Raw genomic sequence first — 57,671 nt, 5'->3', positions numbered from 1 at the left:
ACGTGAGCAGCCCCGGCGCCTTGCCCGAAAGGTATTTGCGCACTAGCCCGTGGTCGGGGTGATCGTCAAGGCTGGCGTGGTTGACCCACTCCACCTTGGCGTGGCCGCGCAGATGTCGGGCGATGTGTGTGGCGTTCTGCGTGATGCGGTCGATGCGCAAGCCCAGCGTTTCAATGCCCTGCAGGATCAGGAACGCGTTGAACGGCGACAGCGCCGCCCCGGTATTGCGCAGCGGCACCACGCGGGCGCGGCCGATATACGCCGCGTCGCCCAGCGCTTCCGTATAGACGACACCGTGGTAGCTCACGTCGGGCTCGTTCAGCCGCTTGAAGCGCGCCTTGTGCTTCGCCCACGGAAACTTGCCCGAATCGACGATCGCGCCGCCCAGGCTCGTGCCGTGGCCGCCCAGGTACTTCGTCAGCGAATGCACGACGATGTCGGCGCCATGCTCGAAGGGCCGCGTCAGGTACGGCGTCGGCACCGTGTTGTCGACGATGAGCGGCACGCCGTGGCGGTGCGCGATCTCGGCAAGCGCCGCAATGTCGGTGATGTTGCCCAGCGGGTTGCCGACGGTCTCGGCAAAGACGGCCTTTGTACGGTCGTCGATCAACGCCTCGAACGATGCAGGGTCGCTCGGGTCGGCAAACCGCGTGGTGATGCCCGACAGCGGCAGCGTGTGCGCGAACAGGTTGTAGGTGCCGCCGTACAGCGTGCTGGCCGAGACGATGTTGTCACCCGCTTCCGCAATCGTCTGGATCGCATACGTGACGGCCGCCTGCCCCGACGCCAGCGCCAGCGCCCCGATGCCGCCTTCGAGCGCGGCGATGCGCTTCTCCAGCACATCGTTGGTCGGGTTCATGATGCGCGAGTAGATGTTGCCCGGCACCTTCAGGTCGAACAGATCGGCGCCGTGCTGCGTGTCGTCAAACGCAAAGGCAACGGTCTGGTAGATCGGCACGGCCACCGCGCGGGTGGTCGGGTCCGCGCTGTAACCGCCGTGGACGGCCACGGTGTCGAGTTTCCAGGCAGGGGCAGTGCTCAAGGACGGCTGCGTCATGGTGCGTCTCCGGAAGGTTGGTCCGGGGAGCATATGGGCAGCCCTGCGGTTGAGGGAACGACCGTTTTTGTCTTTGGTTATGCGCTCAGGCCGCCTTACCAGCGCATGCAGCGCGCTCCGTCTGCCAGTGCGCGATCAGCCCGCGCAGCGCTGCATCCCGCACCTCCAGGAGGGCAAATACGCCCAGTGCTTCGAGCGCGGGTACCGCCTCGCGCATCAATTGTTCTGCCTCGGCACGTTGCGCTCGATCGATGCTGGGATCCAGCCACGCCTGCGCGTTCGCGAGGAAGGCCGCCACCGTACCTTTGCGGATGGTCAACCCTTCGAAATCGGCATGGCTGGCGGTGTCGGGAAGAACATCTTCGGGCCGCATGTTATGTGCTCCTTGGGTGTGGTTGACCACGTCACTGTAGAGCGGGTAAGTTGGCCTGACTCAGATATGATAGCCAATCAATACGCTTTTCAAGCCATGCCCTCCCAACCCCTCCTCTCAGCCGCGCGCGTGGACTCGGCCGGTGGTCGATGGCTCTACGCGGCGGACCACGCCAGTTCCTTGCCGCGCGCGACCGCACTCCACAGTCATGCGCGCGGGCAGCTTTTCGGAACGGATGTCGGGGTATTGACCGTGCAGACAGGCGCAAGCCGCTGTGTCGTGCCTGCAGCGCAGGCGGTATGGATTCCACCCGGCGTAGCGCACGGCGCGCAAACACACGGGCCGTTCGTCGGCTGGTCCGCCTACCTCGCGCCTGATGCATGCGAAGAGCTGCCCGGCGCGCCATGCGTGCTGTCGATGTCAGCGCTGCTGCGCGCCGCGATCTCCCGTGCGGCGACGTGGTCGGACGCGCCGCTCGACGCGAAGCAGCAGCGCATCGCTGCGGTGATCGCCGATGAAATCCGCGCGCTTACACCGGCGGCCACTGCTTTACCGATGCCCGTCGACACGCGCCTGCGCAAGATCGCCGATGCACTCATCGCCAATCCTGCCGACACCCGACGCATGCAGGAATGGGCCGACTGGGCCGCCGTTGCTCCGCGCACACTTACCCGGCGGTTTGCCGGCGAAACCGGCTACGCATTCGAGACTTGGCGCCACCGGCTTCGCATGATGTGTGCACTGGAACGGCTGGCGGCCGGCGCGCCTGTGACCATGGTGGCGCTCGATCTCGGCTATGACAACGTCAGCGCGTTCATCGCTCGGTTTCGTGCAACGTTCGGCGTTACGCCGGGGCGATATGCCGCTGGTGGGTGCGATGGACTCACATTGACTTCTCCACCATCGCGCAAGACGACTCCGGCGGTGTCCTGACCTGGTCTGCCGAAAGCATAGTTTCCGCTGTGATCGCCGTATCGGAAGCCGCCTAGGTAAAACCGTAAAGCTTCACCGGATTGGCAACAAAGATCATCTGCTGCCAATCCGCACGTCCGATCCATGCGGCAATCGTATCCACCAGCGCAGCATCGTCCGGCTTGTTGGCCTTCTGGGTCGGATGCGGCCAGTCAGTGCCCCAGAGCATCCGCTCGGGCGCCATGTTGATGAATGCCCTGGCGACAGGCTCTACGTCGGCATAGGCCGGTGCACCGGTCTTGGTATCGACGTATGGGCCGGACAGCGTGATCCACGTGTTTCCCTTGTCGACCAGGCGTCGCGCTGTGCGCATCGCGTCGGACTGCATGCCTCCTGGCTGCGGCACATGGGCAATGTGGTCGATGACAAGCGGACATGGCAGCGCAAGCAGATGCGACTCGAGCGCGGGCAGCTTCGCGCCTTGCACGACAAGCTCGATATGCCACCCAAGTGCGCCGATGCGTGACGCCAGCGGGGCAAGCATGTCGACTGTGGTGGCGCCCGGATAGCTCAGGTTGAAGCGGATGGCTCGCACACCTGCTGCGTGCATCTGCGCAAGCTGGGCATCCGTCACAGAGGTATCGACTACCGCGACACCGCGCGCATTTGGCCCGAAACGCTTCAGCGCATCCAGTGTGCAGCGGTTGTCCGTTCCGTACGTCGACGGCGTGACGACCACGTTGCGCTGCACGCCCAAACGCGCCTGCACCTTGCGGTACTGCTCGATGCTTGCGTTGGGCGGTCGTAGCGTGCTGCCCGGGGCACTGGGGAAACGGTCATCGTAGATGTGCATATGGCAATCCACTGCGCCGGCCGGCAGCTTGAACGTCGGCGGGGCGCTACCGGTGGACCACAACTCTTCCGCTTCGGTAAGCGTCGGAGCAGCGGCCGCCACGGCGCCCAGCCCCGCGATCTGCAGGAATTGCCTTCTGTTGAGGGCGCGCATGGTCAGGCCGCCTCCGCCTTGTTCAGCACCTGCGCTTCGGGCTTCGCGCGACTCAGCAGCAGCAACGTCGTCACGCTCACCAGCGTCAGCAGCGCCAACGGCATCAGCGCCAGTGCATAGCTGCCGGTGGCCTGCTTGACCCAGCCGTACACATTCACCATCAGGCCACCGCCGATGAGGTTGGCAATCGCGTTGATGGTGGCAAGCCCCGCAGCGGCTGCACTGTTCGAGAGCATGCCGGAGGCCAGCGCCCAGAACGGCCCCTTGAACGAATAGGCACCCACCAGCACCGCGCACAGCATCACCATGGTCGGCACGAGCGACCCGCTGAGCGACGTGCCGAACAGGCCGAGGCCGATCAGCAGCATGGGAATGGCGGTGTGCCAGCGGCGCTCCTTGAGGCGGTCCGAGCGGCGGCCCCAGAACACCATCAGCACCGAAGCCACTGCATACGGCACAGAGTTCAGCAGCCCCGTCTGCATGACGGTCAAGCCAAACGATTTGAGAAGCTGCGGCTGCCACACCGACAGCGTGCTGCCGGCGGCCGACGCACACACGTCCACCAGCGCGAGGCACAGCACGTAGCGATTACAGAACAGCTTGGCCAGCGGCATCTGCGCAACCTTCTTGGGCCCACGCGCTTCACCAGCCAGCGTGTTCGTGAGCCACTGGCGCTCGTCACTCGACAGCCACTTGGCTTCTTCGGGCCGATCGGTCAGCAGGCGCAGGCACGCGATGCCGAGCAGCACCGTGGGAATGCCTTCGAGGATGAACAGCCAATGCCAACCGCGCAGGCCGGCTAATCCATCCATCTGCAGCAGCGCAGCGGAGATGGGCGAGCCGATGAAGCTCGCTGCCGGAATCGCGACCATGAACGTCGCCACGATGCGGGCACGGTGCGTTGCCGGAATCCAATACGACAGATACAGCAGCACGCCGGGAAAGAACCCGGCCTCCGCCGCGCCCAGCAGGAAGCGCAGCGCATAGAACGATGCCGGGCCTTGCACCAGTGCCGTCGCGGCCGAGATCAGCCCCCACGTGATCATGATCCGCGCAATCCAGATGCGCGCGCCGTAGCGTTGCAGCGCAAGATTGCTCGGCACCTCGAAGAAGAAGTACGACACGAAGAAAAGGCTGCTGCCAAACCCGAACACGCGGGCCGTCAGCCCGAGGTCATGATTCATCTGCAGCGAGGCCATGCCCACGTTGCCGCGGTCGATGAAGGCCAGCAGGTAGCAGAGCATGAGAAATGGCACGAGCCGCCAGACCACCTTGCTCAGGGTCTGTTTTTCAAGATCAGTTACATCAGTGATGCCAGCTTGTTGCATACAGGTCTCCGGATGCCAATGGGCGCTCTCTACGGGCCCTCTGAGGCGAAATCAGTGGTGGAACGACAGGGGATCACCCAAGCGTCTTGCCGCGGGTTTCGGGGGCAAGAAGAACGACAATCGCAGCGGCCGTAAACGCCACGATCGTGGTAGACAACCCGAGGACAAAGCCACCCGATGTCGAAGCAAGCGCACCAATCAACAGCGGCGCAATGAAACCACCGAGTCGTCCGCCGTTGTAGGCCAGCCCCATGAGGAACCCTCGCGAGGTCGTGTTCCCGATAATCTCTGCCAGAAACGGGCCCGATCCGGCAAAGATGCCGTTCACACCAAATCCGGTCAGGAAAATCGCCACCATCAACAGCAACGGATTCGACGACAGAATATAGACACCCACGGCTGCGGCCCCCACGAGCAGGTAGGCAATGAACATCGGTCGGCGGCCCACCCGGTCCACCAGTGCGGAAAACAGCAAGAAACCTGCGATGGCACCGAACTGCAGCGCGAGCACGAACTTCAGGCTGTGCACGAAATCCAGATGCTTGACGGTGATCAGGAAGGTCGGTGTCCAGGTAAAGACACCCCAGTACAGGTACTGCAGAAAGAAGATGAAGAAAAACGCCGTCAACAACCCGCGAACGTTCAGGCTTGCCGGAGTTGTGTGCGCCCGACTTGCCCGGGTTGCGGTAAGCGCCGTCTTGCCTTGACGTTCAAGCCAGATCGGCGACTCGGGCGTGCGACGGGCCACCCAGTACAGGATAAAGAATGGCAGCGCTCCAATGAGAAAGAGTACGCGCCATCCATTGCCGGCCAAACCATCATTCAGGTTACTGACCAGCCCCGCCGCGCTGATTGCAATGATTGCGCCGATGGGCAGGCCCATCTGCATCAATGCCCCACCCTTGCCACGGCGGCTCGCATGCCACGTCTCGGCGATCAGGGCAGCGCCGGCGGTCCACATCCCGCCCATTCCCAAGGCTCCACATAGACGCAAAGCCGCAAACCAGTGCTCGTTCGGCGCGGCGGCGAGCAAGCCAGAGAACAGCGAATAGATGCCGATGCAGAGCATCGCGGTCCGAACCCTTCCGATACGGTCAGACACGTAACCGAAGAAGATGCCACCGATGATCTGCCCAGCCGCCGTGATGCTGGTAAAGAGGCCCAATTGCGTCTTGCTCAGGCCAAACTGCAGCGCCAGCGTCGGCAACAGCAACGAGAGAAGAAAAGAGTCATAGCTCTCGAACGTCCAGCCCAGCCCAGCCAATGACAGCGAACGCCACTCCGCGCCGGTAATCCGCCGCGCGTCCTCTGACTGGCGGCTTGCCATGTTCTCCGCCTGTGCATCGGCACTGACAACCTTCATGTTTTGTCTCCTGGTACGTGTAATCCGTACGTCAATGCAGCCGTACGACTGAACAGCGCGGCCCGCTCGTCAGGCGACGCTGCTCCGGCCAGTCGCTTGAAAGCATTCCAAAGCACCGCGTAGCTGAACATCCCCTTGTCGACCGGAAAGTTGCTTTCGAACATGCACCGGTCTGCGCCGAAGAGTTCGACACAGGTCTCGAAGTACGGCCTCCACGCGGCTGCGAGCATCTCCGATGCGGGGGCTTGTTCATGAGACGCAAAATCGAAGCCGAACACGGTCATGCCCGCACCGCCGAGTTTCATCCGCGTGTTGGGCAGACTTGCCAGCCGGGTCAGTGCCCTGCGCCAGTCTTGAAATACAGCGGCGGATTGCCCAGCGTACGGGCCGACGCCAATCGGCCCACCAAAGTGGTCGATGACGATCGTGACCCCTGGCATCGCACTCGCCAGCTCGAACAACGCGTCGAGCTGTGTGTGATAGACCCAGGCATCGAGCGACAGGCGGTAGCGTTCCAGCGCTCTGACACCTTCCCGGAACGGCCTGCTGAACATCAGGTCCGGCGGCGGGGTTACCGGGCTGGAGCGCACCGCATCGCTTTCGTGCCATGCAAGCGGATTGCGAATGCCGCGCAATCGCCCACCAGAGACTTCAAGCATGGCTTCCAGCACAGGGATAACGTCTCGTCCCAATGAGAGATCCGCTCCTCCAACGATTGCCTCACAACCGCGTGCTGGCCCATAAGCATCGCTGGCAAACATGGCAGCAACCCCGTTGGCAAACTCGACCTCACCCACCGGCCGCATGGCGACAGGACCGTCGCTCCGCAGCATCGACCTGCACTGCACATAGACCGTCGAAATGACCCGATGGCCGCTGCTCACGTCTTGCTGCAGTTCTTCGGTCAGATAGCGGCCGGTCTGCCGATCCCACAGATGGTGATGCGCATCGATGATCGGCAGCTCAGGCAGCAGAACCGCTTCCTGACGGGTGGCGAGCCACGCTTGCCTGATAGGCAGATGCGGCGCATGGACGATTTGCACGGGCTTTCTCGATGAGGATGAAGTCAACCGGGCTGGAGGCGTTGCGTCAGCGGATCGCGTCGGCTTCACCGGCATCGGCGCCCGGGTCGCCCAGCCAGGCAATCGACAGCGCTCCGATGAGCAACACAGCCGACACCGCCAGCAGCGGCGCAGTAAAGCCATGCGAGAACTGCTTGATGGCACCGATCATCGAGGGGCCGACAAAGCCGCCGAGGTTGCCCACGGAAACGATCAGCGCCAGGCCGCCCGCGGCCGCACGGCCCGTAAGGAACGTGGACGGAATCGCCCAGAACGTGGCCTGGAACGCCAGGATGCCGCTCACCGTCAGGCACAGCGCCAGCAGCTTGAGCGCCGGTGCATCCACGGCTGTGCTGGCCGCCAGCGCTACCGCTGCAACCACCAGCGCACCTGCCACATACGGGATGCGGTTCTGCGCCCGGTTTGCCACACGCGCCCACCAAAGCATGGCCACCGCACCCACGGCATACGGGATGGCCGTCAGCCAGCCGACCACGGTGTGCTCGACGCCAAACTGCTTGATGATCTGCGGCATCCAGAGGCCCACGCCGATGGAGCCGACGATGCCGCAGAAGTTGATGAACGCCAGCACGAAGACGCGCCAATTGGTCATGGCACCGCGCAGTGTCGCGCCGTGCTTGCTGGCGATGTCGCGTTGCTCCAGCGCCAGGCGGCGCGCAAGGACGGCCTTCTCATCGTCGGTAAGCCATGTCGCCTTCTCCGGCCGATCCGCCAGCACGAACAGGCACGCGATACCGAGCAGCACCGCCGGCAGCCCTTCGATCAGCAGCAACCATTGCCAGCTGCGCAGCCCATGCAGGCCACCGAGTTCGAGCAGAGCGCCGGAAATGGGTGAGCCGATCATGTTCGCCACCGGAATGCCGACCAGGAATGCGGCCGTCACCTTGGCGCGCCACTTGCCCGGAAACCAGTGCGTGAAGTACAGGTAGATGCCAGGCGTGAAGCCCGCTTCGGCAAGACCCAGCAGAAAGCGCGCCGCCGCAAAACTCTTGGGCCCGACCACGAACGCCGTGGCCATCGAGAAGATGCCCCACGTGATCATGATCCGCGCGATCCAGATGCGCGCACCCACCTTCTGCATGATGAGGTTGCTCGGGATCTCGAACAGGAAATACCCGATGAAGAACAGCCCTGCGCCGAACCCGAACTGTTCGGCGGTGAGGCCAATGTCCTTGTTCATGGTGAGCGCGGCAAACCCCACGTTGGTGCGATCAAGATAGCTGATCACATAGCAGGCGAAGATGAACGGCAGGATGCGGCGGAACGCCTTGGCCAGCGTGCGTTCGCTCGCCTGGTAGTCCGCATCGGGCAGCGTGGCGGCGGAGCGCACATCCGCGCCATGCGCTGGCGTGGTGGCACTCAAGGTCTGGGACATTTGCATGGTCTCCTCCATCGCGCTTCTATGAGCGCTAGGGGTTGTGTATCGATGATCTGTGGCTAGGGCGTGGCTTTTGTCTGCATTGCCCGATGCGGCTGCGGGCCGGCGATGTCCATCTCGGTCTTGAGCACCGTGCCGGACACCGATTCGGTCATGAACAGCGTCTTCATTTCGGGGCCACCGAAGCACAGGTTCGTGAGCGATGCACCTTCGGGACTGGTCACGACCACATCTGGCTCCGCGCGGTGGTTCAGCACCCAGACGCGACCGAGCCCGGGGTTGGCCACGAACAGCCGCCCCGCCGTGTCGATCGTCAAACCATCCGGGCCGCTCGGGCCGTACGACGTGAAGAACTGTCCGACCTTGCTGACGGAGCCATCGGCCTGTAAAGGCACACGCCACACGCAGTTGCCGCGCGTCATGGCGACGTACAGCACCTTCTCGTCGGGCGACAGCACAAGCCCGTTGGGACTGGGGCAATTGCCGAGCAGCATGTCGAGCCTGCCTTGCGGCGAGAGCCGATAGACGCGCCCTGTCGGGTCTTGCAGCCCGGTCTGGCCCTGATCGGTGAAGTACAGGTTGCCGAGCGAATCGAACGTCAGGTCGTTCACGCCCTTGAAGCGCTCCGAGTTGCGGCGCTCCAGATACGGCGTGACTTCGCCGCGCTTGATGTCGAGCAGCATCAGCCCGTTGCGGTAGTCGGTGATGAGCAGGTGCGCATCGCCGACGAACTTCATGCCGTTGGGCTCGCCGTCGTATTCGGTCACCAGTTCCCAATCGCCTGCCATCGAGATGCGGAAGACGCGGCCGTGCGGGATATCGGTCACGTACAGATGACCGTGACCGCGGCCGTCCGGACACCACACCGGTCCTTCGAGAAAGGAATCGGTGGCTTGCCCCCCGCGATTGGCGCGTGCCCATTCCGTCTGGACATCAGGCTTGCGAAACTTGGCCGGCATGCGCGTGAAGACTTCAGCTTCACGCACCACGGGTGGCGAGAGCAGGAACATGGACATCACGCCGCCGTGCGGGCACGTTCCTCGATCACTTCGAGCACATTGGCCGCCGCGCCCTTGCCCATGTTCACGTAGGCCGCGTCGCTCACGCCGCCGATGTGCGGCGACAGGACGATGTTCGCAACGCCCTGGAACGGATGCGGCGTGGTCATCGGCTCCACGTCAAAACTGTCGAGCCCTGCTGCACGGAGTTGGCCACTGGCCAGCGCTTCCACCAGCGCTGGTTCGTCGATGAGGCCGCCGCGCGCCGTGTTGACCAGAATCGCACCGGGCTTGAAGCAGTTGAACGCGTCACGGTTCAGCATCTTGCGGTTCTCGGCCGTCAACGGGCAGTGCAGCGACACCACATCGGACTGTGCGTACAACTCGCCCAGGCTCACCAGCTTGACGCCTGCGGGCGCCTCCTTGGCGTACGGGTCGAATGCGACAACGTGCATACCGAACGCCAGCCCGATCGCGGCGGCCCGGCGCCCGATCGCGCCCAAGCCGACCAAGCCAAGCGTGCGGCCATCCAGCTCGACCGACTTGTGCGTCGCTTTATCCCAATGCCCGGCATGCATGCGCGCGTCGAGATGCGGGACAGACTTCGCACACGCCAGGATCAGTGCCCACGCATGCTCGGCCACGGCGGCGGCATTGGCCCCCACTGCTGCACGCACCGCAATGCCACGCGCCGCGGCGGCGTCCTGATCGATGACGTCGATACCACTGCCATGCTTGGAGATCACCTGCAGGTTACCGGCCGCGGCATCCATGATGCGGGCGTTGATCTTGCCGTAGCGCACGATGATCGCCACCGGCTTGTGCCGTGCGCAGAGCGCGACGATGTCGTCTTCGGTGGGCTGCTTGCCGGCAAACACGACTTCGAAATCGCCCAGCATCTCCATTGCTTGCGGCGCCAGGTCAGCCGCCGTGACGAGCAGGACAGGCATGGTTGCAGTCGTGCTCATTACAGTGCCTCACCTTCAGCCAGCATGCCCGCGGCGCGCAGTTCTTTTTCGAGCCAGCCCGGGCGCGTATCGCCCTTGCGGATCGCCGCAATGCGGGCCGCTTCTGCGTCCACCTTTTTCTGTGCGAGCACGAGAATGCGCTCGACGTCGGCACGCGGGATCACGACCACGCCATCTGCGTCGCCGACCACGAGGTCACCCGGGTGCACCGTTGCGCCGGCAGCCGATACCGGCAGGTTTACTCGGCCTGCCACGCTCTTGGTCGGCCCGCACGGGTTCAAGCCGGCAGAAAAGATCGGGAACGTGCCGTGCGCCAGTTCGTGCGAATCGCGCACCGCCCCATCGATGACAAACCCAGCGATGCCGGTTGCCTGCGCCTGCGTGGCCATGATTTCGCCGATCAGCGCGCAACTCTGGTCACCCTTGCCGTCCACCACGATCACATCGCCGGGCTTGGCGACCGCCAGCGCGGCATGGATGGCGAGGTTGTCGCCCGGGCGGACTTCGACCGTTACGGCCGGCCCGGCCACCTTCATGGTCGGCGCGAGCGGTTTGACGCGGCAGTTCAAGGTGCCGCGGCGGCCGGCAACGTCGGCCAGGATGGCGGCCTGAAAACGGGCAGCCGCCTCGACAAGCGCGGGCGAAACGCGTTCGATATCGCGAACGATGGCGGAAGTGTTGTGCGAAAGGGTACTCATGAAAAACCGGCCTCAGACTGTGATGTTGTACTGTGTAAAACATTGGTGTACTCAGTGAAATCACTATAGCCACGGCAGGCGGGTCGATCCACTAGCGTTTACCCTTCCGTCAGATACAACGGCGTTGTACATAGTACAATCTCGCCATTCGGAGTTCGGGGATTCGGAAATGGGAAATGACGGCGTTGCCGCAGTGGAAAAGGCGCTGGCCTTGCTGGATTGCTTCAAGCCAGGGGCGGAAGCCCTGTCACTCGCGGCCTTGGCGCAAGCGTCGGGCATGCACAAGACCACGGTGTATCGGCTGATGAACTCGCTGGAGCGTATGAGCTATGTCACGCGCTCCGAGTCCGGCGCGTACTCGCTCGGGCCGCGCCTGCTGTATCTCGGCAAGCTGTACGAGCAGTCGTTCCACTTGTCGTCCGTGGTGGAGCCGGTGCTGCACGCGCTGGCGGCGGCCACGCGAGAGAGCGCATCGTACTACGTCGTCGATCACGGCCGACGGCTGTGCCTGTTCCGCGCCGAGCCGTCCGAGGGCCTACGCGAGACCCGCCTGCCTGGCACGTCGCTGCCGCTGGACGACACGGCCATCAGCCACGTGCTGCGTTATTGGGGGCTGGGTGAAGCGTTGTATGACGGCGTGCCCGAATTACCGCTGTTCACCTCCGGCGCGCGCGATCAGCACACGGCGGCGTTTGCCACGCCGATCTTCGGTTCCGGCGACAAGTTCATGGCTGCTCTGACGCTGTCGGGCGCAGCCTCCCGGCTGGAAGCGGCGCGCACCGCTGGGGATGTCGTCGCGAAGCAGTTGCAGGCGGCGTCCGAACTGTCGCGCAAGCTCGGCGCAAGTGCGGCGTTGTGCGAACGCTTCTACGGTGTTTGATGTGAAGGCGCTGCTTCGGTAGGACGCTTTGCATGGCCAATGCGCTGCGCATGATAGATGCCGGTGTGGCCTGAGAAGAGATAGCTCACCACACACGCGATGCCGGCAAACGTGCCGACTTCAGGGCCGAAGAGTTCCATCGCCATCAAGGTCGACGCGATGGGCGTATTGGCGGCACCCGCAAACACCGCAACGAACCCAAGGCCGGCCAGCAGCGGAAACGGCAGCGGCAGCACATAACCCAACGCATTGCCCAACGTGGCACCGATGTAGAACAGCGGCGTGACTTCGCCACCCTTGAAACCCGAGGCCAGCGTCACGATGGTGAAGGCCGCCTTGCCGGCAAAGTCGTAGGCCGGAAGCGGGTTGTGGAACGCATCCACGATGACGGGAATGCCGAGGCCCAGGTATTTGTCTGTACCGAGCGCCAAGGTCGCAGCCACGACCACGCTGCCGCCCAGCACGGGGCGCAGCGGGCCAAACGCAATGTGATGCTTCAACAGGCGGCCAAGCCGATGCGTGAGCGCCGCGAACGTCATCCCCGTCAGACCGAAGATGATGCCGGCCACCACAACCAGGCCAATGGCGATTGGCGTGAGATGCGGCACAAACGGAATCGCATACGGCGTGTGGTGTACGCCCAGCAGCGGCGGCACCAGGTCGCCCACAATGGCTGCGATGAAACACGGCAGGATCGCGTCATAACGCAGACGCCCGATCGCAAGCACCTCCAGCCCGAACACGGCACCAGCCAGCGGCGTGCCGAACACCGATGCGAAACCGGCGCTGATGCCCGCCATCAGCAAGATGCGCCGGTCCGCCGGCGCCAGCGAGAACAAGCGCGTCAGGTAGTCCGCAAAGCTGCCGCCCATCTGGACAGCCGTGCCTTCACGCCCCGCTGAACCACCGAAGATGTGGGTGACGACGGTGCCCAGCAGGATGAGCGGCGCCATACGCTTGGGCACGACCCGCTTGGGGTCGTGGATCTCGTCGATCAGCAGATTGTTGCCGCCTTCCACCGAGCGCCCCGTGTAGTGATAGAGCAACCCAACGGCAAGCCCCGCCACGGGCAGGAACCATAGCAGCCACGGGTGGGCGGTGCGCGTGTTGGTCGCCCAATCGAGCGCCAGCAGCAGCACCGCAGAGCCTAAGCCGGCGAGCATGCCGACGAGCGAGCCCAGCGAGAGCCAGCGCAGCAGATACCCGAACATGAGCATCGGCTCGGAGCGTGTAAGCGTTTTCTTCATGATGACCAGATTCGAAGAACTCAAACCTGAGCGACAGAACGTCGTTTGGGCGTGTGCCTACAACTTCCTTCGTTCAGGAACTTGTAGGCATCATCAGCCGGTTTCGTGATCCGCAGACCGGCGGTTAAGGGAGGAATGCCATCTCCACAAGGTTGCGCATTGTGCCTGAAGGCGGCCTACGGGCACAAGCCGATCTGGCCTCGCGTGGTGTGCTGCCCACTGTCGCCTTACGGCTTGGCAAGCATCTCCTCGATGGCATGCTCGAACACACTCAGACCTTGCGCGCCAACGATCAGGCGGCCCTGCACCATGCCATCCACCACCCTGCCGACCACAAACGACGGGGTGCCGGAAATGCCCACGGAATGCGCGTACTGGCTATCCGCATTGATCTCAGGAAGATACTTGTTGTCCGCCATGCACTTCTGATACTGGCCGGCGTCGAGCCCCAGGTCTTGGGCGTATGAGGCCAGTGCAGCGGTGTCGATCCGGCTCTGGTTCTTGAACACCAGATCCTTCATTTCCCAATACTTGTTCTGATCGCCCGCGCAGCGCACCGACTGCGCCGCGTTGATCGCGAAGGGATGGAAGTCGAGCGGGACGTCTCGCAAGACGTAACGCATCTTGCCCGTATCGATGTATTTCTTCTTGAGTTCGGGAAACGTAGTGGCTTCAAAGCGCGCGCAGTACGGGCACTGGAAATCGGTAAAGGCGACCAACGTGATCGGCGCATTCGCCTTGCCCAACACATGCGTTGCCGGCGCCTTGACGGACAGCGTGCGTGCCGGCGCGGCATTGCCCGGCGCAGCGGGCGCCGCCTGCCGCGTCAGCAACTGGTGGATCTCGCGCAACTCCTTGAGAATGGCCTCGCCTTGTTGCTGGGTCATCGGCGCGTCGGCATAGGCCGCGCACGAGAGGAGCGCGCTGGCGGCGCAGACGAGGATGGCTGACCAGAACTTCATGTCGTTCCTTGCATGGAGATGGATGGAGAACTCGCGGGTCAGTGGCAAAAGCCGGCCGTGCATACTCCGGATTGGCAGTCGGTCGACACCAGACAAGCCTGCCCTGCCGCGCAACCGCCGCAGACACCGCCGCCGCAGTCGATTGCCGTCTCGCTACCGTTCTTCACGCCGTCAAAACAGCTTGCCGCTTGGCAGACGCCGGACGCACAGACGCCCGAAGTGCAATCGCTCGGGGCTGCGCAGTGCTGCCCCACCGCACATGCCGAACATGTGCCGCCACCACAGTCCGTGTCGGTCTCCTGACCGTCGCGCACGCCATCGGTGCAGGTGGGCGCCTGGCATGTGCCGCCCAGGCAGACATCCCCACCTGTACAGTCGGCAGTCGTCGTGCAAGCCGCGGCAACGCAGCCGCCGGAACTGCAGGCGAAGTTGGCGGGGCAGACCACGCCGCAACCGCCGCAGTTGTTCGAATCGGTTGCGGTATCGACGCACGCACCACTGCAAGCGCTATAACCCGACGCACACGAACAGGACACGGACACGTTCGTCACGTTGCCGCTGATGGTTCCTGATCCATTCACCACCGGGCAGCTCAGATTGGCGGGCTGGCTCGATACGGTCACGACGTACGGATTGCCGTAGGCCACCGCCGATGGAAACGTGAAGGCGCCGTTGACGCTGCGCGAGAGGCTGTCGCCGCCATTGTTCTTGAGCACGACCGTGCCGCTGCTCAAACCCGAGAGCGTCCCGCCCACGGTATAGGCGTTGGTTGTGCAGGTGACCGCAACGGTGCTGATGTCGCCCGTGCCCATGGTGCCGGCGCCGTTGGCAACGCTGCAGCTCTGCCCAGCCGGATTGGTCTGCACCGTGACTGAGAATCCCCCGCCTTCCGCCACAGGCGTAGTAAAAGCGAACGCGCCGTTGGCGGAACGGCTCAGGCTGTCCGTGCCGTTGTTCTGCAGGACGACGGTGCCATTCAGCCCCGAAACCGAGCCGCCGACCTTGAATGCATTCGTTGCGCAGACCACCGACACGTTGCCGACATTGGCGGCCGAAACCGTACCGGCGCCATTGGTCACGGTGCACGTCTGCGTCGCCGGCTGCGTCGATACGGTGACGTGATACGCCGCGCCGTTGGATACGCTGGTCGCAAAGGTGAAGGTGCCGTTGGCGCCGATGGCGAGATCATCGGCCGCATTGTTCTGGAGCACCAAGGCGCCGGACAGGCCCGTCACCGATCCGCCAATGGAGTAGCCCTGTGCCGCAGGTGCCGTAGGCCCCGTAGGCCCGGCAGAGGCCGCGCCGGTTGTGCTGCCTCCATCCCCTCCCCCGCAACCGGAAAGACCCAGGACGACACAGCAGGCCAGAAGCCTGCTTGAGAACTTTTTCGACACGCTCATTTGGAGCCCAGCGGGTGACCGCATTCAGAACGATGCCCGCGACGACATGCACGGCGCGCGGCAAGGCGACATCCCGCGTGCGGCTGCCCGCCGTTGGGGATGAACCACAAGGAAGCCATTGAAGTGAGGCCTGGAGAGGCTCGACAGACTGCGCCATGCGCCGCCAGAAGCAGCGCCTTGAGACACCTAACGCGTCAGCACTTGCGGCTGACGACGGTGGTGCCACAGCGCATCGGACCCGGTCGGGCGCATCTACTGAAGCAAGCCCGGTGTGGCTGCCCGGCCCTCGGCTTGACGGAGGTGAGAGGATCGGTCCGCCGCCCTTTCAACGCCCGCCTTCCCCCGTCTTCATTCGACTTCTTCTTATAGGCATGTGTAATTTTGTGGCATAGGCTACACATCCGACCCCACCGCTGCAAGGGATATTTGGAGGGGGATGGCACCGCTCCAGTGGGAGAGCCCGGGCCCGCGCGGGATTCATAAACAGGCCCGGTTGTCCAATCGCATTCACCAGTGTGCGCAATCGGGGGCGGATTGTTCAGCGTTGGGCGATCCGGCATGCTGCGCAGGCTAAGCTGCCGTCCGACTGCAACATCACAACATAGAGACCCGCCACAGGAGACACGCATGACCGCCAGCCTCATCTTCGACGATCGCCCGACCGATGCCGACACGCTGCTCGCGCGGGGTGCCGCCCTTGCCGGTGGGTTGCGCCGTATGGGTGTGCAGGAGGGCGACGTGATCGGGGTGCTGCTGCGCAATGCGCCCGCCTACATCGACGTGATGCACGCCTGCCGCATCGCCGGGTGCTACTTCTGCCCCATCAACTGGCACTTCACGCCGGCCGAGGTGGAATTTCTCGTGCGCGATTCGGGCGCCAAGGTGTTGATCGGCCATCGCGATCTCGTCAATGCGGTGGAACCGCTGCTGCCTGCCCATGTGCAGCTGTTGCGTGTGGACGCCGAAGGCACCGACCGTGCCGACGGCTATGCCAACTGGCTCGCGCTACAGACGCCATACGACGGGCCGATGGTTTCTCCGCGCGGGCACATGGCCTATACCTCGGGCACCACGGGCCGGCCAAAAGGCGTGGTGCGTCAGGCCGTGCCGCTTGATCAGCTCGACGCGCATCTGCAGAAGGCGCGTGCCGTGGTGGCGGCCACGTTCGGTATCGTGCCCGGCTGCCGTGCGCTGGTGCCGGCGCCGCTGTATCACAGCGCGCCGAGTCTATTCGCGCAGCAAGCCGCGCAGATGGCGGAGCTGCTGGTGGTGAACGCGCGCTTTGATGCGCTGCGCGTGCTCGAGCAGATCGAGCGCTACCGCATCGACACCGTCTACCTCGTGCCCATCATGTACGTGCGCCTGCTCAAGCTGACCGACGAAGAACGCAGCCGCTACGACCTGTCTTCGTTGCGCTTCGTGGCCTCCACCGGCGCACCCTGCGCGCCGGAGATCAAGCGCAAGATGATCGACTGGCTCGGCCCCGTCATCTACGAAACCTATGCGTCGAGCGAGACCGGCATGATCACGGTGATGGACCCGCGCGACGCAGCCGCTCGCCCCGGCAGCGCCGGCCGCCCGGTGTGCGACGCGCAGGTGCGCATCCTGCACGACGACGGCACGCCATGCGACACGGGCGAGATCGGCCTGATCTACAGCCGCCAGCCCGCTTACCCAGACTTCACCTATCGCGGCAACGACGAGGCACGTCGCAAGGCCGAGCGCGATGGCCTCGTCACGCTGGGCGACATGGGCTACCTCGATGCCGACGGCTATCTGTATGTGTGCGACCGCGCGTCGGACATGGTCATCTCGGGCGGCGTGAACATCTACCCGGCCGAGATCGAACATGCGCTGCTGCGCCACCCCGATGTGGTCGACTGCGCTGTCTTTGGCGTGCCGGACGACGAATACGGCGAGCGCCTTGTCGCCGTGGTGCAGACCGAACGCGAAGACCTGCAAGCCGAGCCCGTGATCGAGTGGCTGCGCGGCCAGATTGCGGGCTTCAAGATCCCGCGCCACATCGAATTCACCGCAGCCCTGCCCCGCGATGACAACGGCAAGATCGCCAAACGCCGCCTGCGTGATGCGTGGTGGGGAGACCGGCAGCGGCGCGTTTGATCGCCCGGCTCAACCAAGCCCCGCCAACGGATGCCCCTCTGCCCGCCACGGCGACGTCAGAAAATGCCGCACCCGCTCCGGCCGCACTTGCGGCAGCGTTGCCGGCGCCCAGCCGGGGCGATGATCCTTGTCTACCAGATGCGCGCGCACGCCTTCACAGAAATCCCCGTCCAGGATTCCGCGCGCGACGATGCCCAGCTCCATCTGAAAGCACTCGGCCAGTGACAGCTGCCGACCGCGCAGCAACGCTTCGCGTGTGACGTGCAGCATCGTCGGCGAGTGTGAAGTCATTGCATCAAGCGTGCCCTGCAGCCATTGGCGCGGCTCGCGGGCCTGCTCGCGCTCCAGGCTCTCGCGCAGCGTGGCGACAATGCGATCGACCGATGAACGCCGATCGAAGTAGCGCAGTACCCACGGCGTCGCCTGTGCCAGCGGCGCGTGCGGCACGACGTTGCACGGCGGCTCGAACACGCGGCGCAGCGCCTGCATGAGGTCGCCATCGTGCGGCATGCGCTGCAGGCGCTCTTCGAAGGAGGCAAGCCATTCCGCAGGCACGCACACATCGGCCAGGTGGCAATGCAGCGCGTCGGCGCCCGTGAGCGTCACGCCCGTCAGCCCGACATATAGCTCAAGCTCGGGGGACATCACGCTCAGGAAGCGCGTGGCGCCCACGTCGGGCAGGAAGCCGATACGCGTCTCGGGCATCGCCATCTTGGTGCGCTCGGTCACGACACGCAGACGTGCGGCCTGCCCCAGGCCCATGCCACCGCCCATGGTAATGCCGTCCATCAGCGCAACGATGGGCTTCGGGAACTGATGCAGCGCGTAGTCGAGCCGGTATTCGTCAACGAAGAACTGCAGCCAGCCGTCGTCGCCATCCATGCGGCCCTGTTGCGCAAGCTGATAGAGCGAGCGCACATCGCCGCCGGCGCAGAAGCCTTTCTGGCCAGCGCCGCGCAGCACCAGCGCGACGATGCCGTCGTCATGCCGGCATTGCTCCAGCAGCGTCGCCAACTGGCGCACCATGCCATGGGACAGCGCGTTCAAGGCTGCTGGCCGGTTCAACGTGATGATGGCCACGCGGTTCACCACGCGCATCAATACCTCGGGTTCGGCAGCGGCTGCCTCGGGCAGCGTTGCCTGACGTTGGACGGCACTCATTGCAGCGTCTCCGATTCGTGTGCGGCATGCCAGCGCGGCGCGCGCTTCTCCAGAAAGGCGTTCACGCCTTCGCGTTGATCCGGATGGTCAAACAGATCGACGAAGCGCTCGCGCTCCACGGCCAGCGCCGCGCTGCGCGGCACGCCATTGCGCGCCTGGTGGATGAGTTGCTTGCTGAAAGTAACGGCCTGCGGGCTCAACGTGGTCACACGCAGCGCCATGGCGATGGCGGCTTCGCGCGCGGCACCTGTTTCCACGACTTCCTCGACTAGGCCGATGCGCAGGGCGGTCTGCGCATCGACGCGCTCGCCGGTCAGGATCATGCGCTTGGCCCAGCCTTCACCCACAAGCCAGGGCAGCGTCTGCGTGCCGCAACCGCAGCACAGCAGGCCGACGGCCGTCTCGGGCACGGCCAGCTTGGCGTGGGCCTCGGCGATGCGGATGTCACATGCGAGCGCGCACTCCAGGCCGCCGCCCATCGCAAAGCCGTTGATGGCGGCGATCACCACCGGGCGCGCATTCTGCAGCGCCTCGAACGCGGCACCGAAGCGCGCAGCGGCCTCGCGGGCCACATCGCGGTCGCCATCGGCAAAGGTGTTGAGATCCGCCCCTGCGCTGAAGAACTTCGGCCCGTCGCCGGTGACGACGATGGCGCGCACGCGCGCGTCGGCGTTCAACCGTTCGACGGTGGCTTGCAGTTGCAGCAGACCCTCCGGCGTGAATGCGTTGGCCGGCGGACGCTTGAGCGTCAGCACCGCGATGATGCCGTCATGCAGCGTTTCCAGTTCGATCATCACACCGCTCCGTCTTTCCGATACAGCTTGATGACGGCGGAGAAATCCAGCTTGCCATCGCCCTTGCTGCTCACGGTTTGATAGAGCTGCTGCGCGAGCGCCCCCAGGTAGACCGGTTGGCGGACGGATTTTGCGGCGTCGCCGGCCAGGCCCAGATCCTTGAGCATCAGGTCGGTGCCGAAGCCACCCGTGTAGCCGCGCGAGGATGGCGCGGTCTCGATCACGCCCGGGAACGGGTTGTAAGTGTCGGAACTCCAGCAGCGTCCCGTCGATGTGTTGATGATGCCGCCAAGCACCTTCGGGTCGATGCCGAGCGCCTCGCCCAATGACATGGCTTCGGCCACGCCAGCCATGGTGATGCCGAGCACGAGGTTGTTGCAGATCTTCGCGCCCTGCCCGGCGCCGGAGTCACCGCAATGCACGAGGTTCTTGCCCATGGCGGAAAGCACGGGACGCACCTGTTCGAACGCCGCCGCGCTGCCGCCCACCATGAAGGTCAACGTGCCGGCCGCTGCGCCGCCCGTACCGCCAGAGACCGGAGCATCGACAAAGGTGTTGCCGTGCTCGGCCGCCAGCGCAGCAAACGCCTTCACGCTGGCCGGGTCGATGGTGCTTGAATCAATGATCGGCACGCCCTTCGCGATGCCCGCCAGCACGCCATCTTCCGCCGTCAGCACGTGGCGCACGTGGGCGGCGGCGGGCAGCATGGTGATGACCGTCTCCGCGCCGGTCACAGCGTCCTTGGGGGATGCGGCGGCTACAGCACCGGCTTCCACCAGCGCGCCCACCGCCTGCGCGTTCAGGTCGAATACGCTCAGTGCGTGGCCCGCCTTGAGCAGGTTGCGCGCCATGGGGGCGCCCATGTTGCCCAGGCCGATGAATGCGATTTTCATGACAACGCTCCCGGTGCGATCAGCGCAGGCTGATGGTGGTGTTCACGCCGCCGGCGTCGACCGCGTCATCAAACCAGCGCGCCGTGACCGTCTTCGTTTGCGTATAGAACTGCACGACCTGCTTGCCGTACGGGCCCAGGTCGCCCAGCTTGGACCCACGCGAGCCGGTAAAGCTGAAGTACGGCACGGGCACCGGAATGGGAATGTTGATGCCCACCTGACCGATGTCGATCTCGCTCTGGAACTTGCGTGCAGCAGCGCCGCTCTGCGTGAACAACCCCACACCGTTGCCGAACGGATTGGCATTGACCAGCGCAATCGCGTCGTCCAGCGTGGGCGCAGTCAGCACCAGCAGCACGGGGCCGAAGATTTCGTTGGTGTAGATGTCCATGTCGGTCTTCACATCGGTGAAGACCGTGGGGCCGATGAAGTTGCCGTCTTCGTAACCGGCCACGCGCACGTCGCGGCCATCAAGCGCGAGCGTGGCGCCCTGCTGCACGCCGGATTCGATCAAACCGAGAATGCGTTGCTTGGCGGCACGCGAGACAACCGGGCCGACGTCGGTACCCGGCTCCACACCGGCATTCACCTTGAGCGTTTTTGCCTTGGCGATCAGGTCCGGCACCCACTGCTGCGCCGCGCCCACCAGCACGACGACGGAGGTCGCCATGCAGCGCTGCCCCGCCGCGCCAAAGGCGGCGCCCACCAGCGCGTTGATGGCCTGCTCGCGGTTCGCATCGGGCAACACCACGGCGTGGTTCTTCGCGCCCATCATCGATTGCACGCGCTTGCCGTGATCGCTGCCGAGGCGATACACGTGCGTGCCGACCGCGGTGGACCCGACAAACGAAATCGCCTTCACATGTTCGTGCGTGCACAGTGCGTCCACCACATCCTTGCCGCCGTGCACGACGTTCAGCACACCCGGCGGCACACCGGCTTCCAATGCCAGCTCAACAAGTTGCATGGTCGAGAGCGGGTCCTGCTCCGAGGGCTTGAGCACGAACGTGTTGCCGCACACGATCGCCATCGGGAACATCCACAGCGGAATCATGGCCGGGAAGTTGAACGGCGTGATGCCCGCACACACACCAATCGGCTGGCGCAGCGTGTAGGTATCGACCGCGCCGGCCACGTTCTCCAGGAACTCGCCCTGCTGCAGCGAGCCCACCGAGCACGCGTGCTCCACCACCTCCAGCCCGCGGAAGATGTCGCCTTCGGCATCGGGCAGCGTCTTGCCCTGCTCGGCGGTGAGCGTGCGGGCAATGCGCGGCGAGTGTTCGCGAATCAGCGCCTGGAACTTCAGCATGATGCGCATGCGCGCACCGACCGGCGTGTTCTTCCACGTGGCAAACGCGGCATGTGCCGAGCGGATGGCTGCATCCACTTCGCCGGCCGTGGCAAACGGCACGCGCGCCAGCACTTCCTGCGTGGCGGGGTTGACGATATCGCGCCATTCCTTCGACTGCGATTCGACAAACTCGCCGCCAATCAGCAGCTTGACGGTGGGCGGGGTGCCATGCTGTGCAGCAGGCTTGGCGGAAGCAAGGGAAGCAACGGCGCTCATGAGTGTCTCCTGGCGAATCGGTGTCGGTTGCGGTAGCGGGGTCAATGCGGGATGGGCAAATCAGGCGAAGTCTTCTTCCCAGTACTCGCCGGGCATGCGGGCGGGCTGGGGGGTGCGTTCAAGTTCGAGCCGGCGCAGTTCAACGCGGCGGATCTTTCCGGAGATGGTCTTGGGCAGCTCGCTGAACTGCAGGCGGCGGATGCGCTTGTAGGGCGCCAGCTTTTCTCGCGAGAAGAGGAACACGGCGCGCGCGAGTTCGGGGCCGGCTTCGTAGCCCTGGCGCACCGTCACGAACGCCTTGGGCACCGACAAACGCAGCGGATCGGAACTTGGCACCACCGCCGCCTCGGCAATGGCTTCATGTTCGATCAGCACGCTTTCCAGCTCGAACGGGCTCAGGCGATAGTCGGACGATTTGAATACGTCGTCGGTGCGGCCCACGTAGACGAAGTAGCCGTCGTCGCGGCGCATCGCCACGTCTGACGTGTGGTAGTAGCCGTTGCGCATGGCCTCGCCCGTGGCTTTGGCGTTGTTGGCGTAGCCCTGCATCAGGCCGAGCGGGCGATGCGAGAGCGGCAGCACGATTTCGCCTTCGCTGGCGGGCTGATCGTCGTGGTCGACCAGCTCCACGCGGTAGCCCGGCAACGGGCGACCGACCGAACCGGGCACCACCGGCTGCCCGGGCGTGTTGCCGATCTGGCAGGTGGTCTCGGTCTGGCCGAAGCCGTCGCGGATGGTCACGCCCCAGGCGCTGCGCACGCGCTCGATGATCTCGGGGTTCAGCGGCTCGCCCGCACCGACGATCTCGCGCAGCTTGACGGCGTAGGAGGCCAGCGGCTCCTGCACCAGCATGCGCCACACGGTGGGCGGCGCGCACAGCGTGGTCACGTTGAAGCGCACCAGCACGTCCAGCGTGTCCTTCGGCACGAAGCGCGCGTAGTTGTAGACGAACACGCAGGCCTGCGCGTTCCAGGGTGCGAAGAAGCAGCTCCAGGCATGCTTGGCCCAGCCGGGTGAGCTGATGTTCCAGTGGATGTCGCCAGGCTGCAGGCCAATCCAGTACATCGTCGACAGGTGGCCGACCGGATAGCTCTGGTGCGTGTGTTCAACCAGTTTCGGCTTGGACGTGGTGCCCGAGGTGAAATACAGCAGCAGCGGGTCGGTCGCCTTGGTCGGGCCGTCAGGCGTGAACTGCGCGGGCGCGTCGTAGGCTGCTGCCAAGTCGATCCAGCCTTCGCGCTGCGCACCCACGGCGATGCGCTTGACGCTCGCATCAACACTGTCGAACTTGTGCAGCTCCGCTGCGTCGACGACCACGCAGTTCGCGCCCCCGAGTTCCACGCGGTCGCGCACGTCATCCGGGGAAAGCTGCGTGGTGGCCGGCAGCACCACCGCGCCCAGCTTCATTGCCGCGAGCATCACGTCCCACAGTTCAACGCGGTTCGGCAGCATCAGCAGCAGGCGGTCACCACGCACGATGCCAAGCCCACGCAGAAAGTTCGCCATGCGCGATGAGCGCTCCGACATCTGCGCAAACGAGAGCTTCAACCCGCCGCTTTGCGGGTCATCGACGATCCACAGCGCCGGGTTGTCGTTGCCGCGCGCCATCACATCGAAGTAATCGAGCGCCCAGTTGAACGTGTCCAGCTTCGGCCACGCAAACTCGCGATACGCGCGGTCGTAGTCGGTGCGATGGCGCAGCAGAAAATCGCGCGCTTCCACAAAACCCTGTGCTGCAGATACCGCTTCGTTCATCGTCGTCTCCTGGTCGGCGCGTTTGCGCTCTTTCGTATGCGGTCGATGTGTGCGGTGCGTGCTAGACGTGCCGCGCGATCACCATCCGCTGGACTTCGCTGGTGCCTTCGTAGATCTGGGTGATGCGTGCATCGCGGTAGTGGCGCTCGACGGCGTAGTCGGCCAAGTAGCCGTAGCCGCCGTGGATCTGGATGGCGTTGGAGCAGATCTCTTCGGCCAGTTCCGATGCGTAGAGCTTGGCCTGCGAGGCCTCCGACAGACACGGTTTGTCTGCGCTGCGCAGGCGCGCCGCGTGGTGGACGAGCAGGCGTGCCGCATTCAGGCGCGTGGCCATGTCGGCCAGCATGTTGGCGATGGTCTGGTGCTCGCGCAGCGCCTTGCCAAACTGGATGCGTTCATTCGCGTAGTTGCGTGCCGCATCGAACGCGGCGCGCGCAATGCCCACGGCCTGCGCGGCAATGCCGATGCGCCCGCCTTCCAGGTTCGACAGCGCGATCTTCAGGCCCTCGCCACGCTCGCCCAGGAGGTTCTCTTCGGGCACGGCGCAGTCTTCGAGCGTGATCGGGCAGGTGTCCGACGCGCGGATGCCAAGCTTGTGCTCGGGCCGGCCAACGTGAAAGCCTGGCGTGTCGGTCGGCACGATGAAAGCGGAGATACCGCGCTTGCCAGCCTCGGGGTCCGTCACGGCAAACACGATCGCGATGTCCGCCCGCGCGCCGTTGGTGACGAACTGCTTGTTGCCGTTGAGCACCCACTTGCCATCGCGCAGCACCGCACGCGTGCGCAAGTTGTTGGCCTCGGAGCCGGCGTGCGGCTCGGTCAAACAAAACGCGCCAATCGCGCGGCCGGTCGCCAGATCCGGCAGGTAACGCGCCTTCTGCGCCTCGGTGCCGAACTTGAGGATCGGGCCGCAGCCGACCGAGTTGTGCACGCTCATCATCGTCGCGCTGGCGGCGCAGCCGGCGGCCACCTCTTCCAGCGCGAGCGCATAGGCCACGTAGTCGGTATACGAGCCGCCCCACTCCGCCGGCACAATCATGCCCAGCAGGCCTAGCTCGCCCATCTCGCGCACCACCTCGTCGGGCAGGGCGCCGTCACGGTCCCACTGCGCGGCGTTGGGCGCCAGGCGCTCGGTGGCAAAATCGCGCGCAGCGTCGTGGATCATCCGCTGCTCTTCGGTATAGAAGTCGTCCATCGCTTGGCTCTTGCTTGTTGGCTGACCGGGGCCGCGTGACGCTGCCTGTGCAGGCGCCTTACACTGTGCAGCCCGCGGCGCTTGGGTTCGATGGGGAAAAAGTGTAGGCACGCGGCTGGGCGGCTTCGATGCCCGTCACGATCAACTTGCGTGAGCGGATTTGCCATACCAATGAAAAACAACGAAAAGGGAACCGTCTCGGTCAGCCTCGTCAACGAGGCCGTCACGCGTGCACGCGCGCATGGCGTGGACATGCAGCCCATCATGGCGGCAGCCGGCATCACGCCGCAGATGCTGGCGCAGCCGCGCAGCCGCGTGTCGTCCGCACAGTACGGCGCGCTGTGGGCCGGCATTGCGCAGGCCATGGACGATGAGTTTTTCGGGCAGGATGCGCACCCCATGCGCTGGGGCAGCTTCGTGGCGATGACGCAGGCGGCGCTCACCGCGCGCACGGGCCGGCAGGCGCTGGCCCGTGCCACGGGTTTTCTGCGGCTGGTGCTGGACGATCTGCATGTGCGTGTTGAAGAAGACGATCAGCGTGTGCGTCTCGTCTTTGTGCACCGCAAAGGCACGCGGGTGCCGCCCATGTTCACCTACGCCACGTGGCTCATCATGGTCTACGGCCTGGTGTGCTGGCTGGTGGGGCGGCGCATTCCGTTCATTGCCGCGCGCTTCCGTTGTGCGGCGCCGCAGGATGCGCAGGAATACCGCCTGATGTTCTGCGACGACATGGCGTTCAAGCACGATGCGTCGTACGTCGACCTATCGCCGGACTTTCTCGACCTGCCGGTCATTCAAACGGCCGCGTCCGTCAAGACCTTCCTGCGCGACGCGCCGGGCAACTTCATCGTCAAGTACCGTAACCCGGATTCCTTCGCCGCGCGCGTGCGCAAGACGCTGCGCAATCTGCCGGTGGCAGGCTGGCCCGCGTCGGACGCAATGGCGCTCAAACTGAACGTGGCCGAAGCGACGATGCGCCGGCGCCTGAAGCTCGAGGGCCACACGTATCAGTCCATCAAGGACGACCTGCGGCGCGACATTGCCATCGGCCAGTTGCAGGACACGCGCCGCACCATCGCCGACATCGCGGTCGCAGTGGGCTTTGCAGAGCCGAGCGCCTTCCACCGCGCCTTCCGCAAATGGACGGGCATGCGGCCGACGGACTATCGGCTGGCGAGCGCCGACTGAGGCTGCGCAACGACGGCATCTTCGCTCGTGCCGCTCACTTCCCGCAGGGTCTCCAGAAAGGCCTTGAGCACCGGCGAGTGATCGTCCACGCGATAGTGCACGTATAGCGGCACGGCCGGCAGCGCGGGCTCCAGCGGGCGGAAGACCACACCGGGCGGTGCCAGGTTGGCCGTCGATCCCGGCAGCAGCGCCACGCCAAAGCCCGCGCTCACCAGCGCCAACAGCGTCTGCACTTCGGTCACCTGCTGGCGCACGAGCGGCGCAAAGCCGGCCTGGATGCACAGATGCAGCAGATGATCGGCAAAGCGCGATCGCTTGGATTCGAACGCAACAAACGGCTCGCCGGCAAAGTCCGCAAGTGCGAGGCTGGCGTGCCCGGCCAGGCGGTGTGTAGCGGGCAACGCCATCACGATCGGCTCATGCTGCAGCAGTTCGCTGTGCACGGCAGGGTCTTCGTGGCCCAAGCGGAAGATGCATGCATCGATGCGGCGTTCCTTGAGCGCGGCCACCTGCGCCGCAGGCGTCATCTCTTGCAGGCGCCATTCAACGCCGGGGTAGCGCTCGCGAAACTGGCGCAGCGCTTCGGGCAGCAGCCCCACCATCACCGAGCTGATCATGCCGATTTCCAGCTCGCCCACCTGGCCACGGCCCGCCTGCCGGGTGAGGTCCAGCGCGCGATTGAGCTGCGCAAACACGAGCGGCGCCTGCTCCTTGAGCGTGCGTCCCGCTGCTGTGAGTTCCACGCGGTGGTGACTGCGCACAAACAACGGCGTGCCGATCTCGTCTTCCAGCAGCCGGATCTGCTGGCTCAGCGGCGGCTGCGACATGAACAGGCGCGCCGCCGCCCGACCAAAATGCAACTCGTCGGCCAGCACCGAGAAATAGCGCAGCAGGCGGATGTCCACGGTATGCGCTATGCCTTCAGGTCGAAGTTGAACGGCGTCTCGCGCTGGCGTTTGCCGGTCAACCGGAAGATGGCATTGGCAATGGCGGGCGCCACCGGCGGGTTGGCCAGCTCGCCCACACCGCCGGGCTTGTCGCGATTGCCATCGATGATGACGATGTCGATGGCCGGCATGTCCGACATGCGCATCACGGGGTAGTCGTGGAAGTTGCTTTGCTGCACCGCGCCGCCCTGGATGTCGATGCGATCGAACAGCGCATGGCCGAGGCCCCACATCAGCCCGCCGTAGAGCTGCTCTTCCACGCCCGTGCGCGACACCGCGAGGCCGACGTCCGCCACGCAGGTAAGCCTTTCAACGACGACGCGGCCGTCCTTGCGCGCCACCTGCGCCACCACGGCGATGTAGCTGTCATACGCCTGGTGTGTCGCCACGCCCAGGGCATGCCCATGCGCAGTCTTTCCCCAACCGGCACGATGCGCGGCGGTGCGCAGCACGTCGACATGCCGGGGCCGGTCCGCCATGTGGGCAATGCGGAAATCAACCGGATCGCGCCTGGCCGCCGTGGCCAGCTCGTCCATGAAGCTCTCGGTGGCGAAGACGTTGGGGATGAAGCTGACGGCGCGGTACCAGCCTGTCGGGATGCCCGTTTCGTGCCGCACCCAGCCGATGTCCATGTGGTTGGCGCGGTATGGAAAATCCCACTTCGAGATAGCCTCGGTGGTGCTGTAATCCATGCGATCGGGGCGGTCGAAGTAGCCTGGCTCCCACTGTTCCGGCGATGCGGGCGACACCGCGCGGATGCGCAGCGCATCGAGCCGGCCCTGCGCATCAAGCGCGCCTTCGAGCCGGTGATACGTTGCCGGGTGGCCGTACAGCGCGCGCATCTCGTCTTCGCGGCTGTTCATCAGCTTGACCGGCACGCCAGTCTTCTTGGCGAGGTAGCTGACTTCGAACAGCCAGTATTTGCTCTCGCGCGCGCCAAAGCTGCCGCCCGACACCATCTCGTGCAGCACCACCTTGTCGCGCGGCACGCCGCAGATCACCTCGGCAGCTTCCATCGCGGTGGATGGCACCTGGATGCCGCCCCAGTATTGAATCGCGCCGTCCTTGAACCATGCGGTGATATTGACGGGCTCCAGCGGATTCTGCTGCTTGTAGGGCATGCGATACGCCGCGTTGAAGCACTTTGCGCCATGGGCCATCGCCACGTCCGTATTGCCGCTCTGCACGGTGTGCACCACGCGCGCCTTGCCGCTAGCAAGCCATGCTGCCTGATGCTGTGCGACGTGGCCGCTGTCGAAATCGGCGAAGGCGCTGTCGTCCCACTCGACCTTGAGCGCCGCGCGGCCCTTGTTGGCGGCCCAGTAGTCATCTGCCAGCACGGCCACGCCTTCCTGGTTACCGCCCAGCACATCGGAGCGCATCGGGATGGTCATGACCTGGCGCACGCCGCGCACCTTCAATGCCTCGGCGCTGTCGATGCGGCGCACGCGTGCACCGGGCATGGGCGCACGCTGCACCACTGCCACCAGCATGCCGGGCAACGACACATCGATGCCGTACTGGAATCGGCCCGTCGCCTTGGCCAGCGCATCACGCTTATGCCTGAGCTTGCCGATGTACTTGAAGTCCGCCGGGTTCTTCAACGTCACGTTAGCAGGTGCGGGCAGGCGGCCTGCTGCATCGGCCAATTCGCCGTAGGTGGCCTTGCGGCCGTCGGTACTGATGACGGTGCCGTCTGCCGTGCTGCAAACGGCTACGGGGACACCCCAGCGTTGTGCCGCCGCACTCACGAGCATCGCGCGCGCCGTGGCGCCGGCTTGTCGCAGGCGCGCATATTCGAGCGACACGCTGGTGCTGCCGCCGGTGGAATACACCTTCCAGATCGGGTGGATGTATTCGTGGAAGAACGGATCTTCCGGCGTGATGACGGCAATGCGCATCGGGTCGACATCCAGCTCTTCGGCCACGCACGCCGCCAGCGCGGTTTGCGTGCCGGTGCCGGAATCGTGCTTGTGGACAACGATCTTGACGGTGTTGTCGGGCAGCACCCGCACCCAGGCATTGGGTTCGAACTCGCCCGCAGCCACATCCTTGCCGGCAGCCAGTGCATCAGGCAGGCGAAAGCCGACCGCCAGCCCCGCCGTCAGCAGCGCGCTTTGCTGCAGGAACTGGCGGCGCGACGGCGCATGCAACTCACGCGGCGCGTTCATGCCTTGCCTCGCTCGTCGGCGGCGCGCTTGATGGCCTGGCGGATGCGCCCGTAGGTGCCGCAACGGCAGATGTTGCCGGCCATGGCATGCGTGATGGCCTCGTCGTCGACGGGCGTGCCTGCCGCCAGCAACGCCGCGGCCGACATGATCTGCCCCGACTGGCAGTAGCCGCATTGCGGCACGTCTTCGGCCACCCAGGCGCGTTGCAGCGGGTGCGTGCCGTCTTCCGACAGGCCTTCGATCGTGGTCACGCTGTGCCCGGCCGCCGCCGATGCCGGTGTGATGCACGCGCGGATTGGCGCGCCATCCAGATGGACGGTGCACGCCCCGCAAAAACCGCCGCCACAACCGAACTTGGTGCCCGTCAGCTTGAGCCGATCGCGCAGCACCCACAGCAGGGGCATGTCGGCATCGGCATCATCCAGCGCGTGGGGCGCGCCATTGACCATAATCTCGGTCATCATTGTCTCCTCCAGAATCGGGCCGTCTCATGCGGCCGCGCCTGGCACCAATATGGAGCCGCGCACGGGCACCCCGCCAGCGACGATTTCTGCCAGCCCGTGTAAGTCGAACTAACAGCTCACCCACCGCCGCCATGTACAAGCGTTATCCGTCGATCCAGTCGATGCATGCCTTCCTGCAGGCGGCGCGCACCGGCAGCTTTACCAAGGCCGCGCAGCAGCTGGACCTCACGCACAGCGCGATCAGCCAGCAGATCCGCTCGCTGGAGGAATTCATCGGCCAGCCGCTGTTCGTGCGCGAAGCGGGCGGCATCGTCCTGACCGATGCAGGTCAGCTCTTTGCCAGCATGCTGACCGACGGCTTCGGGCAGGTGGACCGGGCGCTGTCTTCGGTGCGCAACCGGCATGTACCGCAAACGCTCATCGTCGATGTCGACAGCGAACTGGCGCAGGGCTGGCTCAATGCGCGGCTGCCGGAGTTGCTGGCGGCGCTGCCCGGCTACCAAGTGATGTTCCTGTCGACCACGCGCGGCGAGCGGCCCTCGTTCGAGCGCGTGGATGTCTCGCTGCGCTACGGCTATGGAGAATGGGATGACTGCGAGATGGCCCTGATCTGTGGCGACCACGTCACCGCAGTGGCGGCGCCCGCGCTGCTGGAGCGCCATGGCGTGCAGGCGCCGCTGGCCCCATCGGCAGCGATGGCGCTGCCGCTGCTCGGCTACACGCGGCGCTCGTGGATTCCGTGGTTGGACGCCGCCGGTCTGGAGCCGCTGGAACCCGCCGTGGTGGCAGCGTTCGACAACGCCGCAAACATGGTCGCGGCTGCCGAAGCCGGCATTGGCGTGGCGCTCGTCCGTGGGCTGCTGGCGGCCGATGCACTGCAACACGGGCGCCTCGTGCGGCTGACCGATGTCGCCATCCCCGCGCACTACAACCTGTATGCCGTCTGGCAGCGCGGCCATGGTGAGCGCGCGCAGGCGGTGGTAAACGCAGTGCAGCAACTCGCCCGCGACACGCTCGGCGCCTGAGCGCTCGCCGCCTTCCGACCGACTTGCCGATATCGGCAACGTATCAAGACCGCCGCCAAATAGTATTGGCCGGTCCCCGGCCCTGACTCCGATACTGCGCCCCAAGCAGCACGCATCCGGCATCACGCGATCCGGCGAGGGGAAGGCACACGCCTAGCAAAGCGCCACGCTGCCGCACGTGCCTGCCCTCACCGGGAAGCCATCACGCGCTTCCTCCCAGTCATCAGGAGATCCAACGATGATCATTGACATCAGCTGCTACCCCACCGACCTGGTGGACCTCGCGTGGTGGCACGACGGCGCCCCCTTTACCGGCGAGCGCCTGCTCGAAATGATGGACGGCCCTTACATGATCAACGGCAAGCCGCGCCGTATCGATAAGGCCTTCATCCAGCCGCCGCAGGGCAACACCATCTACACGTGGACGGACGGCGAGCTTTCGGGCCGCGAGTCCATCGACGCCTACATGGCGTACACGCTCAAGATGGTGCAGACCTACCCCGACCGCTTCCTGGGTTGCTTCGTCTACAACCCGCGCTGCGGCGTGCAGAACGGCGTGGAGGCCATCGAGCGCTATGTGAAGGAACACGGCTTCAAGATGGTCCAGATGCAGGCCAACATGCACGCCTACCGGCCCGACCGCGCGCTGGACTGGGTGATGCCCGCGTTCGAGAAATGTGCCGAGCTGGGCGTGCCCGTCAAGCTGCATACGGGCGACGGCCCCTACAGCATTCCGTCGGAATGGATTCCGATGATCAAGCGGTTCCCGAACGTCGATTTCATCATGGCGCACTTCGGTGTGCAGACCGGCGGCGTCTACGTGTTCGAGCCGATGCAGTGGGCGATGGAGCTGCCCAACGTCTATTGCGAATCGGGCTGGTGCCTGCAGTCGCGCATCGTCGAATTTGCCAAGGTGCTGCCCAAGCACAAGATCCTGTTCGGCACCGACACGCCGCCCAACGAGCCCGGCATGTGGCTGCGCCTGCTCGAAGTCTTGTGCATGGACCCGCCGCAGGGCCTGAACCTCGATGAAGACACGCTCGAGGATTACCTGGGCAACAACATCGCCCGCATGATCGGCCTGGAGCCGACCCGTCCGCCCAAGACCGTGGCCGAAGCCGAAGCGCAGCTCGCGCTGGCCGCCGCCTGAGCCACCGCAGCACGCACGGAGCGCACACATGATTATCGATACCCATCTGCACCCGACCAACCTCGTCGACGAGGCCTGGCGCCACACCGGCACGCCGTTCAACGGCGAGCGCATGATCCAGTTGATGGATGGCCCCTACATGATCAACGGCAAGCCCCGCCGCATCGACATGGGCTTCATCCAGCCCCCGCCGGGCAACACCGGCTATCGCGACGGCAACCGCCGCGGCCGCGAAGGCATTCGCGACTACATGGCGTACATCGCCGAACTGACGCAGAAGTACCCGGACCGCTTCATCGGCAACTTCACCTACAACCCGCGCTGGGGCCCGGAGAACGGCGCAGCGGAGCTGGAATTCCACATCAAGGAATACGGCTTCAAGATGGTCAAGCTGCACGCCAACATGCACGGCTACCGGCCCGACCGCGCGCTGGACTGGCTGCGCCCGGCGATGAAGGTCTGCGCCAAGTACAACATCGTGGTGCTGATCCACACCGGCGACGGCCCGTACACCATCCCGACGATGTTCTACCCGATCATCCGCGAGTTCCCGATGGTGAACTTCATCATCGGCCACTTCGGCATCCAGACCGGCGGCAACTACTCGTTCGAAGCGTTCTGGATGGCAATGGACACGCCCAACGTGTACTGCGAATCGGGCTGGTGCTTCCAGTCGCGCATCGTCGAATTTGCAAAGCAGTTGCCGCGCGACAAGATCGTCTTCGGGACCGATTCGCCGCCCAACGAGCCCGGCATGTGGCTGCGCGAGCTGGAGGTGCTGTGCTCGGCGCCGCCGCAGGGGCTGGGCATCGATGAGGACCACCTCGAAGACTATCTGGGCAACAACATTGCGCGACTGGTCGGCATCGAGCCCACCAAGCCGCCCAAGGACCTGGCCGAGGCGGAACTGCGCCTGAAGTCGACCTACGTCCAGACAGCAGAAGCGGCCTGAGCGCCGATCCCGCGGGCGCCGCGCCTCTGTGGTGTTCGGCGCCCGCCTCTAGCGAGGTGTGCCATGAGCATGACCCGGCTTGGCGAAGGCCAGGATTTCCACGTCTTCGCCAATCTCTATCGCGAGCTGTATCCGGAAGATGTGCTGACCCTGCACAACGGCGTCTCCGCCGATCAGGATGTCACCGCCGTCATCGATCAGCTTGCTGCGCGCAACCAGACCCCCATGCTGGTCTGCGAGCAGGTGAGCGGCCTGCAGGTGCCGCTGGTCACCAACGTCTTTGCCTCGCGGTCACGGCTGGCACGGCTGTTCGACGTGCTGCCGCATCAATTGCACGATGCCTTCCAGGCACGCGCCAATGCGCCCATCGCACCGCGTGTCATCTCGCACGGTGCCATCACCGACGAGGTGATCGAAGGCGACGCAGTGGACGTTGCGCTGCTGCCGATGATCAAGCACTTCGAGAGCGATCGCGCGCCCTATATCACCAACGCCATCATCGTGGCCGAGGACCCGGTGACGGGCGTGGCGAACATGAGTTATCACCGCTCGATGCGCCATGCACGCAACGCACTGGCGACGAGCCTGCACTCGCGCGGCCACCTGTGGCGCATGCTGCAGACCGCGCGCGAACGCGGCGACATGCTGCGCGTGGCGATGGTGGTGGGCGCGCATCCGCTGTTCATGCTGGCCGCAGCCGCCCGCCTGCCCTTTGGCGCGGATGAACGCGCCGTGGCCGGTGGCCTGCTCGGCGCGCCGCTCGATATCGTGCGCACGCCGCGTTACGGCATCGGCGTGCCGGCGGCAGCGGAGTTCGTGCTCGAAGGCACCATCGACCCCGCCGCCTATGCCGAGGAAGGCCCGTTCGGTGAATTCACCGGCTATTCGTCCGACCGCTCCACCAACAATGTGCTGCGCATCGATGCCCTGATGCGCCGGCGCGACGCTTGGCTGGTCGACGTGGTGGGCGGCCCGTACGCCGAGCACCTGACGCTGGCCCGCCTGCCGCGCGAAGCCGAGATGAGCGAGAAACTCAAGGCGCGCTTCCCATCGGTGACGGCGCTGCACTATCCCAACTCAGGCACGCACTTCCATTGCTATGTGGCGCTCAACCCCACGCGCGACGGCGAGGCGCGGCAGGTCATGCTGGCACTGCTCGGCTGGGACCCGTACCTCAAGACCGTGATTGCCGTGGACTCGGATATCGACCTGCAGCAGGACGAGCAGGTGCTGTGGGCCATGGCCACGCACTTCCAGCCGCACCAGGATGTGTTCATGATCGATGGGCTGCCGGGCAGCCCGCTCGATCCGTCGTCGTCCGTGCACGGCACGACCTCGCGCATGGGCATCGACGCCACGCGCGGCGCCGGCTTCGAGGGCATCCGCGCACGCATCGACCCGCAGGCCATTGCCCGCGCGGGCGACATCCTCCGCCAGGCCGGAGTGCGGCCATGAGCGCGCGCCACCCTCGCGCTCCCGCCCGGCCGCGCATGGTGGTCGGCATCAGCGGTGCTTCGGGCTTCATCTACGGCGTGCGGCTGCTCGAACTGCTGCGCGCGCTCGATGTGGAAACGCACCTCGTCGTCACACGTTCTGCGCTGCTGACGATGGCGCATGAAACGCCGTACAAGCTTGCCGACGTGATCGATCGCGCTACGCATTACCACCGCGCGGACGACATGGCCGCCGGCATTGCGAGCGGGTCATTTCGCGCGCTGGGCATGATCGTGGCGCCCTGCTCGATGAAGTCTTTGGCGGAAATTGCCACGGGCGTCTCGTCGACGCTGCTGACACGCGCGGCAGACGTCACGCTCAAGGAGCGCCGTCCGCTCGTACTGATGGCGCGCGAGACGCCATTCACGCTCACATACCTGCGCAACATGCAGGCCGTCACGGAGATGGGCGCCATCGTCGCGCCGCCCGTGCCGGCCTTCTATGCGCGCCCCAATACGTTGGACGACATGATCGGCCACACCCTCGGCCGCGTGCTCGACCTGTTCGGGCTCGATGCCGGCACCGCCCTGCGCTGGGGCGAAGAAGCCTTACCTGCCTGAGTCCGTACCCCACCCACGCCCGACAAGGAGACAACATGAAACCCCAAGCCACCGCCCACGCCACGCTTCCCGGCCCGAACACCAAGATTCCGGTCACCATCCTCACCGGCTTTCTTGGCGCCGGCAAAACCACGCTGCTGAACTTCATCCTGCGCGAAAACCACGGCCGCAAGATCGCCGTGATCGAAAACGAGTTTGGTGAAGTCGGCATCGACGGCGGCCTGGTCATGGCCTCGGAAAACGAAGAGATCTACGAGATGGTCAACGGCTGCGTGTGCTGCACGGCCGAGGTGCGCGAAGACCTCGTGCGCATCGTGCGCCAGCTCGTCGCGCGGCCCGAACGGCTCGACCACATCCTGGTGGAGACCAGCGGCCTGGCCGATCCGTATCCGGTGGCGCAGTCGTTCTTCATCGACGACCCGATTGCCGAACATGTCGAGCTTGACGCCATCGTCACCATGGTCGACGCCAAGCACATTGCGGCGCATCTGGACGACCTGCACCTCGACGGCGTCGACAACCAGGCCGTCGACCAGATCGTCTGCGCAGACCGCATCGTCATCAACAAGGTGGACCTTGTGGGCCGCGACGATATCGACGCGCTGCGCGGGCGCATCCGCGGCTTGAACGCCACGGCCGACATCGTCACTTCCAGCTATGCCGAGGTCGATCTGAACAAGATCATCGGTGTCGGCGCATTCGAGGCGACGCAGAAGCTGCTGGAGATCGGCGCAGACGCCGGCCATGGCGAGCATGACGCACACGACCATGAACATGAAGATGAACATGCTCACGCCGACGCTCACGAGCATGACGATGAGCACGAACATGAGCACGACCACCAGCATGATCCGAGCGTCTCGTCGGTTGGCTTTGACGTGCCGGCCGACGTGGACCTCGTGCGTTTTCACACGTGGATCGACACCCTGCGCACCGAGCAGGCGGAGACCCTGTTCCGCATGAAGGGCATCCTGGCTGTGAAGGGCCAGGCGCAGCGCTATGTGCTGCAGGGCGTGCACAGCCTCATCGACTTTCGCGCAACGCAGCCCTGGGGCAGCGAAGCGCGCAGCAGCAAGATCGTCTTCATCGGCCGCGACCTCGATCGTGCGGCCCTGCAGGACGGTTTCAACGCGTGTCTGGCGGCGTGAGCATGCCATGACATCCCCCTGACCCGAGGGCGGCTCCTGGCACGCCCCGGGCATGACAACGATAGGAGACAACCATGACAACAGCCGTACACCCGGTCGACCAGATTCTGTCGACCCGACAGATGTTGACGTTGGGCTTGCAGCATATGGCGGTGTCGTACATCGGCGCCATTGCGGTGCCGATGATCATTGCATCAGCACTGAAGATGTCGCAGGCGGACACCATTGTCCTCATCAGCACCACGTTGTTCTGCTCGGGCATTGCCACGCTGTTACAGACCATCGGATTCTGGAAGTTCGGGGTGCGGCTGCCGATCCTGCAGGGGGTGGCGTTCAGCAGCGTGGGGCCGGTGATTGCCATCGGCACCAACCCTGCCGTAGGTTTCGCGGGCGTGTGCGGTGCGGTCATTGCGGCCGGGCTGTTTACGCTGCTCGCCGCACCGCTGGTGGGGCGGCTGCGGCGATTTTTTCCACCGGTGGTCACGGGCTGCATCGTGACCGTCATCGGCCTGCAGCTCTTTCCCGTCGCGTATGACTGGGTGGGCGGCGGACGCAACGCCGCCAACTTCGGTGCGCCGTCGTTTCTGCTGGTGGCCGTGGTCGTCGTCGCCACCATCCTGCTCATCAACCGCTTCGGCAGCCCGCTGCTGCGCAACCTTGCCGTGCTGGTGGGCATGATCGTCGGCACGTTGCTGGGCTGCACCATGGGCATGGGCAACTTCCACGGCGTGGCTGAGGCGCCGTGGGTCACGCTGCCGGTGCCGTTCCACTTTGGGGTGCCGGTGTTCGCCGTGGTGCCCGCGCTGACCATGATCGTGGTGATGATCGTCCAGATGGTGGAATCGATGGGCCTGTTCCTGGCCATCGGCGACATCGTCGAAAAGCCCATCGAAGAAGAGGAAGCCATCAACGGCCTGCGCGCAAACGGCTTGGCCAGCGCCATTGCCGGCATGTTCGCCGCATTCCCGTTCATTGCGTTCATGGAGAACGTCGGGCTGGTGGTGCTCACCGGCGTGCGCAGCCGCTGGGTGGTGGCCGTGAGCGGTGTGCTGATGTGCCTGGTGGCGCTGGTGCCCAAGGCAGGCGCCGTGATTGCGGCCACGCCGCCTGCCGCATTGGGCGGTGCCGGCATCGCCATGTTCGGCGTCGTGGCCGCTGCGGGCATCCAGACCCTGGCACGCGTCGACTACGAGCACAACCGCTACAACGTGCTCATCGTGGGCTTCACGATTGCCGCCGCGCTGGTGCCGGTGCTCGCGCCCACGCTGTTCAAGCAGTTGCCCGACTGGTCGCAACCGTTCCTGCACAGCGGCGTGGTCATCGCCTGCCTGGTATCGGTGGCGCTGAACCTGCTGCTCAACGGTACCGAAGAAGCGCACGTGCCCGCGTCTGTCGTGCGTACGGCCGGCCGCGCCTGATTTTCCAATGGACACCTCCATGCACAACACGCCTCAAGACACCCTCATCCGCCGCCCCTTGGCCGTCATGACCGGCCTGCGCGGTGACGCAGCACGCGCCGGTGCCGTCGACATCCGCATCGCCGGCGGCCGCATCGCCGAGATGGGCCCCGACCTCATGCCCCGCCCCGGCGAGCGCGTCATCGACGCCAGCGACTGCATCGTCTACCCGGGCTGGATCAACACGCATCATCACCTGTTCCAGAACCTGCTCAAGGCCGTGCCGGAAGGCATGAACCAAGACCTGCAAGGGTGGCTGGCCAGCGTGCCGTATCCTCGCCTGCCGCTCATTACGCCGGAATTGATGCGCACGGCAGCGCGCCTGGGCATGGCCGAGCTGCTGCTGTCGGGCGCCACCACCTGCGCCGACCACCATTACCTCTATCACGCAGGCGGCGGCACCGAATCGGGCGACATGCTGTTCGATGTCGCCGATGAATTCGGCATGCGCTTCGTGCTCTGCCGTGGCGGCGCCATCGAGTCGGCCAGCAGCCACCCGGGCTTCTCCAAGACGGCGCTGCAGCCTGAAACGCTCGACCAGATGCTGGCCGACATCGAGCGGCTCAAACACCGCTATCACGACGACGCCCCCGACGCGATGCGCCGCGTGGTGGTGGCACCGACCACACCGACGTTCTCGTTGCCGCCGGCATTGCTGGTCGAGTTGGCGCGTGCCGCGCGGGGGATGCATCTGCGCATGCATACGCATTTGTCCGAGACCGACAACTACGTGCGCTTTTGCCGTGAGAAGTACAACTGCCTGCCGGTGGAGTTCGTGGCCGAGCACGAGTGGCTGGGCCCGGACGTCTGGTTTGCGCACCTCGTGCACCTGCAGCCGTCGGAGATCCGCATGCTCGCGCAAACAGGCAGCGGCATCGCGCACTGCCCCGTCAGCAACAGCCGGCTGGGCAGCGGCATCGCGCCAGTGCCGCAACTCGCGGCGGCCGGCGTGCCGGTGTCATTGGGCGTGGATGGCGTGGCGTCCAACGAATCGGGCAGCATGACCGGCGAGGTCAACACCGCGTGGCTCATTCACCGTGCCGCGCAAGGCGCCAGTGCCACCACCGCTGAAGATGTCATTCACTGGGCCACCGCAGGCGGCGCACGCGTGCTCGGCTTGAGTGAAGTCGGCACGCTGCAGGTCGGGCAAGCGGCCGATCTGGTGCTCTACGACATCAACCATCCGCGCTTCTACGGCTTCCACGACCCCGCGCTGGCGCCCGTGGTCGCCGGCGAGCCCATCACCGTGCGCACCAGCATCATCGGCGGCCGTGTCGTGGTGGACGAAGGTGTGGTGTGCGGGCTCGATGTGGCGAGCATCCGCGCCGAGGCCAGCCGAGGCGTGGCGGACCTGATGGCGTGTGCCTGACGGTTCAAACGTCCAACCGCAGCGCCATGTGTTCTTCGTCGTAGAACCGATCACCGACACGCATGGCGCGGCGCTCGATACCGAAGGTCTCGAAACCCGCGTTGCGATACAGCGCTTGCGCACGCGGGTTTTCGGCGTTCACGCAGAGATGAATCTGCAGCACCTGTGCAGCACGCGCATGCGCAATGGCGGCGTTGAGCAGACGGCCGGCAATACCGCCTCGCCGGTGTGCGGGATCAACAAACACGCCCCACAGCACGGCCTTGTGCGCGACCTGCGCCAGCGGCTCGCGACGCAGCCCGGCAATGCCAATCAGCGCCGGCCCGGAAAATGCACCGAAGACGATCTGATGCTCGGTCGCCCGGATGCGGTTGCGGGTGTCCTCCAGCGTGCGCCCCGACTCTTCATCGTGCGTCGGCCAGATGGCGGTAGGCGCATCTTGAATGGCCTTCAGGCGCAGCGCCTTGAACGCTGCGGCATCCTCATCGACCAACGGGCGGATGGCGATGTCGCTCATGGCTGCTTAGCCTCCACGGTAAATGCATCACCGGTTTCGAAGAACGCGCCGCCCGCGAGGTAATGCACGGTCTTGCTGCCCGCATCGGTAAAGTGCCAGCGGCCGTTGCTGAACAGCGCCGGGTCCGCCCAGGCGGCTGTCACTTCAGCGATGAAGAGGTCGTAGCGCTTCTCGTTGTGCGGTTCGGGAATGACGCGGCATTCCAGCCACCCTGCGCAACCTTCTACCAGCGGCACGTCGATCGTGCGGGCTGGCACCGTGGCCAAGCCGAGCGCATCGAACTTGTCGCCATCCCGGCCTGACAGCGTGCCCACCGCGAGCGTGGTCTCGGCAATGGCGCGCGTCGGGATGTTGAGCGCAAACACGCCCGAGGCTTCGATCAGCTCACGTGTGAGGGTGCGGCTGTCGACCACGACCAGCACCTTGGGTGGGTCAAAGTCGAGCGGCATGGCCCAGGCTGCTGCCATGACGTTGCGCACGCCGTTGTGGGCGCTGGTGACCAGTGTGGTCGGGCCGTGGTTCAGGAGGCGGTAGGACTTTGCCAGCTCGACTGGGGCGAGTGTGATGGGGTTGGGCATGATGGCGAGGGCACTCAGGGGAGGCGTCATCATAGGCCAACGATGTTGTGGGTGGTTTTGTGTTGGTTTTTTTGTTGTTGGTGCATCCCTTGTTTCATCCCCTGCCGGGGCTGACTCACTTTCTTTGGTCTTGCCCAAAGAAAGTAAGCAAAGAAAGGCGCGCCCGAGATGGCGAAAGACTCCTTGAATTTATGTCGCAGGGAGGGGAAGGGAAAAACTCGCTTCGCTCAGACAGTTTCCCTTCCTTTTTCCTCCCTGCAACAGAAATTCAAGGCGCCATCTAGGGCAGGAAGGTCAAAGGACAACAGCCACACCTTCTGGGCGCCAGCCCAAATGCCAAGGCCAACCTCACGACGGGTTGGCCTTTCTCTTTTGACGTTGAGCCCTTGATGGCGCCTTGAATTTTCGTAAGCGGGCGGAAAAAAGAACGGGAACTGTCTGAGCGCAGCGAGTTTTCCCGTTCTCCGCCCGGTTACGCAAATTCAAGGAGTCTTTCGCCATCTCGGGCGCGCCTTTCTTTTGCTTACTTTTCTTTGGCAAGACAAAGAAAAGTGAGTCGTGCCCGGCAGGGTACGAAACAGGGATGAACCACAAAAACAAAACCCCGGCGAACCCCATCAAGCGGGCCAAAACTCATTCCGCAACGCGCCGCGCAATATGCTCCAACGCCTCCTCCACCTGATCAATCAAAATCAGGCAGAGATCCCCCGGCTGCAACCGCCCCAATGCGGTGTCGATAGCCAGAAATTCACCACGGATTTCATCCACACGGCTCGTGCGCGACGCACCCTGCAGCCCTTCACGCAACAGCGCGAGCACTTCACCATCGGCGCGCCCGCGCTGGCATTGGTCTTCGTACAGGACCACATCATCAAACACGCCGCCCAGAATCTGCGTCTGCCGGCGGATATCCTCGTCGCGGCGATCGCCCGCCCCGCTGATCACTACCGAGCGGCGCTTGGCCGGCATGGTGGCGACGGCGTTGCATAGCGCCTGGATGGCATCGGGATTGTGGCCGTAGTCGGCGATGAGCGTGGCGCCCTTGTAGTCGAATACGTTAAAGCGGCCGGGCGCAGTGGCGGCGTCGTTCACAAAGGTGGCGAGGCCCCGGCGGATCACTGCCCAATCGATGCCAAGCGCCCATGCAGCAGCAATCGACGACATCGCGTTTTCCACCTGGAAGCCGATCGTGCCGTTGCGCGTGAGCGGAATGTCGGCCAGTGCGATGCGCGTTTCGCTGGCGCCTTCGGTAGCCACAATCTCGGCACCATCGACGAACACCACGCGCTTGCCCTGCGCGCGGTGCAGCGCCATGGTCGGCAGGCTGGCGTCGTGCGCGAAGAACGTGACCGATCCGGGGCAGCCGTCGGCCATGCGCGCGACCATCGGGTCGGCGGCGTTGAGCACCGCCATGCCGCGCGGCGCCACGTTCTGCACGATCACGCTCTTGAGCACGGCCAGGTCTTCCACCGTGCTGATGTAGTTCAGGCCCAGATGGTCGCCTTCGCCCACGTTGGTCACCACCGCCACATCGCAGCGGTCGAACGCGAGGCCTTCGCGCAGCAGGCCGCCACGCGCGGTTTCGAAGACGGCGGCGTCGACGTCCGGATGCAGCAGCACGTTACGCGCACTGCGCGGGCCGCTGCAGTCACCGGTGTCGATGCGCTGGCCCTGAATGTACACGCCGTCGGTGCCGGTCATGCCCATGCGCAGGCCGCTGGACGCCAGCAGGTGGGTAATCAGGCGCACGGTCGTGGTCTTGCCGTTGGTGCCGGACACTGCCACCACGGGAATGCGGCCGTCGTCACCATCGGCAAACATCGTGGAGATGATGGCCTCGCCCACGGCGCGGCCCTTGCCGTATGAAGGCTGCAAGTGCATGCGCAGACCGGGCGCCGCGTTGACCTCGACGATGCCGCCGGCCTGGTCCTCGAAGGGCTTGAGCATCGTCTCGCACACAGCGTCCACGCCGCAGATGTCGAGGCCGACCATCTGCGCGGCCGCCACGGCACGCGCCGCGATGGCGGGGTGCACGTCGTCGGTCACGTCGGTGGCGGTGCCGCCCGTGGAGAGGTTCGCGTTGTTGCGCAACACCACGCGCGTGCCCTTCGGCGGCACGGCGTCGGCACTCAGGCCTTGCTTGGCAAGCGTTGCCAGCGCAATGTCGTCAAAGCGGATCTTCGTGAGCGACGTGGCATGGCCCTCGCCGCGGCGCGGGTCGCGGTTCACTTCGTCGACCAACTCGCGCACGGTGTGCTTGCCGTCGCCAATGACTTGCGGCGGGTCGCGGCGTGCAGCCGCCACCAGGTGCTTGCCCACCACGAGCAGACGATAGTCATGGCCGGGGATGTAGCGCTCGACGATCACGTCCGACGAAATGTCGGCGGCCACTTCGTAGGCCGTCATCACTTCTTCGCGCGTGCGGATGCGCACGGCCACGCCCTTGCCCTGGTTGCCGTCGCGCGGCTTGACCACGACTGGGCCGTGGATTTCCTGCGCGGCTTCCCAGGCTTCCTCGGCGCTGCGCACCGACCGGCCCAGCGGTACCGGCACGCCGGCCGCGTGCAGGAGGGTCTTCGTCAGATCCTTGTCCTGCGCGATGGACTCGGCCACGGCGCTGGTCATGTCGGTTTCGGCGGCCTGGATGCGGCGCTGCTTGCTGCCCCAGCCAAACTGCACCATCGAGCCCTGCGTGAGACGACGGTACGGAATCCCGCGCGCCACAGCGGCGTAGACGATGGAACCGGTGCTGGGCCCCAGGCGCACGTCTTCGTCCAGCTCGCGCAAGCGGTGCAGCGCGTCGTCCAGATCGAACGGCTGGTCGTCGCGCGCGGCCAGGCAAAGTTGGCCGGCCAGCTCGAATGCAAGTCGGCCCACTTCCTCTTCGCTGTATTCCACGACGACCTGGTACGTGCCGGGTTCGAGCGTCGGCTCGGTATGGCTGAACGTCACCGGGCAACCGGCGGCAGCCTGCAGGCCCAGCGCGGCGGCTTCCAGCGCGTGCGCAATCGATGGCGCATCGGCTTCGTCATCTGGCCGCAAGGGGCCAATCGCCGGAAAGCGCGCGCGCAGGCGGTCTTCAAAGCCCGGCAGTTCGGCCAGCAGTTGGGATTGATCCGAGCAGGCCACGATGGCTTCGATGGCCGTATGGCGGCACCAGAGATTTGGGCCGCGCAAGGCCCGGATACGAGAGACTTCCATGCAATCAGCTTTCCGTTGTGCTTTGGGCGTTCTTTTGGATTCAGGCCCGATCGTCAGTTCTGGGATTCGGCGCGGCCCATCCACTGGTGGACCTGCTCGACGGTGCCCTCGATGGCGCACTCGTCGCATTGCAAGACCAGCAGGTCGCCTGCCGTGAGCTGCGAGAGCGCCGCATCCACGACATCCCGGCGCTTGGCCCCTTCGACGACGACTTCAGCGACGCGACCGCCCGCCTGCAACCCTTGCTTGAGCAGCGCGCGTGCTTGGCGATCAAACTCGGCATCGGTGCGCTTGACGCTGGCGTCTTCGCACAGCAGCACGCGATCGAACGTCTGGCCGATGACGGTGCCTTGCGCAATCAGGTCCTCGTCGCGGCGCTGCAGCCCGGCGCCAAATACGAGCGTGCGGCGTTGGGCGGGGAAGTTGTCCAGTGCAGCGGCCAAAGCTTCCAGCGCCGAGGCGTTGTGCGCGTCGTCCACCACGATGGTGGCGCCGTTGTGCTGGAACAGCGTGAAACGGCCCGGCACATCCACCTGGCCCACATCGAAGGTGACGATGCCGGCGCGCATCAGGTCGTTCGAAATGCCCAGTGCCCAGCCGGTGGCCACGGCGGCCAGCACGTTCTCAAGTTGGAACGGCACGCGGCCGGCGTAGGTCAGCGGAATGGCCGACACGTCGGCCAGTGCCAGTTCGGTCGCGCCAGTAGCGAGCACCACCTTGCCGTCACGCACGAACACGGCCCGCTTGCCAGCGGCACGATGCGCGGCAATGGCTTCCAGATCGCCCGACAACGCGAAGAAGATCACTTCGCCGTCGCACAGCTCGGCCATTTCAACGAGGCGCGCATCGGCGGCATTGAGCACGCCCACACCGCTTTTCAGCACCACGTCGATCTGCGTGCGCAGGACGCTAACCATGCGGTCTTCGTCTTCGACGTAGAAATCGCCCAGGTGGTCGGGCTTGCCGAAGTTGGTCACCACGCCGACCTGGCAGCGGTCATACGGCAATCCTTGCGAGAGGATCATGCCGCTGTCGTTCTCGAACACGGCGGCTTCCACCGCGCGGTTCATCAGGATGCGGTGGCAAGCGTCCCACGCGGCGCGATCGCTACGGGCGCCGGCCTCTACCTGGCGGCGATCGAGGTACAGGCCGTCACTGCAGCCCAGCCCTGTGTGCTTGCCCGAGAGCTGCAGCAACTGCGCGACCAGCTTGGCCACGACGGTCTTGCCGTTGGTGCCCGTGATGCCGACGATGGGAATGCGGCCATCATCCTGCGCGCCGTCCTTGTCGGAAAACAGGTGATCCACAATCGCGCGGCCCACAGGGCGCGGTTCGCCCTCGGCGGGCCGGATGTGCATCAACAGACCGGGCCCTGCGTTGACTTCCACAATGGCGCCACGCTGTTCGTCCAGCGGGCGCGAGATGTCGTCGGCCACGAGGTCCACACCGGCAATATCGAGCCCGACCACCCGCGCGGCCAGCGATGCGTGCGCGGCCACGCTCGGGTGCACGCGGTCGGTCACATCAAAAGCGACGTTGCCGTTGCGCTGGATCAGCACGCTGCGGCCCGCGGGCGGCACGGCGCTGCCATCAGCATAGCCCTGGCGCTTGAGTTCGAGGCGCGCGGCGGAATCCAGGCGCACGCAGTTCAGCGGATGTTCTTCGGTGCTGCCGCGGCGGGGGTCGGAGTTGATCTGCGATTCGATCAGTTCTTCGATGGTGGAAGTGCCGTCGCCGACCACCGACGCAGTTTCGCCCATCGCCGCCGCTGCCACGCGGCCGCCCACCACCAGCAGGCGGTGTTCGTTGCCGGAGACGAAGCGCTCGACGATCACGCCGTTGCCTTCCTCGATGGCCACGGCGTAAGCGGTTTCCACCTCTTCGCGCGTCATCAGGTTTGTGAACACGCCGCGGCCATGGTTGCCGTCGTACGGCTTGACCACCACCGGCACGCCGATGTCTTCAGCCGCATCCCAGGCGTCTTCGGCGCTGTCGACCATGCGGCCTTCCGGCACCGGCACGCCGCACGACTGCAGCAGGCTCTTGGTCAGGTCCTTGTCGCGCGAGATCGATTCTGCAATGGCGCTCGTGCGGTCGGTTTCGGCCGTCCAGATGCGGCGCTGGCGTGCGCCGTAGCCGAGCTGCACAAGGTTGCCGTCCGACAGGCGGATCGACGGGATATTGCGGTCATCGGCGGCATCGACAATGCAGGCGGTGCTGGGGCCGAGGCAGTGGTCGTCCACCAGGTCGCGCAGCGTTTCGACGGCGGCGTCCACGTCGAACGGGCGGTCTTCGATGGCCGCCATGACCAGGTCACGGGCGGCGAACAGGGCAGCGCGGGTCACGTCTTCGTGCCACGCACGGACGATTACCTTGTAGACGCCGCGCACCGGCGTCTCGCGCGCCTTGCCGAAACCGCCGGGCATGCCGGCCAGGTTCTGCAATTCGAGGGTGACGTGTTCCAGGATGTGGCCGGGCCAGGTGCCTTCCTTCAGGCGCATCAGGAAGCCGCCGCGCACGCCGGGGCTGCAGCGGTGCTCGATCAGCGTTGGGAGCCATGTCGAGAGGCGCTCGTAGAAACCCGGAATCGTGTTGGAAGGAAAATCCTCCAGTTCACCAATGTCGACCCATGCCTCCAGCACTGGCCGATATGTCCACATATTCGGGCCGCGCAGCGACATGACATCGAGAATCTCAATGTCCTTCTTCTTCATTGAATTTGCTTGGAAGCAGGGGGCGATGTACCCGTGAATTGGTCCGTGGAATCGAACCGTTACCTTTCAATAACGTTACAACGGCGTCGGCGTTGACGTCTTGAGCCCGAAGTGCGTTGTGCAGCGCACCAAATGCCGTGCTGGCGTGGCTATGTATACTTGCGAGCAAAATTTGCAGGCCGCAACAATTGCGACGCCACGCTCTTGCCTCGATTTATGTTCGTCCTTTTCCCGTTTTGGGCTGTTTTTTGGCCATTTGGACGCGCTTTTTGAATTCTTTGCGCCACTGATGACCCAGTCCTCCCCATCGTCCGCCCCCACCGTCGCCCGCGCTCAGGAACCCTGGAGTGTCGCGCTGGGATCAAGCCTCGCTCCAGAAGAATCCGTCCAGGCCGGGTTGCAGCTGGATTTGGACGCAAGGCTGCATTTTACCCACGGGTGGCTGGTTGTTACGAACCGCCGCCTGGTCTGCCAGGCGCCTGGTGAAAAGGATTTGCAAAGCTGGGATATCGCCCCCGGCATGACACTTGCCCACAGCGACCACGCCGGCGTGGGCACGCTCGAGCTGTCCGACGGACAGCGCCGGCTGGCAAGCTGGCGTTACACGCTGGGCCACAACACCGACGCCCTGCGCCTGGCCGACGCCTTCGACGCCCAGCGCAACGCCCTGGCCACCGGCGCCCAGGCCGCACAGCCCGACGCGGAGGTCTGCCCCACCTGTAAGGCGCCCCTCCCGCCCGGCGAAGATAACTGCCCGCAATGCAGCCGTGAAGTGGAGCAGCCGCCCTCGACTTGGGCGCTGCTGCGCCTGTGGCGCTTTGCCCGGCCGTATCGGTGGGAATTGCTGGCCGGCTTCGCCCTGCTGCTGATCGGCACGGCCGCTACCCTGGTGCCGCCGTACCTGACGATGCCCTTGATGGACAAGGTGCTGATCCCCTATCAGAACGGGCAACCCGTCGATTACCGCCTGGTCACGCTCTACCTGTCGGGCCTGTTTGGCGCCGCACTGGTGGCGTGGGTGCTGGGCTGGGCGCGCACCTATCTCCTGGCGCGCGTGTCCGAGCGCATCAGCGCCGACCTGCGCACGACCACCTACGAGCACCTGCTCAAGCTGTCGCTCGAATACTTCGGCGGCAAGCGCACCGGCGACCTCATGGCGCGCATCGGCTCGGAAAGCGACCGCATCAGCGTGTTCCTGTCGTTGCACCTGCTCGACTTCGCCACCGATGTGCTGATGATTGCGATGACGGCCGTCATCCTGGTCTCGATCGATCCGTGGCTGGCGCTCGTCACGCTGGTGCCGCTGCCGTTCATCGCGTGGATGATCCACCTGGTGCGCGACCGCCTGCGCCACGGCTTCGAGAAGATCGACCGGATCTGGTCGGAAATCACCAACGTACTGGCCGATACCATCCCGGGTATCCGCGTGGTCAAGGCCTTTGCCCAGGAAAAGCGCGAAGTGACGCGCTTTGCCGAGGCCAACAAGCACAACCTGGCGATCAACGATCGCGTCAACGCGGTGTGGTCGCTGTTTACCCCGACCGTCACGCTGCTGACCGAAGTCGGGCTGCTGGTGGTGTGGATCTTCGGCATCTGGCAGGTGAGCCACGACGCCATTACCGTCGGTGTGCTGGTGGCGTTCCTGACCTATATCAGCCGCTTCTACACACGTCTGGATTCCATGAGCCGCATCGTGTCCGTCACGCAGAAGGCGGCGGCCGGTGCCAAGCGCATCTTCGACATTCTCGACCACGTATCGAGCGTGCCGGAGCCGGCCAAGCCCGTGCACATCGAGAAGGTGAACGGCGCGATCGAGCTGCGCGACCTGGGCTTCCGTTACGGCAACCGCGCGGTGATCCGCGGCCTGAACCTGTCGATCCAGCCGGGCGAGATGATCGGGCTGGTCGGGCACAGCGGCTCGGGCAAGAGCACGCTCGTGAACCTGATCTGCCGCTTCTACGATGTATCGGAAGGCGCGATCCGCCTGGACGGCACCGACATCCGCTCGCTGCCCGTCTCGGAATTCCGCCGCAACATCGGCCTGGTGCTGCAGGAGCCGTTCCTGTTCTTCGGCACGATTGCCGACAACATCGCCTACGGCAAACCCGACGCCACGCGCGAAGAGATCATTGCCGCCGCGCGTGCCGCCCATGCACACGAATTCATCCTGCGCCTGCCGCACGGCTACGACTCGCTGGTGGGCGAACGCGGCCAGGCGCTGTCGGGCGGCGAACGCCAGCGTATTTCGATTGCGCGCGCGCTGCTCATCAACCCGCGCATCCTGATCATGGACGAGGCCACATCGTCCGTGGACACGACGACCGAGAAGGAAATCCAGAAGGCGCTCGACAACCTTGTGCAAGGGCGTACGACCATCGCCATCGCGCACCGTTTGTCGACGCTGCGCAAGGCGGATCGCCTGGTCGTCATGGATCGCGGCCAGATTGTCGAAGTGGGCAACCACGATGAGTTGCTCGCGCGCGAAGGGGCTTACTACAAGCTCTATCAGGCGCAGGCCCGCAATGTCGACGCCGACACCGATCTGACCAGCGACGGCGAGCGCGTGGACGCCGCCGCGCCGGCTTACGCGCAGTGAACCGCTATTTGAAATGACTGCGATGCAAACGCCCGATTTCTCCCTGAGCCGCAACGGCTTTGGCAAGCTTGTGATGACCCTGGCCGACGGCACCGTGCATGAAGGCGTGGTGCCCGTGCGCGCGTTCCCCATCTCCGCCGTCGACGAGGGCTTGAGCCTGATGAGCACCGACGGCCGTGAGCTGGCATGGATCACGCAGCCGGCAGCGCTGCCGGCGCCCATGCGCACGTTGATCGAAGCCGAACTCGGCGCGCGTGAATTCATGCCCGAGATCCGCAAGATCGTCGGCGTATCGACCTACGCCACGCCCAGCACGTGGACGGTACAGACCGACCGCGGCCAGACCGACCTCGTGCTGCGCGGCGAAGAAGACATCCGCCGCCTGACCGGCACCACGCTGCTCATCTCCGACAGCCACGGCATCCACTACCTGATCCGCGATCTGCTGGCGCTCGACAAGCACAGCCGCAAGATCCTCGACCGGTTCCTGTAAACCCGTTGAGCCGGGCAGCCGCGCAGCCGTTACCGGGGTGATGGCCGCACGGCCGTCATGACTTGCTCGAGTAGGTTTTCAGCCTGTTTCCAGCTGGCCCGCTGGTTGTAATCGCCCGCCGTGGTGACCATCACCATGTCGAGCCCCGGCACGATCCACAGACGCTGGCCGCCGTTGCCGATGCCACCGATCCACGCCTGTTCGGTGCCGCCGGCCACCACCTTGCCGAGCCACCACTGATAGCCGTACTGCAGGTCCATTCCGGTATCGATGTGCGGGCGTGTTGATTCGGCAATCCACTCCGCAGGCACAATCTGCCGCCCATTCCATTGGCCGTGCTGCAGCACGAGCTGTCCGATGCGCGCCAAATCTCGGGGGCGCAGGCGCACGCCGGCAAACGCCAGCGGGCGGCCACGGTAGTCGTCCACCCATTCCCAGTCGGTGATGCCCAGCGGTTCGAACAGTTGCGTGCGCGCGTACTCCGGCAACGACATGCCCACGCGCTCTGTCAGCAATTGCGCCAGTACCGCCGTGTTGCCGCCGTTGTAATTGAACTGCGTGCCAGCCGGCGCCGCCATCGGGCGGTCGAACACGTAATGCGCCTGAGACGTGTGCCAGAACAGTCCGAACTCGTCGTTGTTCAGAAAGCTTGTCGCACGCCATTCGTTCCAGGCAAGGCCGCTGGACATCGACAGCATCTGCGAAAGCGTAATCGCCTCGCGGCCATCGCGATTCAGATCGGCCAGCCCGGGAAACAGCGACAGCACTGGCGTGTCGAGCGGCGGCATCTTCCCCTGCCCTTGCGCAATGCCCCACAGCAGGCTCGTCACCGATTTGCTGATCGAGCGGATGTCGTGGAGCGTGCTGGCGTCGAACGTGCGCGCGGTGCGGAACAGATCCTTCACGCGCTCATCTTTGCCGGCGTGATAGACCTCCGCCACCAGATGGCCATGGCGCACCACGAGCAGGCTGTGGAAGTTGATATCGGCGTCGGCAAAACCGCGCAGGACGGCGCAGAGTTGGCCGGCATCGAAGCCGGCTGCGGCGGGGTCGGCTTCGGTCTGCCAGCCGTCGTTCAACTGGGCTGGCGCGTCGCAGGGCGCTGCCTGGGCGCCGCCTACCGCGCAAACCAATGCCAAAGCGATGCCGATGCTGCGCACTCGTAGCGTCATCCCAGCCCCCGTTTGATGTGTCATCAAGTATCGTAACCGGCACTTGAAAGGTCAAACGCTCTGCGATGAATGGTCGATTTGGGCGTCCGAACGGCGCTGGATCGGCCATCCGGGGGAGTGTTCAGCCCGTGTCGGAACCTGGGGCCGCGTTACCATGTCGGACCCTTCTTATTCATCAGTCACATCACAGGCACCTATGGTCACACGTCGAACCCTTCTTGCCTCCGCGTCCGTTACCGCCACGCTGGCGGCGCTCGGCATCACGCCCGAAGCGCTGGCCGCCAATCGCGTCAAGCTCGGCGATGCCGCGCCGTTCTCATTCGATGCGCTGATCGAACGCGCCCGCTCGATGGCCAGCAAGCCTTACACGCCGCCCGCCACGGCACCGGCTGACATCCTGTCCAAGATCGATTACGAGGCGCACGGCAAGATCAAGTTCGACACCGCCCACGCGCTCTTTGCCGACGGTCCCGGCCAGTTTCCGGTGACGTTCTTCCACCTGGGGACGTTCTTCCGCGCGCCGGTGCGCATGCACGTGGTGGAAAAAGGTGCCGCACGCGAGGTCGTCTACGACGAATCGTATTTCGACATGCCCGCCGACAGCCCGGCGCGCAAGCTGCCGCGCGGCAGCGGCTTTGCCGGCTTCCGCTTCCAGGAAAGCCGCCTGGGCGATCAGAAAAAACTCGACTGGAAAAAGAACGATTGGGTTGCCTTCCTGGGCGCGTCGTACTTCCGCGCCATCGGCGAGCTGTACCAGTACGGGCTGTCCGCACGCGGCATTGCGCTCGACGTGGCGCAGGCCGGCAAGCCCGAAGAATTCCCCAACTTCACGCACGTGTGGTTCGACACGCCGGCAGACAACCGCGCCGATTCCGTGACGATCTACACCCTGCTCGACGGCCCGAGCATCACCGGTGCGTACCGCTTCGTAATGCACCGCACGAAGGGCGTGGTGATGGACATCGACACGGCCATCTTCCTGCGCAAGGACGTGGACCGTTTCGGCATCGCGCCGGCCACGTCGATGTACTGGTTCTCGGAAACCGCCAAGGGCACGGCCACCGATTGGCGCCCCGAAGTGCATGACTCCGACGGCCTGGCCCTGTGGACCGGCAGCGGCGAACGCATCTGGCGCCCGCTGAACGATCCGCCGCGCACGATGGCGTCTGCCTTTGGGGACAACAACCCGCGCGGCTTCGGCCTGCTGCAGCGCGACCGCGATTTCAACAACTACCAGGACGGCGTGCATTACGAGCGCCGTCCGAGCCTGTGGGTGGAGCCGCTGGAAGGCTGGGGCGAAGGCGCCGTGCAGCTCATCGAGATCCCGACCGACGACGAGATCCACGACAACATCGTCGCCATGTGGGTGCCGAAGGCCCCGGCGCGCGCGGGCAGCCAATACCGTCTGCGCTATCGCCTGCACTGGCTGGCCGACGAGCCGTATCCGACGCAACTGGCGCGCTGCGTGGCCACGCGCATGGGTAACGGCGGCCAACCGGGCCAGCCGCGTCCGCACGGCGTGCGCAAGTTCATGGTTGAGTTCAAGGGCGGCCCGCTGGAGAAATTGCCCTTCGGCACCAAGCCAGAGGCCGTGCTGAGCACCTCGCGCGGCACGTTCTCGTATGTGTTTACCGAAGCCGTGCCGAATGGCGTGCCGGGCCACTGGCGTGCGCAGTTCGATCTGACAGTCGACGGGAAGGAGCCGGTGGATATGCGGCTGTTCCTGCGTGTGGATGGCAAGCCGCTGTCGGAAACGTGGCTGTACCAATACCACCCCTTCCAATCGCCGGTGGGGCCGGTGGCGTCGTAAACGCCATCGCGGCGGTCGACAAATAAGGCGGGGATTCCCGCCTTTTTCATTACTGGTAAGACAGTGTCACCACAGCCAGTGCTGGTTCCGCCCCCGTCGCCCGCGACAAGGTCAGCGTGCCGTTGTTTGCCGTCAGCAGGTTGGCCTTGAAGCCGCCGTATTTGGCCAGGACGTCCGCCTTGCCGCGTGCATCGCCCACACGCAAGGGCTTGAGCGACGATGCCGCGCACGCCTCCACCGATACATCAACCGGTACGACGCGCATCGCCGGCGAATGAAACTCCAGTACCACCTGATCGCCAGCCGCGGACGCACGCGCCTGCACTGCATTTTCCGCGCCGGTTGACCGCTGTACCGACTGCACGCGAAACCCTGCCTCGACGATGGCGCCCGTGAAATGAATCACGCCGTCCTGGCTACCGCCCGCAAGCGCGCTACTCGCGCCGAGGGCGGCCACCATGGCGACCGCCGTTGCCTTGTCAACCTTGAACATGAGGACCCTCGATGTGCGCATCCGCCGCCTTCCGGCAGACCGGCGCAATAGTTTTTTACGATTTTCATCGTCCTCAGGATCAATCTCATTGTGGATTGCGGGCATCCCTGATTGCGGGTCAGACGGCGAAGCCCGCAGATGCCCTCTCACGGCGCCGGCCACACCTCCAGCGCCTGCATCAACTGCTTGCCCAGCGGAATACGCTTGGCCATGTCGCCCTCGCGTGGCATATCGATGTTCAGTGCGAACGCATACACGTGGCCTGCACGCTCCACCCAGCCGACCCACCAGCCGATCTGCGGCTGGTATTCCGTGGCAACGCCCGTCTTGGCGTACAGCGCGGCATCGCCCTGCTGCTCGATCAACAACATGCGGTGGACCATGTCCCACGTGCGCGGCTTCACCGGCAATTGCTTGAGCGCCATGCGGCTGGTGAAGCGTGCTTCTTCAAACGCGGAAATCTCCAGCGGGCCGCGCAGCCAGAATTGGTCGATCACGCTGCCGAGCTGGCGGTTGCCGTAGTCGAACGCATCAACGTAGGCCTGCATGCGCTCAAAGCCGACGCGGCGCGCCACCTCCTGGTAGATCGGCACGGCCGACAGGCGAATCGCCTCGGGCAACGCCATGTCGTGCTCCCACTGCTTGTAGGCCTGCGGCTTGCCGCCGTAGGGCAGCACTTCGTGATCGTCGCGCACAGCGCCGGTGTCGAAGGCGATCAGGCTGTTCGGAATCTTGAACGTCGATGCCGGATGGATGCGCCGCGCGGCGCGCGCCGGATCGACGACATAGGTGCGGTCGGCGCTGATATCCATCAGCACGAAGGTGCCGGAGACGCCGGCATCGTCGAACACGCGCTTGAGGTCATTGCGTACGACCAGCTCGGCGTGGGCCGTGGCGGTGCTCATAGCAACGGCGCAGGCCGTGAGGGCAAACGCGAAGGTCTTCGACCAGCGAGAGAACATGGAAAGCTCCTTGAATTGAGTGATTGGCTGCCGGCAACCCTCGACACGCGGATGAGCCGGCGCTGCGCATCGTAGGGAGCGCGCCGTGCCACCACCAGCGCACCCACCTCGCCGCACGTCACGCGCGTAACTCCTGTAACAGGGGGCTTGGCGCACAATGGCGCCACGTTTCGCTTCGCCTGATTGCCTGCATGACACTGCCTGCCCTGCCCGCCCTCCATGTCGAGCTGACCACACCGCAAACCGTCGACGGCCGGCGTGCGCCGTTCCAGAGCCTGTGGCTGCTGGTGCGGCTTGCCTACGCGCACCGTCTGTCGCCGGAACAACCGCTGGTGCGCCTGGCCGACCTGCGCGGCGCCGTATCGGACGCCAGCACGCAGCGCATGATGATCAGCCGCGCCTTTCGCGACTGGCAGAACTGGGGCGTGCAGGCCGGCTGGGGCGAGTCGCGCGATCGCGAGCCGCGCTTTCTCAACGCAGACAAGCGCAGCCAAGGGCCCTTCTGGCTCACCCCCGAAGACGCAGAGCGCGTGGTCTGCGTGGTTGAAGGGCGCATTGCCGATGATGCCGATGTGCGTGCCTTCCTCGGGATTGCCGCGCCGGATGGCAGCACGGACAACACCACCGAAGCCAATGCCAGCGCGCTGTCCGGCCCGGCGCCTGGCACGCCCAACCCCGCGTTCTGGCACGCCTTTCTGACCGCGCGCCACGCCATGCGCGAAGGCCGTCTGCTGCATGCGCTGGGCGCCAGCACCGGCGCGTCCGACACCGAGCGGGGCGGCGCCCTGCTCGCGCTGCGCCACGCCAGTGACGCCGCCGACAACGACTTCCAACGCGCCCTCGTCACCCTGGGCGAGGCAATGGCCGCACGCCGCCTGGGCGACTCCACACGCGCCAGCGCCCTGCTCTCGCAACTGCGCGCGCACCGCCGGCAGCGCCATGTACTCGGTAACGATTTCCTCGCCGCCATGGAGCGCATCGTCACCGCATGGTGTGCGTATGACCGCCGCGACCTCGACCTCGCCGCCGGCCTGCTCGCCCGTCTGGCCGATGCCGAGCCCGGCCGCAGCCTGCTGCGCTATCACCCACAGATCCGCTTCGAATGGAACAACCTCAGCGCCCTCATTGAGCGCGCCCGCCTGCTCTACGCCGATGCCGATGGCCTTGCATTGGACCTACGCGCCCAGGCCGCACAGCGCATCGTCGCGCAATTCGAAACCGCGCTGGCTGCCGCACTGGAAAGCCAGGCGTCCGACGCGGTGCAGCAAGTTGCCGCCAACCTCGGCATGACGTGCTGGCTGCTGCGCGATGTGCTTGGCAACTCTGCGCATGCCGACGGCACGGTCGATGCCGTCCGCTGGCTGGCCATGAGCGAATGGCAAGCGCTGCGCAACGGTGGGCCGCTGCAATCGGCGTGGAACGCCATCGCGCTGATGCGCATTGCACGCGCCGACACACGTCGGGCTGCACTCACGTTGGCCGACCTCCGCACGCAGGCCGGCCCATTTGCAGAAGCATTTGACTCGCGCTACTGGCCGCAGCGCTGGACCGATGTGGCCGCACTGCGCCTGCGCGAACACGACAGCGGCCGTCATCGCTACGGCCATGTGCAGGTGAGCGGCCTGCTGCTGGAGCTGGCGTGGTTTTCACACGCAGACGGCGATCACGTCATCGCCCGCACAACGATGGAGCGCCTCTCGCAAGCCATGCAGGACTTGGCGCCGCACGATCGGGCGTACTTCGTCCAGGCGCTGAAGCAGCTGACGCAGATGGCGGAAGCACCACCCTGATCCGCACCCCAAGCCGCACCTTGAGCAGATCGATGGGCGGATAAATTCATTGCATCCCTAACGATCCGTCGCTAGACTGCCGCACATGTTTGATCACTGCCTGTACTTCAACACCACCGCGCTGGCGCGCTCCGTTGAACGCGAATGGGCGGCAGCGTACGCACCCTTCGGCCTGACGCCGCCGCAAGGCTTTGTGCTGCGCGCGGTGCTCAAGCGGCCCGGCGTGCTCAACCGCGAACTGGCCGAAGTGCTGGGCATTGCGCGGCCCACGGCCACGCGTCTTGTCGATGGCTTGGTCGCCAAGAATCTGGTGGAGCGCCAGCCGTCCGCAGAGGACGGTCGCGAGTGGAACCTGTTCCCCACGGAGGCGGCCCGTGCAGTAGAAGACGCGCTGCAAGGCGCCAGCGCCAAGGTTGCGCGGCGCTTGCGCAAGCATGTCGGCGCAAGCGCGTTCGACGATACGGTGCAGGCCATCCGCGACGTTCGGAGTGCACTGAACACGTAAGAAAAACGGGGCGGTCATTGCCGCCTTTTTGATCGGCAAATAGTTGCATCACTACGGATATAACCGAGGAGCGCCCGCATGGCTACCGTTCTCGTCACCGGCATCGAGCCGTTTGAATCCGACCCCACCAACCCTTCGTGGGACATCGCGCAGGCACTCGACGGCACGCAGGTGGATGACGCGGTCATCGTGGCGCGGCAGTTGCCGTGTGTGTTTGGTCTCGCCAACGAAACATTGGTCAACGCGATCGAGGAAACGTCGCCCACGTTGGTTTTCGCGCTCGGGTTGGCCACGGGCCGAACGGAGATATCGGTGGAGCGCGTGGCCATCAACGTGATCGATGCACGCATTCCGGACAACGCGGGCAATCAGCCCGTCGATACGCCCGTGGTGCCCGATGGGCCGGCGGCGTATTTTTCAACGCTGCCGATCAAGGCGATCGTGCAAACGCTGCGCGAGGCGGGCGTGCCGGCAGGCGTGTCGCAAAGTGCAGGCACCTACAACTGCAACCACCTGTTCTACGGTTTGATGCACCACATTGCCACGCGTGCGCCGCATGTGCGCGGCGGCTTCATCCACGTGCCGACCACGCCCGAGCTGGCGGCGCGGCACGCGGGCCGGCCGAGCCTGGCGATCGATACGCAAATCGAGCGGATCCGTCTGGCGGTGCGTACAGCGCTGGCCATGCGGGCAGACCTGAAGGTCAGCGGCGGGGCCGTCCACTGACACGCGCAACACCGCGGTCGGGCCTGATGCAATCAGGCCACCAGCGGCATCAACAACATCCGCGCAGCCAGCTCCTGTCGGAAGCCTTCCAAGGTCCGCATGGCGGAATCGGCACCGCGTGCCGTGTTCTGCAAGCGGATGCCTTCGACCTGACGGATGCCCACCGTAGCAAACACATAACGCAGATACGGCATCAGGAAATCGGTCTGCGCGTGGGCACCATCAAAGTTGCCGCCGGAAGCAGACACCACCAGCACCGAGCGATCGGTCAGCATGCCCACCTTGCCCGTGGGCGTGCGGCGGAACGTGCGCTCGGGCCGCACTACCAGATCGATCCACGCCTTCAACGCCGAAGGCACCGTGTAGTTGTGCACCGGCGTGGAGATCAGCACGGCATCCGCCGCTTCCAGCTCGCCGATCAACGTTTCCGACAACGCCAGCGCGGCGCGATGCGCTGCAGTGCGGTCGACATCGGGCATGAGGCTGGCCTCGACAAAGCCGGCATCCGGATGCGGCAGCGGTGTCGCCGCCAGGTCGCGCTCGATGATGCGCAGGCTACCGACGGCTTCAGCCAATTGTGCAATCACCAATTGCGCGCCACGCCGGCTGTGCGAGCGATCGTCGCGCGGGCTCACGGTCACGTGCAGCAACGTTGTCATCGTGCAGCCCCGGGTTGCATGTTCATGCCAAAGCGCAAAGCACCTGCGAGCAGCCCATTGCGATAGTAGAAGCGATGGCCGAGCACGTTGGACAGCGGCGTGTCGAGCACGAGCCGTGCACAGCCCAGGCACTCGGCTTCGGCCTTGAGGTGGTCCATCAGCACGTTGCCGAGGCCGCTGCTGCGCAGGTTGGCATCGGTCACCAGATCGTCGACATACATGAACGGACCGTAGACGAGGTTCTCCTGCTGCCGATACCCCGCCAGCGCAACCGGCACGCCATCGCGCCAGACGGCGATGAGGCGATAGCCGTCTTCCACCTGCCGGCGCCAGCGCGCGGCCAGCTCGTCGGCGTCGGCAAGATGCGGCCGCAGTTGATGCATGACGGGAAA

General features: G+C 65.2%; 49 protein-coding genes and 1 riboswitch (2 of these 50 cut by a window edge). Of the genes, 18 read left to right on the top strand and 31 right to left on the bottom strand.

Annotation, left to right across the window (positions count from 1 at the left end; all coding sequences use genetic code 11):
• Both ACU8YE_RS12535 and ACU8YE_RS12530 read right to left on the bottom strand, forming a co-directional pair.
• Nucleotides 1-1,057, bottom strand: the 5' portion of a protein-coding gene (locus ACU8YE_RS12535) for an O-acetylhomoserine aminocarboxypropyltransferase/cysteine synthase family protein (protein WP_414561648.1). 248 nt of this gene lie to the left of the window's left edge; the window shows 1,057 of its 1,305 coding nt (coding positions 1-1,057); it begins with the start codon at nt 1,055-1,057; the stop codon falls past the left edge of the window.
• A gap of 85 nt (nt 1,058-1,142) precedes the next feature.
• Nucleotides 1,143-1,430, bottom strand: a complete 288-nt coding sequence (locus tag ACU8YE_RS12530; protein WP_343618548.1) for a hypothetical protein — start codon at nt 1,428-1,430, stop codon at nt 1,143-1,145.
• Between the two features lie 96 nt (nt 1,431-1,526).
• Between ACU8YE_RS12530 and ACU8YE_RS12525 the strand changes: the two genes are divergently transcribed.
• Nucleotides 1,527-2,363: an AraC family transcriptional regulator gene (locus ACU8YE_RS12525; RefSeq protein WP_446928903.1), complete on the top strand. Its 837-nt coding sequence runs from the start codon at nt 1,527-1,529 to the stop codon at nt 2,361-2,363.
• A 52-nt stretch (nt 2,364-2,415) separates the two neighbouring features.
• On the opposite strand, the gene ACU8YE_RS12520 is transcribed toward ACU8YE_RS12525, so the two are convergent.
• From ACU8YE_RS12520 to ACU8YE_RS12485, 8 genes are all read right to left on the bottom strand, one after another.
• Nucleotides 2,416-3,348, bottom strand: coding sequence for an amidohydrolase family protein (locus ACU8YE_RS12520; RefSeq protein WP_446928844.1), 933 nt, complete (start codon nt 3,346-3,348; stop codon nt 2,416-2,418).
• Nucleotides 3,349-3,350: 2 nt separating this feature from the next.
• Nucleotides 3,351-4,676, bottom strand: a complete 1,326-nt coding sequence (locus tag ACU8YE_RS12515; RefSeq protein ID WP_316869554.1) for an MFS transporter — start codon at nt 4,674-4,676, stop codon at nt 3,351-3,353.
• A gap of 73 nt (nt 4,677-4,749) precedes the next feature.
• A complete protein-coding gene (locus ACU8YE_RS12510) occupies nt 4,750-6,003 on the bottom strand; it encodes an MFS transporter (protein WP_414563311.1) in 1,254 nt (417 codons plus the stop codon).
• A gap of 32 nt (nt 6,004-6,035) precedes the next feature.
• A complete protein-coding gene (locus ACU8YE_RS12505; RefSeq protein WP_343618543.1) occupies nt 6,036-7,082 on the bottom strand; it encodes an amidohydrolase family protein in 1,047 nt (348 codons plus the stop codon).
• 46 nt (nt 7,083-7,128) lie between these two features.
• Entirely contained in the window at nt 7,129-8,496 is a 1,368-nt protein-coding gene (locus ACU8YE_RS12500; protein WP_260781122.1) for an MFS transporter, read from the bottom strand.
• Nucleotides 8,497-8,558: 62 nt separating this feature from the next.
• Entirely contained in the window at nt 8,559-9,509 is a 951-nt protein-coding gene (locus ACU8YE_RS12495) for an SMP-30/gluconolactonase/LRE family protein (protein ID WP_446928902.1), read from the bottom strand.
• Nucleotides 9,510-9,514: 5 nt separating this feature from the next.
• On the bottom strand, nt 9,515-10,465 hold the full coding sequence (locus tag ACU8YE_RS12490; protein WP_446928843.1) for an NAD(P)-dependent oxidoreductase: 951 nt from the start codon (nt 10,463-10,465) through the stop codon (nt 9,515-9,517).
• Nucleotides 10,465-11,163 carry an RraA family protein gene (locus ACU8YE_RS12485; protein ID WP_260801339.1) on the bottom strand — a complete coding sequence of 233 codons (699 nt, stop codon included), beginning with the start codon at nt 11,161-11,163 and terminating at the stop codon, nt 10,465-10,467. Before ACU8YE_RS12485 ends, ACU8YE_RS12490 begins: the two co-directional genes overlap by 1 nt.
• A 169-nt stretch (nt 11,164-11,332) precedes the next feature.
• Between ACU8YE_RS12485 and ACU8YE_RS12480 the strand changes: the two genes are divergently transcribed.
• Complete coding sequence (locus ACU8YE_RS12480) at nt 11,333-12,043, top strand: IclR family transcriptional regulator (RefSeq protein WP_232040013.1); 711 nt, start codon at nt 11,333-11,335, stop codon at nt 12,041-12,043.
• On the opposite strand, the gene ACU8YE_RS12475 is transcribed toward ACU8YE_RS12480, so the two are convergent.
• The 3 genes from ACU8YE_RS12475 to ACU8YE_RS12465 all read right to left on the bottom strand — a co-directional run bounded on the left by ACU8YE_RS12475 (nt 12,031) and on the right by ACU8YE_RS12465 (nt 15,487).
• Entirely contained in the window at nt 12,031-13,290 is a 1,260-nt protein-coding gene (locus tag ACU8YE_RS12475) for a voltage-gated chloride channel family protein (RefSeq protein WP_433867760.1), read from the bottom strand. The genes ACU8YE_RS12480 and ACU8YE_RS12475 overlap by 13 nt on opposite strands.
• A gap of 77 nt (nt 13,291-13,367) precedes the next feature.
• Nucleotides 13,368-13,445, bottom strand: a riboswitch (Fluoride riboswitch).
• A gap of 72 nt (nt 13,446-13,517) precedes the next feature.
• The gene (locus ACU8YE_RS12470; RefSeq protein WP_260801337.1) at nt 13,518-14,252 is read right to left on the bottom strand and encodes a DsbA family protein; all 735 of its coding nucleotides are present in this window, start codon (nt 14,250-14,252) and stop codon (nt 13,518-13,520) included.
• A 38-nt stretch (nt 14,253-14,290) separates the two neighbouring features.
• Nucleotides 14,291-15,487: a hypothetical protein gene (locus ACU8YE_RS12465; protein WP_446928842.1), complete on the bottom strand. Its 1,197-nt coding sequence runs from the start codon at nt 15,485-15,487 to the stop codon at nt 14,291-14,293.
• Nucleotides 15,488-16,279: 792 nt separating this feature from the next.
• Between ACU8YE_RS12465 and ACU8YE_RS12460 the strand changes: the two genes are divergently transcribed.
• Entirely contained in the window at nt 16,280-17,773 is a 1,494-nt protein-coding gene (locus tag ACU8YE_RS12460; protein WP_446928841.1) for an acyl-CoA synthetase, read from the top strand.
• Nucleotides 17,774-17,782: 9 nt separating this feature from the next.
• Here the strand turns inward: ACU8YE_RS12460 and ACU8YE_RS12455 are convergent, their stop codons facing one another.
• From ACU8YE_RS12455 to ACU8YE_RS12430, 6 genes are all read right to left on the bottom strand, one after another.
• Nucleotides 17,783-18,934, bottom strand: a complete 1,152-nt coding sequence (locus tag ACU8YE_RS12455; RefSeq protein ID WP_343618531.1) for an enoyl-CoA hydratase/isomerase family protein — start codon at nt 18,932-18,934, stop codon at nt 17,783-17,785.
• Nucleotides 18,931-19,728: an enoyl-CoA hydratase gene (locus tag ACU8YE_RS12450; protein ID WP_446928840.1), complete on the bottom strand. Its 798-nt coding sequence runs from the start codon at nt 19,726-19,728 to the stop codon at nt 18,931-18,933. Before ACU8YE_RS12450 ends, ACU8YE_RS12455 begins: the two co-directional genes overlap by 4 nt.
• Nucleotides 19,728-20,621 (bottom strand): 3-hydroxyisobutyrate dehydrogenase, encoded by an 894-nt coding sequence (mmsB, locus tag ACU8YE_RS12445; protein ID WP_446928839.1) that lies wholly within the window; start codon nt 20,619-20,621, stop codon nt 19,728-19,730. The genes ACU8YE_RS12450 and mmsB overlap by 1 nt, the downstream gene beginning before the upstream one ends.
• 19 nt (nt 20,622-20,640) lie before the next feature.
• A complete protein-coding gene (locus tag ACU8YE_RS12440; protein WP_446928838.1) occupies nt 20,641-22,188 on the bottom strand; it encodes a CoA-acylating methylmalonate-semialdehyde dehydrogenase in 1,548 nt (515 codons plus the stop codon).
• Nucleotides 22,189-22,248: 60 nt separating this feature from the next.
• Nucleotides 22,249-23,943, bottom strand: a complete 1,695-nt coding sequence (locus ACU8YE_RS12435) for an AMP-binding protein (protein WP_446928837.1) — start codon at nt 23,941-23,943, stop codon at nt 22,249-22,251.
• A 61-nt stretch (nt 23,944-24,004) separates the two neighbouring features.
• A complete protein-coding gene (locus ACU8YE_RS12430; protein WP_232040023.1) occupies nt 24,005-25,138 on the bottom strand; it encodes an acyl-CoA dehydrogenase in 1,134 nt (377 codons plus the stop codon).
• A gap of 171 nt (nt 25,139-25,309) precedes the next feature.
• On the opposite strand from ACU8YE_RS12430, the gene ACU8YE_RS12425 reads away from it, so the two are divergent.
• On the top strand, nt 25,310-26,326 hold the full coding sequence (locus tag ACU8YE_RS12425) for an AraC family transcriptional regulator (RefSeq protein WP_232040024.1): 1,017 nt from the start codon (nt 25,310-25,312) through the stop codon (nt 26,324-26,326).
• Here the strand turns inward: ACU8YE_RS12425 and ACU8YE_RS12420 are convergent.
• The 3 genes from ACU8YE_RS12420 to ACU8YE_RS12410 are packed head-to-tail and all read right to left on the bottom strand — an operon-like array spanning nt 26,302 to nt 29,905.
• Entirely contained in the window at nt 26,302-27,231 is a 930-nt protein-coding gene (locus ACU8YE_RS12420; RefSeq protein ID WP_433867752.1) for a LysR family transcriptional regulator, read from the bottom strand. The genes ACU8YE_RS12425 and ACU8YE_RS12420 overlap by 25 nt on opposite strands.
• Nucleotides 27,232-27,239: 8 nt before the next feature.
• On the bottom strand, nt 27,240-29,444 hold the full coding sequence (locus ACU8YE_RS12415; RefSeq protein WP_446928836.1) for a molybdopterin cofactor-binding domain-containing protein: 2,205 nt from the start codon (nt 29,442-29,444) through the stop codon (nt 27,240-27,242).
• Complete coding sequence (locus ACU8YE_RS12410; protein ID WP_414563309.1) at nt 29,441-29,905, bottom strand: (2Fe-2S)-binding protein; 465 nt, start codon at nt 29,903-29,905, stop codon at nt 29,441-29,443. Before ACU8YE_RS12410 ends, ACU8YE_RS12415 begins: the two co-directional genes overlap by 4 nt.
• A 134-nt stretch (nt 29,906-30,039) precedes the next feature.
• Between ACU8YE_RS12410 and ACU8YE_RS12405 the strand changes: the two genes are divergently transcribed.
• The 8 genes from ACU8YE_RS12405 to ACU8YE_RS12370 all read left to right on the top strand — a co-directional run bounded on the left by ACU8YE_RS12405 (nt 30,040) and on the right by ACU8YE_RS12370 (nt 39,063).
• Nucleotides 30,040-30,933 (top strand): LysR family transcriptional regulator, encoded by an 894-nt coding sequence (locus tag ACU8YE_RS12405; protein ID WP_446928835.1) that lies wholly within the window; start codon nt 30,040-30,042, stop codon nt 30,931-30,933.
• 238 nt (nt 30,934-31,171) lie between these two features.
• A complete protein-coding gene (locus ACU8YE_RS12400; RefSeq protein ID WP_433867750.1) occupies nt 31,172-32,083 on the top strand; it encodes an amidohydrolase family protein in 912 nt (303 codons plus the stop codon).
• Between the two features lie 28 nt (nt 32,084-32,111).
• Nucleotides 32,112-33,035 carry an amidohydrolase family protein gene (locus ACU8YE_RS12395; RefSeq protein WP_027679411.1) on the top strand — a complete coding sequence of 308 codons (924 nt, stop codon included), beginning with the start codon at nt 32,112-32,114 and terminating at the stop codon, nt 33,033-33,035.
• Between the two features lie 63 nt (nt 33,036-33,098).
• Complete coding sequence (locus tag ACU8YE_RS12390) at nt 33,099-34,490, top strand: UbiD family decarboxylase (RefSeq protein WP_446928834.1); 1,392 nt, start codon at nt 33,099-33,101, stop codon at nt 34,488-34,490.
• On the top strand, nt 34,487-35,089 hold the full coding sequence (locus ACU8YE_RS12385; RefSeq protein WP_446928833.1) for a UbiX family flavin prenyltransferase: 603 nt from the start codon (nt 34,487-34,489) through the stop codon (nt 35,087-35,089). The genes ACU8YE_RS12390 and ACU8YE_RS12385 overlap by 4 nt, the downstream gene beginning before the upstream one ends.
• A 35-nt stretch (nt 35,090-35,124) precedes the next feature.
• A complete protein-coding gene (locus ACU8YE_RS12380) occupies nt 35,125-36,237 on the top strand; it encodes a CobW family GTP-binding protein (RefSeq protein WP_446928832.1) in 1,113 nt (370 codons plus the stop codon).
• A gap of 74 nt (nt 36,238-36,311) precedes the next feature.
• Nucleotides 36,312-37,655, top strand: coding sequence for a nucleobase:cation symporter-2 family protein (locus ACU8YE_RS12375; RefSeq protein ID WP_232040031.1), 1,344 nt, complete (start codon nt 36,312-36,314; stop codon nt 37,653-37,655).
• Between the two features lie 19 nt (nt 37,656-37,674).
• Complete coding sequence (locus ACU8YE_RS12370; protein ID WP_446928831.1) at nt 37,675-39,063, top strand: amidohydrolase family protein; 1,389 nt, start codon at nt 37,675-37,677, stop codon at nt 39,061-39,063.
• Nucleotides 39,064-39,067: 4 nt separating this feature from the next.
• On the opposite strand, the gene ACU8YE_RS12365 is transcribed toward ACU8YE_RS12370, so the two are convergent.
• From ACU8YE_RS12365 to cphA (ACU8YE_RS12350), 4 genes are all read right to left on the bottom strand, one after another.
• On the bottom strand, nt 39,068-39,580 hold the full coding sequence (locus ACU8YE_RS12365) for a GNAT family N-acetyltransferase (RefSeq protein WP_232040033.1): 513 nt from the start codon (nt 39,578-39,580) through the stop codon (nt 39,068-39,070).
• Nucleotides 39,577-40,191 (bottom strand): flavin reductase family protein, encoded by a 615-nt coding sequence (locus ACU8YE_RS12360; RefSeq protein ID WP_414561617.1) that lies wholly within the window; start codon nt 40,189-40,191, stop codon nt 39,577-39,579. The genes ACU8YE_RS12365 and ACU8YE_RS12360 overlap by 4 nt, the downstream gene beginning before the upstream one ends.
• Nucleotides 40,192-40,791: 600 nt before the next feature.
• Complete coding sequence (cphA, locus tag ACU8YE_RS12355) at nt 40,792-43,359, bottom strand: cyanophycin synthetase (protein WP_446928830.1); 2,568 nt, start codon at nt 43,357-43,359, stop codon at nt 40,792-40,794.
• Between the two features lie 53 nt (nt 43,360-43,412).
• Entirely contained in the window at nt 43,413-46,073 is a 2,661-nt protein-coding gene (gene cphA, locus ACU8YE_RS12350; protein WP_446928829.1) for a cyanophycin synthetase, read from the bottom strand.
• A 289-nt stretch (nt 46,074-46,362) separates the two neighbouring features.
• Here cphA (ACU8YE_RS12350) and ACU8YE_RS12345 point away from each other — a divergent pair, with 289 nt between their 5' ends.
• Both ACU8YE_RS12345 and ACU8YE_RS12340 read left to right on the top strand, forming a co-directional pair.
• A complete protein-coding gene (locus ACU8YE_RS12345) occupies nt 46,363-48,669 on the top strand; it encodes a cyanophycin metabolism-associated ABC transporter (RefSeq protein WP_446928828.1) in 2,307 nt (768 codons plus the stop codon).
• A gap of 22 nt (nt 48,670-48,691) precedes the next feature.
• Nucleotides 48,692-49,162, top strand: coding sequence for a cyanophycin metabolism-associated DUF1854 family protein (locus tag ACU8YE_RS12340; protein ID WP_316869728.1), 471 nt, complete (start codon nt 48,692-48,694; stop codon nt 49,160-49,162).
• A gap of 29 nt (nt 49,163-49,191) precedes the next feature.
• On the opposite strand, the gene ACU8YE_RS12335 is transcribed toward ACU8YE_RS12340, so the two are convergent.
• Entirely contained in the window at nt 49,192-50,358 is a 1,167-nt protein-coding gene (locus ACU8YE_RS12335) for a serine hydrolase domain-containing protein (protein WP_322017863.1), read from the bottom strand.
• 172 nt (nt 50,359-50,530) lie between these two features.
• On the opposite strand from ACU8YE_RS12335, the gene ACU8YE_RS12330 reads away from it, so the two are divergent.
• Nucleotides 50,531-52,144, top strand: a complete 1,614-nt coding sequence (locus ACU8YE_RS12330) for a glucan biosynthesis protein (protein WP_446928827.1) — start codon at nt 50,531-50,533, stop codon at nt 52,142-52,144.
• A 49-nt stretch (nt 52,145-52,193) separates the two neighbouring features.
• On the opposite strand, the gene ACU8YE_RS12325 is transcribed toward ACU8YE_RS12330, so the two are convergent.
• Both ACU8YE_RS12325 and blaOXA read right to left on the bottom strand, forming a co-directional pair.
• On the bottom strand, nt 52,194-52,637 hold the full coding sequence (locus ACU8YE_RS12325) for a hypothetical protein (protein ID WP_440476501.1): 444 nt from the start codon (nt 52,635-52,637) through the stop codon (nt 52,194-52,196).
• Between the two features lie 146 nt (nt 52,638-52,783).
• Nucleotides 52,784-53,599 (bottom strand): OXA-60 family carbapenem-hydrolyzing class D beta-lactamase, encoded by an 816-nt coding sequence (blaOXA, locus tag ACU8YE_RS12320; RefSeq protein ID WP_260801315.1) that lies wholly within the window; start codon nt 53,597-53,599, stop codon nt 52,784-52,786.
• Nucleotides 53,600-53,790: 191 nt separating this feature from the next.
• Between blaOXA and ACU8YE_RS12315 the strand changes: the two genes are divergently transcribed.
• From ACU8YE_RS12315 to pcp, 3 genes are all read left to right on the top strand, one after another.
• A complete protein-coding gene (locus ACU8YE_RS12315) occupies nt 53,791-55,389 on the top strand; it encodes a hypothetical protein (RefSeq protein WP_232040042.1) in 1,599 nt (532 codons plus the stop codon).
• Nucleotides 55,390-55,474: 85 nt separating this feature from the next.
• A complete protein-coding gene (locus tag ACU8YE_RS12310; protein ID WP_446928826.1) occupies nt 55,475-55,894 on the top strand; it encodes a MarR family winged helix-turn-helix transcriptional regulator in 420 nt (139 codons plus the stop codon).
• Nucleotides 55,895-55,972: 78 nt separating this feature from the next.
• On the top strand, nt 55,973-56,620 hold the full coding sequence (gene pcp, locus ACU8YE_RS12305) for a pyroglutamyl-peptidase I (RefSeq protein ID WP_446928825.1): 648 nt from the start codon (nt 55,973-55,975) through the stop codon (nt 56,618-56,620).
• Nucleotides 56,621-56,652: 32 nt separating this feature from the next.
• Here pcp and ACU8YE_RS12300 read toward each other — a convergent pair whose 3' ends face one another.
• A complete protein-coding gene (locus ACU8YE_RS12300) occupies nt 56,653-57,279 on the bottom strand; it encodes an FMN-dependent NADH-azoreductase (RefSeq protein ID WP_446928824.1) in 627 nt (208 codons plus the stop codon).
• Nucleotides 57,276-57,671 carry the 3' portion of an N-acetyltransferase family protein gene (locus ACU8YE_RS12295; protein ID WP_446928823.1) on the bottom strand. Its footprint extends 54 nt past the window's final position, so 396 of the gene's 450 nt are visible here — the last part of the coding sequence; its start codon lies off the right edge, out of view; its stop codon occupies nt 57,276-57,278. Before ACU8YE_RS12295 ends, ACU8YE_RS12300 begins: the two co-directional genes overlap by 4 nt.

It is taken from the genome of Ralstonia sp. VS2407, from assembly GCF_052950655.1.
Note: the sequence above shows the minus strand (reverse complement) of the source record. Positions and strands in the feature narration are given on the sequence as shown.

Coding starts and splice junctions, on each gene's coding strand:
- ACU8YE_RS12530 (WP_343618548.1), bottom strand. CDS start 1,430: ATGCGGCCCGAAGATGTTCTTCCCGACACCGCCAGCCATGCCGATTTC.
- ACU8YE_RS12525 (WP_446928903.1), top strand. CDS start 1,527: ATGCCCTCCCAACCCCTCCTCTCAGCCGCGCGCGTGGACTCGGCCGGT.
- ACU8YE_RS12520 (WP_446928844.1), bottom strand. CDS start 3,348: ATGCGCGCCCTCAACAGAAGGCAATTCCTGCAGATCGCGGGGCTGGGC.
- ACU8YE_RS12515 (WP_316869554.1), bottom strand. CDS start 4,676: ATGCAACAAGCTGGCATCACTGATGTAACTGATCTTGAAAAACAGACC.
- ACU8YE_RS12510 (WP_414563311.1), bottom strand. CDS start 6,003: ATGGCAAGCCGCCAGTCAGAGGACGCGCGGCGGATTACCGGCGCGGAG.
- ACU8YE_RS12500 (WP_260781122.1), bottom strand. CDS start 8,496: ATGTCCCAGACCTTGAGTGCCACCACGCCAGCGCATGGCGCGGATGTG.
- ACU8YE_RS12495 (WP_446928902.1), bottom strand. CDS start 9,509: ATGTTCCTGCTCTCGCCACCCGTGGTGCGTGAAGCTGAAGTCTTCACG.
- ACU8YE_RS12490 (WP_446928843.1), bottom strand. CDS start 10,465: ATGAGCACGACTGCAACCATGCCTGTCCTGCTCGTCACGGCGGCTGAC.
- ACU8YE_RS12485 (WP_260801339.1), bottom strand. CDS start 11,163: ATGAGTACCCTTTCGCACAACACTTCCGCCATCGTTCGCGATATCGAA.
- ACU8YE_RS12480 (WP_232040013.1), top strand. CDS start 11,333: ATGGGAAATGACGGCGTTGCCGCAGTGGAAAAGGCGCTGGCCTTGCTG.
- ACU8YE_RS12475 (WP_433867760.1), bottom strand. CDS start 13,290: ATGAAGAAAACGCTTACACGCTCCGAGCCGATGCTCATGTTCGGGTAT.
- ACU8YE_RS12470 (WP_260801337.1), bottom strand. CDS start 14,252: ATGAAGTTCTGGTCAGCCATCCTCGTCTGCGCCGCCAGCGCGCTCCTC.
- ACU8YE_RS12460 (WP_446928841.1), top strand. CDS start 16,280: ATGACCGCCAGCCTCATCTTCGACGATCGCCCGACCGATGCCGACACG.
- ACU8YE_RS12455 (WP_343618531.1), bottom strand. CDS start 18,934: ATGAGTGCCGTCCAACGTCAGGCAACGCTGCCCGAGGCAGCCGCTGCC.
- ACU8YE_RS12450 (WP_446928840.1), bottom strand. CDS start 19,728: ATGATCGAACTGGAAACGCTGCATGACGGCATCATCGCGGTGCTGACG.
- mmsB (WP_446928839.1), bottom strand. CDS start 20,621: ATGAAAATCGCATTCATCGGCCTGGGCAACATGGGCGCCCCCATGGCG.
- ACU8YE_RS12440 (WP_446928838.1), bottom strand. CDS start 22,188: ATGAGCGCCGTTGCTTCCCTTGCTTCCGCCAAGCCTGCTGCACAGCAT.
- ACU8YE_RS12435 (WP_446928837.1), bottom strand. CDS start 23,943: ATGAACGAAGCGGTATCTGCAGCACAGGGTTTTGTGGAAGCGCGCGAT.
- ACU8YE_RS12430 (WP_232040023.1), bottom strand. CDS start 25,138: ATGGACGACTTCTATACCGAAGAGCAGCGGATGATCCACGACGCTGCG.
- ACU8YE_RS12425 (WP_232040024.1), top strand. CDS start 25,310: ATGAAAAACAACGAAAAGGGAACCGTCTCGGTCAGCCTCGTCAACGAG.
- ACU8YE_RS12415 (WP_446928836.1), bottom strand. CDS start 29,444: ATGAACGCGCCGCGTGAGTTGCATGCGCCGTCGCGCCGCCAGTTCCTG.
- ACU8YE_RS12410 (WP_414563309.1), bottom strand. CDS start 29,905: ATGACCGAGATTATGGTCAATGGCGCGCCCCACGCGCTGGATGATGCC.
- ACU8YE_RS12405 (WP_446928835.1), top strand. CDS start 30,040: ATGTACAAGCGTTATCCGTCGATCCAGTCGATGCATGCCTTCCTGCAG.
- ACU8YE_RS12400 (WP_433867750.1), top strand. CDS start 31,172: ATGATCATTGACATCAGCTGCTACCCCACCGACCTGGTGGACCTCGCG.
- ACU8YE_RS12395 (WP_027679411.1), top strand. CDS start 32,112: ATGATTATCGATACCCATCTGCACCCGACCAACCTCGTCGACGAGGCC.
- ACU8YE_RS12390 (WP_446928834.1), top strand. CDS start 33,099: ATGAGCATGACCCGGCTTGGCGAAGGCCAGGATTTCCACGTCTTCGCC.
- ACU8YE_RS12385 (WP_446928833.1), top strand. CDS start 34,487: ATGAGCGCGCGCCACCCTCGCGCTCCCGCCCGGCCGCGCATGGTGGTC.
- ACU8YE_RS12380 (WP_446928832.1), top strand. CDS start 35,125: ATGAAACCCCAAGCCACCGCCCACGCCACGCTTCCCGGCCCGAACACC.
- ACU8YE_RS12375 (WP_232040031.1), top strand. CDS start 36,312: ATGACAACAGCCGTACACCCGGTCGACCAGATTCTGTCGACCCGACAG.
- ACU8YE_RS12370 (WP_446928831.1), top strand. CDS start 37,675: ATGCACAACACGCCTCAAGACACCCTCATCCGCCGCCCCTTGGCCGTC.
- ACU8YE_RS12365 (WP_232040033.1), bottom strand. CDS start 39,580: ATGAGCGACATCGCCATCCGCCCGTTGGTCGATGAGGATGCCGCAGCG.
- ACU8YE_RS12360 (WP_414561617.1), bottom strand. CDS start 40,191: ATGATGACGCCTCCCCTGAGTGCCCTCGCCATCATGCCCAACCCCATC.
- cphA (WP_446928830.1), bottom strand. CDS start 43,359: ATGGAAGTCTCTCGTATCCGGGCCTTGCGCGGCCCAAATCTCTGGTGC.
- cphA (WP_446928829.1), bottom strand. CDS start 46,073: ATGAAGAAGAAGGACATTGAGATTCTCGATGTCATGTCGCTGCGCGGC.
- ACU8YE_RS12345 (WP_446928828.1), top strand. CDS start 46,363: ATGACCCAGTCCTCCCCATCGTCCGCCCCCACCGTCGCCCGCGCTCAG.
- ACU8YE_RS12340 (WP_316869728.1), top strand. CDS start 48,692: ATGCAAACGCCCGATTTCTCCCTGAGCCGCAACGGCTTTGGCAAGCTT.
- ACU8YE_RS12335 (WP_322017863.1), bottom strand. CDS start 50,358: ATGACACATCAAACGGGGGCTGGGATGACGCTACGAGTGCGCAGCATC.
- ACU8YE_RS12330 (WP_446928827.1), top strand. CDS start 50,531: ATGGTCACACGTCGAACCCTTCTTGCCTCCGCGTCCGTTACCGCCACG.
- ACU8YE_RS12325 (WP_440476501.1), bottom strand. CDS start 52,637: ATGTTCAAGGTTGACAAGGCAACGGCGGTCGCCATGGTGGCCGCCCTC.
- blaOXA (WP_260801315.1), bottom strand. CDS start 53,599: ATGTTCTCTCGCTGGTCGAAGACCTTCGCGTTTGCCCTCACGGCCTGC.
- ACU8YE_RS12315 (WP_232040042.1), top strand. CDS start 53,791: ATGACACTGCCTGCCCTGCCCGCCCTCCATGTCGAGCTGACCACACCG.
- ACU8YE_RS12310 (WP_446928826.1), top strand. CDS start 55,475: ATGTTTGATCACTGCCTGTACTTCAACACCACCGCGCTGGCGCGCTCC.
- pcp (WP_446928825.1), top strand. CDS start 55,973: ATGGCTACCGTTCTCGTCACCGGCATCGAGCCGTTTGAATCCGACCCC.
- ACU8YE_RS12300 (WP_446928824.1), bottom strand. CDS start 57,279: ATGACAACGTTGCTGCACGTGACCGTGAGCCCGCGCGACGATCGCTCG.